This is a genomic window from Pseudomonas sp. MIL9 (assembly GCF_016887925.1).
In the GTDB taxonomy this organism is placed as follows: Bacteria; Pseudomonadota; Gammaproteobacteria; order Pseudomonadales; family Pseudomonadaceae; genus Aquipseudomonas; species Aquipseudomonas mohnii.
The window spans coordinates 57,672-114,087 of sequence record NZ_JAFEHE010000012.1; the positions used below are offsets into that span (position 1 = coordinate 57,672).

54 protein-coding genes and 1 pseudogene (1 of these 55 running past the window's edge) are annotated in these 56,416 nt (G+C 62.4%); 35 read left to right on the forward strand and 20 right to left on the reverse strand.

The window, feature by feature from the left end; all coding sequences use genetic code 11:
- The first annotated feature begins 269 nt into the window (after positions 1-269).
- Positions 270-770 carry a PaaI family thioesterase gene (locus tag JQF37_RS15165; RefSeq protein WP_130207181.1) on the forward strand — a complete coding sequence of 167 codons (501 nt, stop codon included), beginning with the start codon at positions 270-272 and terminating at the stop codon, positions 768-770.
- A gap of 65 nt (positions 771-835) precedes the next feature.
- Here JQF37_RS15165 and JQF37_RS15170 read toward each other — a convergent pair whose 3' ends face one another.
- The 3 genes from JQF37_RS15170 to JQF37_RS15180 are packed head-to-tail and all read right to left on the reverse strand — an operon-like array spanning position 836 to position 4,087.
- The gene (locus tag JQF37_RS15170) at positions 836-2,182 is read right to left on the reverse strand and encodes a glutamine synthetase family protein (protein ID WP_130207179.1); all 1,347 of its coding nucleotides are present in this window, start codon (positions 2,180-2,182) and stop codon (positions 836-838) included.
- Positions 2,183-2,217: 35 nt separating this feature from the next.
- On the reverse strand, positions 2,218-2,772 hold the full coding sequence (locus JQF37_RS15175) for a cupin domain-containing protein (RefSeq protein WP_103404395.1): 555 nt from the start codon (positions 2,770-2,772) through the stop codon (positions 2,218-2,220).
- A 25-nt stretch (positions 2,773-2,797) separates the two neighbouring features.
- Positions 2,798-4,087 carry an FAD-binding oxidoreductase gene (locus JQF37_RS15180; RefSeq protein WP_130207177.1) on the reverse strand — a complete coding sequence of 430 codons (1,290 nt, stop codon included), beginning with the start codon at positions 4,085-4,087 and terminating at the stop codon, positions 2,798-2,800.
- Between the two features lie 207 nt (positions 4,088-4,294).
- On the opposite strand from JQF37_RS15180, the gene JQF37_RS15185 reads away from it, so the two are divergent.
- Positions 4,295-5,467, forward strand: a complete 1,173-nt coding sequence (locus tag JQF37_RS15185; RefSeq protein WP_130207145.1) for a GGDEF domain-containing protein — start codon at positions 4,295-4,297, stop codon at positions 5,465-5,467.
- Positions 5,468-5,695: 228 nt separating this feature from the next.
- Here JQF37_RS15185 and JQF37_RS15190 read toward each other — a convergent pair whose 3' ends face one another.
- Positions 5,696-6,652: a threonine dehydratase gene (locus JQF37_RS15190; protein ID WP_130207143.1), complete on the reverse strand. Its 957-nt coding sequence runs from the start codon at positions 6,650-6,652 to the stop codon at positions 5,696-5,698.
- A 105-nt stretch (positions 6,653-6,757) separates the two neighbouring features.
- Between JQF37_RS15190 and JQF37_RS15195 the strand changes: the two genes are divergently transcribed.
- On the forward strand, positions 6,758-7,555 hold the full coding sequence (locus tag JQF37_RS15195; protein WP_130207141.1) for an AraC family transcriptional regulator: 798 nt from the start codon (positions 6,758-6,760) through the stop codon (positions 7,553-7,555).
- Between the two features lie 27 nt (positions 7,556-7,582).
- On the opposite strand, the gene JQF37_RS15200 is transcribed toward JQF37_RS15195, so the two are convergent.
- Positions 7,583-8,170 carry a DUF4157 domain-containing protein gene (locus JQF37_RS15200; RefSeq protein WP_130207139.1) on the reverse strand — a complete coding sequence of 196 codons (588 nt, stop codon included), beginning with the start codon at positions 8,168-8,170 and terminating at the stop codon, positions 7,583-7,585.
- 280 nt (positions 8,171-8,450) lie between these two features.
- Here JQF37_RS15200 and JQF37_RS15205 point away from each other — a divergent pair, with 280 nt between their 5' ends.
- The 4 genes from JQF37_RS15205 to JQF37_RS15220 all read left to right on the forward strand — a co-directional run bounded on the left by JQF37_RS15205 (position 8,451) and on the right by JQF37_RS15220 (position 12,404).
- Positions 8,451-8,960 (forward strand): hypothetical protein, encoded by a 510-nt coding sequence (locus tag JQF37_RS15205; RefSeq protein ID WP_239142520.1) that lies wholly within the window; start codon positions 8,451-8,453, stop codon positions 8,958-8,960.
- Between the two features lie 264 nt (positions 8,961-9,224).
- The gene (locus JQF37_RS15210; protein ID WP_130207135.1) at positions 9,225-9,941 is read left to right on the forward strand and encodes a glycosyltransferase family 25 protein; all 717 of its coding nucleotides are present in this window, start codon (positions 9,225-9,227) and stop codon (positions 9,939-9,941) included.
- A gap of 231 nt (positions 9,942-10,172) precedes the next feature.
- Positions 10,173-11,579, forward strand: a complete 1,407-nt coding sequence (locus JQF37_RS15215; RefSeq protein WP_130207133.1) for an aldehyde dehydrogenase family protein — start codon at positions 10,173-10,175, stop codon at positions 11,577-11,579.
- 153 nt (positions 11,580-11,732) lie between these two features.
- Positions 11,733-12,404 (forward strand): GntR family transcriptional regulator, encoded by a 672-nt coding sequence (locus JQF37_RS15220; protein ID WP_130207131.1) that lies wholly within the window; start codon positions 11,733-11,735, stop codon positions 12,402-12,404.
- Positions 12,405-12,417: 13 nt separating this feature from the next.
- Here the strand turns inward: JQF37_RS15220 and JQF37_RS15225 are convergent, their stop codons facing one another.
- Positions 12,418-12,561 carry a hypothetical protein gene (locus JQF37_RS15225; protein WP_189340399.1) on the reverse strand — a complete coding sequence of 48 codons (144 nt, stop codon included), beginning with the start codon at positions 12,559-12,561 and terminating at the stop codon, positions 12,418-12,420.
- Positions 12,562-12,639: 78 nt separating this feature from the next.
- Between JQF37_RS15225 and JQF37_RS15230 the strand changes: the two genes are divergently transcribed.
- The 5 genes from JQF37_RS15230 (at position 12,640) to JQF37_RS15250 (ending at position 16,987) form a co-directional block, all read left to right on the forward strand.
- Positions 12,640-13,572 (forward strand): 4-hydroxyproline epimerase, encoded by a 933-nt coding sequence (locus JQF37_RS15230; protein WP_047530179.1) that lies wholly within the window; start codon positions 12,640-12,642, stop codon positions 13,570-13,572.
- Entirely contained in the window at positions 13,569-14,684 is a 1,116-nt protein-coding gene (locus tag JQF37_RS15235) for an FAD-dependent oxidoreductase (RefSeq protein ID WP_130207129.1), read from the forward strand. Before JQF37_RS15230 ends, JQF37_RS15235 begins: the two co-directional genes overlap by 4 nt.
- Positions 14,677-14,913 carry a (2Fe-2S)-binding protein gene (locus JQF37_RS15240; RefSeq protein ID WP_130207127.1) on the forward strand — a complete coding sequence of 79 codons (237 nt, stop codon included), beginning with the start codon at positions 14,677-14,679 and terminating at the stop codon, positions 14,911-14,913. Before JQF37_RS15235 ends, JQF37_RS15240 begins: the two co-directional genes overlap by 8 nt.
- Positions 14,910-16,166 carry an FAD/NAD(P)-binding oxidoreductase gene (locus JQF37_RS15245; protein ID WP_130207125.1) on the forward strand — a complete coding sequence of 419 codons (1,257 nt, stop codon included), beginning with the start codon at positions 14,910-14,912 and terminating at the stop codon, positions 16,164-16,166. The genes JQF37_RS15240 and JQF37_RS15245 overlap by 4 nt, the downstream gene beginning before the upstream one ends.
- Positions 16,167-16,237: 71 nt before the next feature.
- Entirely contained in the window at positions 16,238-16,987 is a 750-nt protein-coding gene (locus JQF37_RS15250; protein WP_130207123.1) for an AraC family transcriptional regulator, read from the forward strand.
- 1,053 nt (positions 16,988-18,040) lie between these two features.
- Here the strand turns inward: JQF37_RS15250 and JQF37_RS15255 are convergent.
- Positions 18,041-19,015 (reverse strand): TerC family protein, encoded by a 975-nt coding sequence (locus JQF37_RS15255; RefSeq protein WP_130207121.1) that lies wholly within the window; start codon positions 19,013-19,015, stop codon positions 18,041-18,043.
- 384 nt (positions 19,016-19,399) lie between these two features.
- Here JQF37_RS15255 and JQF37_RS15260 point away from each other — a divergent pair, with 384 nt between their 5' ends.
- From JQF37_RS15260 to JQF37_RS15305, 11 genes and pseudogenes are all read left to right on the forward strand, one after another.
- The gene (locus JQF37_RS15260; RefSeq protein ID WP_130207119.1) at positions 19,400-20,305 is read left to right on the forward strand and encodes a universal stress protein; all 906 of its coding nucleotides are present in this window, start codon (positions 19,400-19,402) and stop codon (positions 20,303-20,305) included.
- A 65-nt stretch (positions 20,306-20,370) separates the two neighbouring features.
- A pseudogene (locus JQF37_RS31405) lies at positions 20,371-20,582 on the forward strand (hypothetical protein).
- Positions 20,583-21,409: 827 nt separating this feature from the next.
- Positions 21,410-22,228, forward strand: coding sequence for a transporter substrate-binding domain-containing protein (locus JQF37_RS15265; protein ID WP_130207115.1), 819 nt, complete (start codon positions 21,410-21,412; stop codon positions 22,226-22,228).
- Between the two features lie 10 nt (positions 22,229-22,238).
- Positions 22,239-24,014, forward strand: coding sequence for an aconitase family protein (locus tag JQF37_RS15270; RefSeq protein ID WP_130207113.1), 1,776 nt, complete (start codon positions 22,239-22,241; stop codon positions 24,012-24,014).
- On the forward strand, positions 24,007-24,672 hold the full coding sequence (locus JQF37_RS15275; RefSeq protein WP_130207111.1) for an amino acid ABC transporter permease: 666 nt from the start codon (positions 24,007-24,009) through the stop codon (positions 24,670-24,672). Before JQF37_RS15270 ends, JQF37_RS15275 begins: the two co-directional genes overlap by 8 nt.
- Positions 24,673-24,682: 10 nt before the next feature.
- The gene (locus tag JQF37_RS15280; protein WP_047530192.1) at positions 24,683-25,333 is read left to right on the forward strand and encodes an amino acid ABC transporter permease; all 651 of its coding nucleotides are present in this window, start codon (positions 24,683-24,685) and stop codon (positions 25,331-25,333) included.
- The gene (locus JQF37_RS15285) at positions 25,326-26,048 is read left to right on the forward strand and encodes an amino acid ABC transporter ATP-binding protein (RefSeq protein WP_047530195.1); all 723 of its coding nucleotides are present in this window, start codon (positions 25,326-25,328) and stop codon (positions 26,046-26,048) included. Before JQF37_RS15280 ends, JQF37_RS15285 begins: the two co-directional genes overlap by 8 nt.
- A gap of 47 nt (positions 26,049-26,095) precedes the next feature.
- The gene (locus JQF37_RS15290) at positions 26,096-27,124 is read left to right on the forward strand and encodes a proline racemase family protein (RefSeq protein WP_090462589.1); all 1,029 of its coding nucleotides are present in this window, start codon (positions 26,096-26,098) and stop codon (positions 27,122-27,124) included.
- A gap of 163 nt (positions 27,125-27,287) precedes the next feature.
- On the forward strand, positions 27,288-28,205 hold the full coding sequence (locus JQF37_RS15295; RefSeq protein WP_034150208.1) for a dihydrodipicolinate synthase family protein: 918 nt from the start codon (positions 27,288-27,290) through the stop codon (positions 28,203-28,205).
- 72 nt (positions 28,206-28,277) lie between these two features.
- Positions 28,278-29,672, forward strand: coding sequence for a fosfomycin efflux MFS transporter AbaF (gene abaF, locus JQF37_RS15300; RefSeq protein WP_130207109.1), 1,395 nt, complete (start codon positions 28,278-28,280; stop codon positions 29,670-29,672).
- A gap of 145 nt (positions 29,673-29,817) precedes the next feature.
- Positions 29,818-31,398 carry an aldehyde dehydrogenase (NADP(+)) gene (locus JQF37_RS15305; protein ID WP_130207107.1) on the forward strand — a complete coding sequence of 527 codons (1,581 nt, stop codon included), beginning with the start codon at positions 29,818-29,820 and terminating at the stop codon, positions 31,396-31,398.
- A 66-nt stretch (positions 31,399-31,464) separates the two neighbouring features.
- Here JQF37_RS15305 and JQF37_RS15310 read toward each other — a convergent pair whose 3' ends face one another.
- Complete coding sequence (locus JQF37_RS15310) at positions 31,465-32,472, reverse strand: Ldh family oxidoreductase (RefSeq protein ID WP_130207263.1); 1,008 nt, start codon at positions 32,470-32,472, stop codon at positions 31,465-31,467.
- 266 nt (positions 32,473-32,738) lie between these two features.
- Between JQF37_RS15310 and JQF37_RS15315 the strand changes: the two genes are divergently transcribed.
- Both JQF37_RS15315 and JQF37_RS15320 read left to right on the forward strand, forming a co-directional pair.
- Positions 32,739-33,719, forward strand: a complete 981-nt coding sequence (locus tag JQF37_RS15315) for an alpha/beta hydrolase (protein WP_130207105.1) — start codon at positions 32,739-32,741, stop codon at positions 33,717-33,719.
- Between the two features lie 210 nt (positions 33,720-33,929).
- Complete coding sequence (locus JQF37_RS15320; RefSeq protein ID WP_130207103.1) at positions 33,930-34,439, forward strand: HIT family protein; 510 nt, start codon at positions 33,930-33,932, stop codon at positions 34,437-34,439.
- Between the two features lie 3 nt (positions 34,440-34,442).
- Here JQF37_RS15320 and JQF37_RS15325 read toward each other — a convergent pair whose 3' ends face one another.
- Positions 34,443-35,423: a GlxA family transcriptional regulator gene (locus tag JQF37_RS15325; RefSeq protein ID WP_130207101.1), complete on the reverse strand. Its 981-nt coding sequence runs from the start codon at positions 35,421-35,423 to the stop codon at positions 34,443-34,445.
- A gap of 103 nt (positions 35,424-35,526) precedes the next feature.
- Positions 35,527-35,853 carry a carboxymuconolactone decarboxylase family protein gene (locus JQF37_RS15330; protein ID WP_130207099.1) on the reverse strand — a complete coding sequence of 109 codons (327 nt, stop codon included), beginning with the start codon at positions 35,851-35,853 and terminating at the stop codon, positions 35,527-35,529.
- Positions 35,854-36,088: 235 nt separating this feature from the next.
- On the opposite strand from JQF37_RS15330, the gene JQF37_RS15335 reads away from it, so the two are divergent.
- The 7 genes from JQF37_RS15335 (at position 36,089) to phnE (ending at position 43,646) form a co-directional block, all read left to right on the forward strand.
- The gene (locus tag JQF37_RS15335; RefSeq protein WP_130207097.1) at positions 36,089-37,462 is read left to right on the forward strand and encodes a glutamine synthetase family protein; all 1,374 of its coding nucleotides are present in this window, start codon (positions 36,089-36,091) and stop codon (positions 37,460-37,462) included.
- 7 nt (positions 37,463-37,469) lie between these two features.
- Positions 37,470-38,861 carry an aldehyde dehydrogenase family protein gene (locus JQF37_RS15340; protein WP_130207095.1) on the forward strand — a complete coding sequence of 464 codons (1,392 nt, stop codon included), beginning with the start codon at positions 37,470-37,472 and terminating at the stop codon, positions 38,859-38,861.
- A gap of 3 nt (positions 38,862-38,864) precedes the next feature.
- The gene (locus JQF37_RS15345; RefSeq protein WP_130207093.1) at positions 38,865-40,025 is read left to right on the forward strand and encodes an iron-containing alcohol dehydrogenase; all 1,161 of its coding nucleotides are present in this window, start codon (positions 38,865-38,867) and stop codon (positions 40,023-40,025) included.
- A gap of 390 nt (positions 40,026-40,415) precedes the next feature.
- Positions 40,416-41,267: a putative selenate ABC transporter substrate-binding protein gene (locus tag JQF37_RS15350; RefSeq protein ID WP_130207091.1), complete on the forward strand. Its 852-nt coding sequence runs from the start codon at positions 40,416-40,418 to the stop codon at positions 41,265-41,267.
- Positions 41,264-42,061, forward strand: coding sequence for an ATP-binding cassette domain-containing protein (locus tag JQF37_RS15355; protein WP_130207089.1), 798 nt, complete (start codon positions 41,264-41,266; stop codon positions 42,059-42,061). The genes JQF37_RS15350 and JQF37_RS15355 overlap by 4 nt, the downstream gene beginning before the upstream one ends.
- Positions 42,055-42,882, forward strand: a complete 828-nt coding sequence (locus JQF37_RS15360) for an ABC transporter permease subunit (protein WP_130207087.1) — start codon at positions 42,055-42,057, stop codon at positions 42,880-42,882. The genes JQF37_RS15355 and JQF37_RS15360 overlap by 7 nt, the downstream gene beginning before the upstream one ends.
- Positions 42,879-43,646: a phosphonate ABC transporter, permease protein PhnE gene (gene phnE / locus JQF37_RS15365; RefSeq protein ID WP_130207085.1), complete on the forward strand. Its 768-nt coding sequence runs from the start codon at positions 42,879-42,881 to the stop codon at positions 43,644-43,646. The genes JQF37_RS15360 and phnE overlap by 4 nt, the downstream gene beginning before the upstream one ends.
- Before the next feature lie 121 nt (positions 43,647-43,767).
- Here the strand turns inward: phnE and JQF37_RS15370 are convergent, their stop codons facing one another.
- The 10 genes from JQF37_RS15370 to JQF37_RS15415 form a co-directional block, all read right to left on the reverse strand.
- Positions 43,768-44,529, reverse strand: coding sequence for an NTP transferase domain-containing protein (locus JQF37_RS15370; RefSeq protein WP_223272677.1), 762 nt, complete (start codon positions 44,527-44,529; stop codon positions 43,768-43,770).
- A 27-nt stretch (positions 44,530-44,556) separates the two neighbouring features.
- The gene (locus tag JQF37_RS15375; protein WP_130207083.1) at positions 44,557-46,065 is read right to left on the reverse strand and encodes an aldehyde dehydrogenase family protein; all 1,509 of its coding nucleotides are present in this window, start codon (positions 46,063-46,065) and stop codon (positions 44,557-44,559) included.
- Positions 46,046-47,119, reverse strand: coding sequence for a phosphotransferase (locus tag JQF37_RS15380; RefSeq protein WP_130207081.1), 1,074 nt, complete (start codon positions 47,117-47,119; stop codon positions 46,046-46,048). Before JQF37_RS15380 ends, JQF37_RS15375 begins: the two co-directional genes overlap by 20 nt.
- A gap of 5 nt (positions 47,120-47,124) precedes the next feature.
- The gene (locus JQF37_RS15385) at positions 47,125-47,469 is read right to left on the reverse strand and encodes a cupin domain-containing protein (RefSeq protein WP_130207079.1); all 345 of its coding nucleotides are present in this window, start codon (positions 47,467-47,469) and stop codon (positions 47,125-47,127) included.
- Positions 47,470-47,548: 79 nt separating this feature from the next.
- Positions 47,549-47,917, reverse strand: a complete 369-nt coding sequence (locus JQF37_RS15390) for a cupin domain-containing protein (RefSeq protein ID WP_130207077.1) — start codon at positions 47,915-47,917, stop codon at positions 47,549-47,551.
- Entirely contained in the window at positions 47,910-49,193 is a 1,284-nt protein-coding gene (locus JQF37_RS15395) for a glycosyltransferase (protein ID WP_130207075.1), read from the reverse strand. The genes JQF37_RS15390 and JQF37_RS15395 overlap by 8 nt, the downstream gene beginning before the upstream one ends.
- Positions 49,194-49,225: 32 nt before the next feature.
- Entirely contained in the window at positions 49,226-50,305 is a 1,080-nt protein-coding gene (locus JQF37_RS15400; protein ID WP_130207073.1) for an ABC transporter ATP-binding protein, read from the reverse strand.
- Positions 50,298-51,104: an ABC transporter permease gene (locus tag JQF37_RS15405; protein WP_047530223.1), complete on the reverse strand. Its 807-nt coding sequence runs from the start codon at positions 51,102-51,104 to the stop codon at positions 50,298-50,300. Before JQF37_RS15405 ends, JQF37_RS15400 begins: the two co-directional genes overlap by 8 nt.
- Entirely contained in the window at positions 51,101-51,961 is an 861-nt protein-coding gene (locus tag JQF37_RS15410) for an ABC transporter permease (protein ID WP_052193571.1), read from the reverse strand. Before JQF37_RS15410 ends, JQF37_RS15405 begins: the two co-directional genes overlap by 4 nt.
- 97 nt (positions 51,962-52,058) lie before the next feature.
- Entirely contained in the window at positions 52,059-53,114 is a 1,056-nt protein-coding gene (locus JQF37_RS15415) for a spermidine/putrescine ABC transporter substrate-binding protein (RefSeq protein WP_130207071.1), read from the reverse strand.
- A 196-nt stretch (positions 53,115-53,310) separates the two neighbouring features.
- Between JQF37_RS15415 and JQF37_RS15420 the strand changes: the two genes are divergently transcribed.
- From JQF37_RS15420 to JQF37_RS15430, 3 genes are all read left to right on the forward strand, one after another.
- On the forward strand, positions 53,311-54,243 hold the full coding sequence (locus JQF37_RS15420; protein WP_130207069.1) for a GntR family transcriptional regulator: 933 nt from the start codon (positions 53,311-53,313) through the stop codon (positions 54,241-54,243).
- Positions 54,244-54,342: 99 nt separating this feature from the next.
- Complete coding sequence (locus JQF37_RS15425; protein WP_130207067.1) at positions 54,343-55,626, forward strand: glycosyltransferase; 1,284 nt, start codon at positions 54,343-54,345, stop codon at positions 55,624-55,626.
- A 38-nt stretch (positions 55,627-55,664) separates the two neighbouring features.
- Positions 55,665-56,416 carry the 5' portion of an FAD-dependent oxidoreductase gene (locus JQF37_RS15430; protein WP_130207065.1) on the forward strand. 646 nt of this gene lie beyond the right edge of the window, so the window shows 752 of its 1,398 coding nt (coding positions 1-752); it begins with the start codon at positions 55,665-55,667; the stop codon falls past the right edge of the window.

The following is a 56,416-nucleotide window of genomic DNA, read 5'->3' on the forward strand; positions in this document are numbered from 1 at the left end:
ACCCTCCCGCGCCGGCGAGCCCGTCGCCAGCCTCGTCAGCCGGTGACCGTCATGGGCAACGAAGCGCGTTCCGCAGGAAAAGATCAATAAATGACCAACACATTACAAGCCACACGTTTCCTGCTGCCTGGCGCGTTATCCACAGGTATACCCACGCAATTTGTGGATAGCTTCAGCGCATTCACCTGAGGTTAGAACGCACTCATCACTTTCGGTCCGGCCTGGAAATCCGCTAGGCTTGCCCCACACTTTTCGAGGATCCTCAAGGTATGTCCAGGCTCGACCTCTCCCTGCAAGACACCGCTGCGCCCGAGGGCGTTTGTTATGGTTGCGGCGGCAGCAATCCCCACGGGCTGCACATCAAAAGCTACTGGCATGAGGACGGCGTGCATGTCGTGGCCGAACATCTGCCCGACGCTCAATTTTGTGGCTGGCCCGATCTGGTTTACGGCGGAATGATCGCCATGCTGGTGGATTGCCATTCAAACTGGGCGGCAATGGCCTATCACTACCGCGCCGAACAGCGCGACGTCGCCAGCCTGCCCCGCATCAATTGCGTCACGGGCAACCTGGGCATCAAGTTCATCAAACCGACCCCCATGGGCGTTCCGTTGACCCTGCGGGCGAAAGTGGAAGGTGAAGTCGGACGCAAGAGTCGCGTGATCTGCGAGGTCTACGCCGGGGACGTACTCACGGCGATCGGAGACTCGATTTTCGTTCGTGTGGACGCCGCGCAGCTGGCGGCGGCCGCCCATGACCGGGACGCGTAGGCACTGCCATTCAAGGTGCGATGGCGGTGGGTGTTGAGGTGGGATGCCACCTCAACACCCAGGCGTCACAGATACCAGCGATATTCCCGGGCACTGATTTCCTGCATGAACGCCAGGTGATCCTGACGTTTGTTCTCACAATACACATCGACGAATTCCGCCCCCAGGCCTTCGCGCAGTTGCGGCTGATGCTGCATCGCGCGCACGGCTTCGAGCATTTCCACCGGGAAATCGATGCCGCTGTTGCGGTCTTCGTTGAGTGGCGGGATCGGCTCCTTGCGTGCTTCCAGGCCATGCTCGAGCCCTACCAGAATCGCCGCCAGCACCAGATAAGGGTTGGCATCGGCACCGGCCAGGCGATATTCGATGCGCAGGTTTTTCGCGTCCGACTCCGGAATGCGCAAGCACGCATCGCGGTCTTCAAAACCCCAGCTCGCATGCGTGGCCACGTTGGTCGTGCCGCCAAGACGTCGATAGGCGTTCTGGTTCGGCGCGAAGATCGGCATGCTGTGGGGCAGCAACTCCAGGCAACCGGCCACGGCATGGCGCAGCGGTTGCTGCTGGTTGGCGGCCAGCAGGTTTTTACCTTCGGCATCGTACAGACTGACATGAACGTGCATGCCGCTGCCGGGGTGCTGCAAGTAAGGCTTGGCCATGAAGCTGGCACGGTAGCCGTGCTTGAGCGCGACGCCACGGGTGCTGCGGCAGAACAGCGCGGCCCAGTCGGCCGCACGCAAGCCGTCGTCGAGATGTCCGAAGTTGATCTCGAACTGACCTGGTCCCAGTTCCGCCGTAATCACCGTGGCATCGATGCCTTGTGCTCGCGTCGCCTCGACCATTTCATCGAGCACCGGGGCAAAGCGCGACAAGCGCTCGATGTGCATGTTCGGTTGATCGTCGGCATCGTCGGTCAGCGCATCGCGGGGAAACTGCGGCAAGCCGTCACGCAGCTTTTTATCGAACAGATAGAACTCCAGCTCGAACGCCACCACCGGATGAATGCCTTTGCGCGCCAGCCGATCCAGCACTTGCGCCAGCACCTCGCGCGGTTCGAAAACGATCGGTTTTTCGGTGCCGTCCGACGTGATCAACATCTGCCCCAGGGGCTGCTCTTCCCAGGTCACCGGTTTGAGTGTGCCAGGGACCAGGCGCCGCAGCGCGTCCGGGTCACCGTCGTTGAAGCAGTAGTCACCGATCTTGAACAACCCGCCCTGCACACCCAGCAACACACAGTTCTGTGGCAGCTTGAGCGCGCTGCCCGCCGCGACTTTTTCCAGCATCTCTACGGGATAACGCTTGCCGTAAAAGTGCCCCGGAATGTCCAGGGAAATCAGGTCGACATAACGCACCTCGGGGTAGCGTTGGCGAAAGGCACGCACTTCGGCGAGCAGATCAGAGCAGGCAGCATCCATCGTGGTTGTTCCTTGGGAAGTTCTTGGGGTGGCGATCATGTGTAGACCCAGAGCACGCGCGTCAGCTGCTCGGTCAGGTTGCCGTAGCGGCAACGGGTGTGACTGTCGAATTGAAAACTGTCGCCGGCGCGTAACGTGACCGGCTCGTCGTCGCCCAGCCACAACGTCAACTCGCCCTCGAGCACGTAGCCGCCCTGCTCCGAGCTGTCGGTCAGGTGCCTGTCACCACTGCTGGCGCCGGCTTCCAGATGGCTTTCGAGCATCGAGAACGAAGCGCGCATCTTCGGCGATACCAGGATGTCGGTAATCCCGTTGGCGTAATACACGGTGCGGCGCTCGTCCGGCCGGGTCACCCACGGCAGGACCTTGGGTTTGGGCAAGCTATAGAAATAGGTGGTCGGCACGCCGAGGGTTTCACTGATCGCCGTCAGATCGGCCACTGTCGGCCGGGACAAACCGCGCTCGACCTGAGACAAAAACCCCACCGAACGACCGATCCGGTCTGCCAGCTCCTTCAAGGTGAACTTCTTGTGCTTGCGTAAATCGTGAATCAGGATCGCCAGCGCGGCGATTTCTTCTTGCTTGTTCATGACCGGGATTCCGCTGAATGACTCATCAAATGCTGTCGCGCAGTCGATACCAGGCTTTGCCGATCGCCTCCAGCGGCGCTGCCAGGTACTTGCCGCCGGGAAAGCTGCCATTACTCAAACCTTGATACAACGCCAACTCATCCGCCTGGCCGAGAATCGCATCCGATACCGCGCGCGCCGCTGCCAGGGTTGGCAGCACGCCATGGCCGGAATAACCCTGTAGCCAGTAGCGATCCCCCTGGCGGCCAACATCCGGTGTGCGGTTCAGGGTCAGGTCGATGTGTCCGCCCCAGGCGAACGCCAGATCGACACCCTTGAGCTGTGGAAACACGCGTTCCAGGAATGGTCGCGTCGCCCTGGCGATGTCCTTGGGCATGCCACCCAGATAGGTGCAGCCACCGCCGAACAGCAAGCGGTTGTCCGGTGTACGGCGGAAGTAATCGAGGACGAACTGGTTATCGGTGACGCACACATTGGTCGGCAGCAGCGAGGTAGCTTTCTCGGGCGTCAGGGGGGCGGTGGCGACCTGATAGGTCCCGACCGGCAACACACAACTGGCCAGCTTCGGGTCGAGACGATCCAGATAGGCATTGCACGCCAGGACCAGCACATCGGCCCGGATCGACCCACGCTCGGTGTTCACCTGAAACCGACCGCCCTCTTCCCGATAGTTCAATGCCTTGCTTTGTTCATGGATACGGCCGCCGGCACGCTCGATGGCGGCGGCCAGGCCCAGTGCCAGCTTCAACGGATTGAGGTGCGCGCCTTCGGGATCATAAAGGCCGGCCTGATAGCGCTCGCTGGCCACCCAATCGGGCAACTGCTCGCGGGGAATGAACTGCAAGCCGTCGTGACCCCACTTGTGACTGGCTTCGCGTTGCCATTCGGTCAACAGGCTGACCCGGCGCGGCATGACCGACGTCCACAGGTGCCCGGCCCGATAGTCGCAGTCGAAGCCGTGACGCCCGGGCAGTTCACGCAACTCCCTGGCGGCCCAGCGCATGCCATCCCACAGACGCCGGGCACGTTCATAACCCAGGGCTGCCTCCAGCGGCGGCATGTCGCACGACCAGCCGAGAATCGCCTGCCCGCCGTTGCGCCCAGAAGCCGCCCAGGCCACCCGACTGGCTTCCAGCAGCGTCACCCGTTTGCCGGCCAACGCCAGACGCAGCGCCGTGTGCAGCCCGCTGAAGCCAGCGCCGATGATCACGATTTCAGTGTCGTGTTCGCCCACCAGCGCAGGTCGAGTGGTCAGGCGATTGGCGCAACTGTAGGCGTAATAGCTCGCAACATGCTGGGTGGACTGCTGAAACATACGGGCCTCATGAAATTAATTTCTTATAATTTCATGAAAAAATACATCGTAAATTTCACGAACGCAATACGAACCGCTGGGATCGTTATCCGACGCAGGTTGCCAATACACAAAACAGGTGTTCACCGCGCAGTACCGAACCTGCGAAAAATCCGCCCAAACGCTTACAATCGCCCCCTTCAACGCAAATCAGCAGGCCACAAGGCTATGGCGCTCGACCCTCCCACAATGTTGGCCCTCTCGATCGCCCTCGCGGCGGCCGCCGCCCTGTATCTGGCGGTCGAGTGGCGCAGCATCCGTGAATCTTCGCTGCTGTTCTGGAGCGCGGGTTTTGCCACGATCAGCGTGGGATCGACGCTCGCCTTGCTGCGCATGAGTGGCCTTGTGTTGATTGGCATCTGGTTTGCCAACGGCCTGCTGGTCATGGCCCACTGGTTGTTCCTGATGGGGGTGGCACGCTTCACCCGCATACGCCTGTCTCGCGCCTGGTGGCTGATCGTCGTCGCCTGGTTTGCGCTGCTGGCACTGCCGGATGACCCCTCGTGGTCGAAGATCATGCTGGTGGCCAATTCGTTGCTGGTGGCGCTGCCGACGCTTTGGGCCAGTTTGCTTTTGCGTCCCCATGGCAAGTCATTGAGCGTGGGCGCGGCACAGCTGCGCTTTGTGCTGTTGATCCATGGGCTGTTCTATGTGGCCAAGGCCATCTCGGTGGTTATTCCGGGCACGCTGATTGATCTGGCGGCCTTGCGTGGCGAGATCATCCAGATTTCGCTGGTCGAAGGCGCCATGGCGATCATGCTGATCGCCCTCTCGATGACCGGGACCGAACGCCACCGGCGGGAGGAGCGGATTGCCCGGCTGGCCGAACGCGATCCGTTGACCGCCCTGTACAACCGCCGCGCCCTGGAAGTACGGGCACCCCGCCTGTTGGCTGAAGTCTCGAGCGCTCGCCCCGGTGCCCTGCTGTTGATCGATATCGACAACTTCAAGTTGGTCAACGACCTCTACGGTCATACCGCCGGCGACCGCCTGCTCGTGGCCCTGAGCGAGATGATTCGTACGGTATTGCCGGAGGGGGCACTGGCGGCCCGGCTGGGTGGAGACGAGTTCGTCATCCTGCTGAACGACGCTTCGAATGCGCGCATCGTGGAATTGGGCAACACCCTGCGCGACCGCTTTCACAGCACGGCCTCACAAACCTTCGCCACGCCCGAAGCGGTGACCCTGAGCATCGGCGCCGACCTGTTCGACCATCCGCCCTCCAGCCTGGCGGCATTGATCGAACAAGGCGATGCGGCGCTTTACGAGTCCAAGCGTGGCGGACGCAACAGCATCCGCCTGGTGGATCGAACCCTGCAAGCTACGAGCCCGGCAGGGTAACCATGAGAGCAGGATTCAGGGGCTTGACCTCAGTCGAGTACCCGCTGGAGCACAAGCCCGCCTGGCCTTGTCAGAGCTTTCGCTTTCGGCTCGGACGCAGTCTTTTGTGGGAGCTGGCTTGCCAGCGATGGTCTCAAATGCCCCGCGCTTAACCCGCTTTTACGCGTTACCGTTAACGATCATCGCCAGCAGGCTGGCTCCTACAGGTATTGCGTAGAAACCCTTTTTTCACCCAATCACCCTGGCATACACCGCACGATCAACATTCCCGCCCGACAGCACCACGCCGACCTTTTTTCCCGCCATCGCTTCACGTTCCTGCATCAGCGCTGCCAGGGCCGCCGCGCCGGCGCCTTCTGCGAGGTTGTGGGTATCGGTGTAATACACGCGCATGGCCTCGGCGATCTCATCCTCGCTGACGGAGACGATTCGCGCCGCGGCCGCCCCGTAGATATCAAAGGCGGCGGGCACCGGTTTGCGCACGGCCAGGCCGTCGGCGAAGGTGTTGGCCGTGGCAGTTTCGAGGATTTCTCCGGCTTCAAAGGATAATTTGGCCGCCGCTGCCTCGGTGGACACCACGCCCACCACCCGGGTGTTCAGGCCCAACGCGTCACGGGCGGCGATCACCCCGCAGATCCCCGAGCCACAGCCAATCGGCACGTAGACCGTATCCAGATCCGGTGCGGCCTTGAACAGCTCCAGCGCATAGGTGGCCACGCCTTTGACCAACTCGTCATGGAACGGCGGCACCAGGTACAGGCCATGCGCTTGCGCCAGGCGCGCGGCCTCTTCACGGGCCTCATCAAAATCGCGGCCATACTCGACCACTTCGCCGCCAAAGCCGCGCATCGCGTTGTTCTTCTCCAGCGAATTACCTTGCGGCACGACAATCAACGCCCGCAGACCCGACGCGCTGGCCGCCAGCGCCAGGCTCTGGCCATGGTTGCCGCGAGTCGCGCTGACAATCCCCCGCACGTCAGGGTGGATACGTTTGAGCCAGTGCATGAAGGTAATGCCACCACGCACCTTGAATGCACCGGTCGGCGTGTGATTTTCATGCTTGACCCACACCGTGCAGCCCAGGCGTTCGGCCAGCAAGGGCCACGCGTACTGGGCGGTGGCCGGCATGACCTGGTACACGTGGCGTGCCGCCTGTTCGATATCGTCGCGAGTCAGTCTGTGCATGAGGGGTCTCCCTGAGGTTTTGCCCAGTCTAGACGTGGCTTGATCACCCCGGCTTTCAGAAAACTGACCTGACTTTTGCGCCCCCTGTTCATTACTATGGTGGGCATGAGCCATCGAAACCGCCCTCCGTCCCCGCTCCCATCCGAACCGACCCGTCGTGTCGAGGCCGGGCCCTGGGCGATCGAGTTGCTGCCCGGCGCCGCTTACGCGACCCGGTATGTGGCCACCCAATCGGCGATCGGCTTTGCCTTCGACAGCCAGCGAGGACTGCACGCCATCGGCAGCGACCGGGTTTTGCCCTTCGACGCCATGCCCAATGGCCTGGCCTTTGTCCCCGCCGGTTGTGATGTCTTGTCCGAGTCCCCCAAGGGCGGTGAATACCTGCGGGTCATGCGCACCGATGGCCTGCCGTTGATGGGGGACCGCGCCTTCAACAATCGCATCGATCAACAGGCCATGACCCTGGCGCTGCGAATGCGCGCGGCGTTGTTACAGGCTTCGGTTGAGGATGACTGGGAAGCCTGGGCGCTCGCCCTGGCTGAACGGACACGCGATCACCAGGCAGGGTCGACGCCCGCCCTGGGCGCCATCACCGCCAGCCGGATGCGATTGCTCGACGAGTTTATTGACGCCGGTCTCGACGGTCCGCTGGGTGTACAGGCGATGGCGGACTTGCTGGGATTGTCCGAAGGCTATTTCATTCGAGCCTTCAAACACGCAACGGGCAAAAGCCCGCACAGTTACCTGATCGACCGGCGCCTGGCCAAGGCTCGCGCCCTGATGCGCGACTCGACCGCGACACTGGCAGAAATCGCCCACACCTGTGGCTTCAACTCCCAGGCGCACATGACGACCACGTTCAGGCAGCGCCTTGGCGTGAGTCCGGTGCAGTTGCGTCGATAACTCCCCCTCAAGGGGCGTCGCGTCTCTTCAGTCAGCCCCTTCCCGCACCGATCGCCGGACCTCAGCCTGCATGGCATAAGCCGGCGCCTCCACCGCATTGAAATCTTGTGTATAGCGCTGGGCAAATCCGTCTACCCCCCATTGCTGAAACTGCTGCACGTGCTTCAGCTCGTGAGCCCAGAGCGCGAGGTTCTGTTCGGCGGATTGGGCATCCCGGAACAGGATGATGTCGATGAGCGTCACGGCCCCGACATCGGGGTTTTGCAGCATGGCAGTGGCGGTGCTGAACTGGCCGTTGTCGCTGACTTTGTAGCGCGCGGCATCGAGGACACCAGGGTCGTACCAGCGCAACAGTTGCTCCCGGATATGCGCTGGAATCGCCTGGACGCCAACGGCGGCTTCAGCGCGCGCTTGGGTCAGCCACAGCGCCAGGGCCGGTGCCGCGACCTGATGGATGTCTTCAGGCAAGGTGCCGAGCAACTGTTCCGGCAGGCAGATGCAGCCGTCCAGACACACTTGTTTTTCGCCCGCCGGGCAAGCGTCGGTCTGGGCTGCCGTTTCAAACGTCAGACATAGCAGCAACAGCGCCAGCAGGCGCGGGATGATGGGTGGCATCGGTGCTCCAGGGGCGGACGCAGCGCAAGCAGTGAGTCGCCATCGATGACTGCCCCGCCGCAGACTCAGCGTAGTTGACCCGCTCCCGCTCGTGCAAAAGCCGCTGCCAGGGTCAAAAGTTAAGTCTAGACTTCATCGAAGGCAGGTTGCAGCCAGGCTCCGCACCCATAACAAAAAGCCACCCGAAACCCAGGGAGCTCCGACTTTGAAAATGTCATCCATCTGCGCCATGGGGAGCCTGTTGGTTTCGTTCGCGGCTTGCGCCAACGGGATCGTTCCCGTGCTCGACCTGGACTTCACGAGGTCAGCGACTGAAACCCTGAAAAAAATGGGGATCAACGATGCTTGTGTTATCAGAGCCTCAAACCCTGTCTCGTTCACCTACTGCCGTGAAGGATCGTCAACGCTCTGGAAATATCAGGACCTGGACCTGACACAACTGGCAGCGATCAACGGCGACAAAAAAATGTCCCCGGCGGCGGCCCAGCAAATCAGTGTCCTGGAATTCAATAGCGCGATCTGTGAACACGAGGGTGCCGCTACCCTTGTCAAACCGACGATGGCTCGCTGGCTTGCCTTCAGCCTGCTGGCCCTTTTCGTGCTGCTGGGTTTGCGCTACACCTACCAGACCCTCCGGCCTCGCCGCCATGACCTCAACGCTTGTTCGAATCCCGGCTTACTGCCATTGAACGGAACCCTGCCCCGGTTCAACCCATCGAAAAAAGCCGCAACGGCGCTGGGTATTGCCTTGGCGCTGGCACTCGTGTGCTTCAGCTACCTGGGATTTTGAGCAAGGCCAGCGGTTTTTCGCGCCCCCAAAGCCGTCGCGAGCAATAGCCTCGATCGGGATCGGGCGCATGCCCCGAATGCGCACGGAACCCCCTGCCGCCGAGCCCTCTCGCGGTCGCGGCACGCCGGTTCATGAAACCCGAACCCATCGGGAAATGCCGCCTATACTGCAGCCCGGTGTCGATAGAGAAACGGTCAAAATCGCCAGCAATTCTGCCGGTTCCCCATCCAGCCGCCCTGATTGTCTGCCCCAAGGACCTGACAGATGAATGTGATCGACTATTTTGATCGAGCAAGAATCATCAATATCGCGTCGAGGAAGGATCGCCGTCTCGAAACGGAAGAAGAATTCGCTCGCAACGGCTTTCACATAGATGATGAAAAAGTGGGCTTTTTCAAGGCTGTTACGCCAACCGAGGGAGAAGGCTTCCCGAGCGTCGGGGTCAGAGGCTGCTTTTTGAGTCACCTGGGGGTGCTCGAAGAGGCCATGCGCCTGGATTTGAAAAACATCCTGATCCTGGAGGACGACATACAGTTTTCCAGACGCATTTCCCAGTATGGAAAACAGGCCATCGAGTCGCTGGAAGGCATGGACTGGGACATCATCTACTTTGGGCATCCGGTTGAAACGGACTCAAGCATGCCCTCCTGGAAAGTGGTCGACCAACCTATCCATTTGGCCCATTTCTACGCCGTGAACGGCAAGTGCTTCGGCACATTGAGGGATTTTTTATTGCAGATTCTGGAGCGACCGCCAGGACACCCTGACGGCGGTCCGATGCACTATGACGCGGCCCTCAATACCCTTATTCATCAGAACAACGCCATTCGGGCTTACTACTTCACCGCCAATCTCGGCTATCAAAGACCCTCGCGCACAGACCTGCATGAACTGTCCTTCTTTGACAGGGTGTCTGTGCTGCGGCCGGTCATCGGCTTGCTCAGGAAGTTGAAGGCCAGAAACCTGAGAAGGACTCGATAGTGTTCTCTTTTTAAAGCAAAACGCTGGCCCCTTGCGCCATTCGTAAAGACGCGCAAGGCATTGGTGGGGGTGGGAGACAGGTTTTCTCAAAAACTGAACAACCCCCTCTCGATTATTCATTTTTGCAAACACTCATTCAGGATTACCGTGGCGCCAAAGGCTGACAGACCGTCGGCCCGAATCGTAATCAGGCAGGTCGACTGCCTTTTTGTCCCCCACGAGGTAAGCCCCATGTCCGTACAAACCCTGACTGTGCACGCCCCTTACAACGGCGCCGTCGTCGGCCAGGTGGCGGTGTCCACCGAGGCGGATGTCGAACAGGCACTGAGCGTCGCCCACGGGATTTTTCGCGACCGCAGCCAGTGGTTGTCCAAGCCTCAACGCATTGAAATCCTGCAGCGGTCGGCCGAACTGATCGCCGCGCGCAAGCTGGAGATCGCGACCCAGGCGGCCAGCGAAGGCGGCAAGCCGCTGAAGGACTCGATCACCGAAGTCGAGCGTGGCATCGACGGCATCCTGAACTGCATCGAGGTGCTGCGCACCGAGGGCGGTCACGTGATTCCGATGGGATTGAACGCGACTTCGCAGAACCGTGTGGCCTTCACCCAATACGAGCCCATCGGTGTGGTCGCCGCCGTATCGGCGTTCAACCATCCGTTCAATCTGATCGTGCATCAGGTGGTGCCCGCCATCGCCGTCAGTGCCCCAGTGATCGTCAAGCCGGCGGCCAACACCCCGCTCAGTTGCCGGACGCTCCTGCAAATCCTGGCCGAGGCCGGCCTGCCGACTGGCTGGGCGCAGATGGTGCTGCCGACCGATAACGCCGTCACCGGCCGACTGGTCGCCGATCCGCGGGTGGGTTTCTTCAGTTTCATCGGCTCGGCGGCAGTGGGCTGGATGTTGCGCTCGACCCTGGCACCGGGCACTCGCTGCGCGCTGGAACACGGCGGCGTGGCGCCGGTGATCCTCGCGGCAGACGCCGATCTCGATGACGCCCTGCCGCGCATCGCCCGTGGCGGTTTCTGGCATGCCGGCCAGGCCTGCGTCAGCGTGCAACGGATCTTCTGCCATCGTAGCATCGCCGAACAGGTCGCCGGGCGCCTGGGCCAGTTGGGCGATGCCATGGTGGTCGGCGATCCGACCGATATCCGTACCGATGTCGGCCCGCTGATCGCTGAACGTGAAGTGCGTCGCGTGGACCAATGGGTCAATGAAGCCGTCGCCGGCGGGGCCCGTCTGATCTCGGGTGGTCGCGTTCTGGACTACAACGGCTATGCGCCGACCGTGCTGCTCAACCCGCCCATCGATTCGAATGTGATGCAAAAGGAAGTGTTCGGCCCGGTGGTGGCGGTTTACGCCTATGACGATCTGGCCGACGCGATCCAATTGGCCAACGCCCTGCCCTATGCCTTCCAGGCCGCAGTGTTCACCCGCGATCTGGACACCGCCATGCAGTGCTATCAGGACCTCGACGCCACGGCGGTGATGGTCAACGAGAACACGCTGTTCCGCGTCGACTGGATGCCGTTCGCCGGAGCGCGCCTGTCCGGGCATGGCGTGGGAGGCATTCCACACACCATGAAAGAGATGCAGATCGAAAAGATGATGGTCTGGCGCTCCCGGGCGGTTCGCGGCTGATCGAGTCTCGTCGGCCCTGTATTGCCTCTGGTCCGCCCATTCCCGGGCGGACCTGCGGGACGCTTGCAGGCGGGAGCCCGTCGCCGCCAGGCAAGATCAGCGAACGAATTTCGTATACCCTGTCGCTATCTATCAGTCCGAACGACCGCCGCCGTGAACCTACCCAAATTCAACGCTCCCGACCTTGGCAATACGCCTTCGACGTCGGAAATCATCACTCGTCATCTGCGGGACGCGATCGTCGCCGGTCATTTTGCCGAGGATGAGCCGATTCGCCAGGACGACATTGCCCGCCAGTTCAACGTCAGCAAGATTCCGGTGCGCGAGGCGCTCAAGCGGTTGGAGGCCGAAGGGCTGGTGATGTTCCAGCGCAATCGCGGGGCGATGGTCACGCGCATTTCCGACGCGGAACTGGCGCAGATGTTCGAAGTGCGCATGTTGCTCGAAGACAAGGTGTTGCGCCTGGCGATCCCCAACATGACCGAAGAAACCTTCGCCCGCGCCGAGCGTATCTGCCAGGAGTTCATCGGCGAGGACGACGTGGGGCGCTGGGCCGAGCTCAACTGGGAACTGCACGCTTGCCTCTACGAACCGGCGCAACGGCCGTTCCTGGTCAGCCTGATTCGTTCGGTCAACGACAAACTGGAGCGTTACCTGCGCATGCAGATGAGCCTGTCGGCGGGCAAGGAACGCGCCGATCATGAGCACCGCGAGATTATCGCGGCGTGCCGTGCCAAGGATGTCGACCTGGCGGTGAAGCTGCTGGACGAACATATCGCCGGGGTCTGCGAGACCCTGTTCAAACACCTGCCTCACGCTCATTGACCTGATCGGCATTTTAGGAGCGAGGCTTGCCGGCAAAGGCGGCCCCGCGCTCGACATTGATGTTGGCCTTGCTGGCCCCATCGCTGCGATGCGGCGACCCGACAAGCCAGCGCCCACAGGTTTCGTGCACTGCCTGTGCCGATTTCGTCATCGGCATCGGTTAAATCCATCAAGCCTGCACCCCGCTGTACGGGCCACTCTTTCGGTCACTCAACCGAATGGACGTGGCCCTCCGATGAAACGCATCTCCGTGATCGACTCCCACACCGGCGGCGAACCGACTCGCCTGGTGACCGCCGGTTTTCCTGATCTGGGCACCGGCAGCATGGCTGAACGGCGCCAACGCCTGGCCGAGCAGCATGACCAATGGCGTGCGGCCTGTGTGCTGGAACCACGGGGCAGTGACGTGCTGGTGGGCGCCCTGCTCTGCGAACCCGTGGACCCGAGCGCCTGTGCCGGCGTGATTTTCTTCAACAACAGCGGCTATCTGGGCATGTGCGGCCACGGCACCATCGGCCTCGTCGCCTCACTGGCCCACCTGGGCAAAATCGGCCCCGGCGTGCACAGCATCGAGACGCCGGTCGGCACGGTACAGGCCACCCTGCACGACGACCATTCGGTGAGTGTGCGCAACGTTCCGGCCTACCGTTATCGCAAGGCGCTGCAAGTGCAGGTGCCGGGCATCGGTCAGGTGACCGGCGACATCGCCTGGGGCGGCAACTGGTTTTTCCTGATCGCCGATCACGGGCTGCGGGTGGCTGGCGACAACCTTGATGCCCTGACCGCTTACACCTACGCGGTGCAACAAGCGCTGCAAGACCAGGGCATTCGTGGCGAAGACGGCGGCCTGATCGACCATGTCGAACTGTTCGCCGCGGACGATCACGCGGACAGCCGCAACTTCGTGCTCTGCCCCGGCAAGGCCTACGACCGTTCACCCTGTGGCACTGGCACCAGCGCCAAACTGGCGTGCCTGGCGGCCGACGACAAGTTGCAGCCCGGCCAGATCTGGCGCCAAGCGAGTGTTATCGGCAGCGAGTTCGAAGGCTCTTTCGAGTGGCAAGGCGAGCGTATCGTGCCGACCATTCGTGGTCGCGCCTTCATCAGCGCCGAGGCCAGCCTGATCATCGAACAGGACGACCCGTTCGCCTGGGGCATCCGCCCGTGAATCGCAGTCATGCGGCCGATGTGATCGTGATCGGCGCCGGCATCATAGGCGCGGCCTGCGCCCAGGCGCTGGCGCGGCGTGGCTTGCAGGTGCTGGTGCTCGACGCCGGCCTGCATGGCGCGACGGCGGCGGGCATGGGCCATCTGCTGGTGCTCGACGACAACCCGGCGGAACTGGCCCTGAGCAATCATTCCCTGCAGCGCTGGCGCGAGCAGGCAGCAGACTTGCCCGACGCCTGTGCGTACCGCAGCAACGGCACCCTGTGGCTGGCGGCCAACGCCGAAGAGATGGCGGTGGCCCACAGTAAATACCTGAACCTGCAAGCCCAGGGCGTGGCTTGTGAACTGGTCGGCGCCAGTGCCTTGCGCCAGCGTGAACCGGAGCTGTCCGAGGGCCTTGAAGGGGGTCTGCTGATCAATGGCGACGGCATTCTGTACGCACCTGCGACGGCCAGCTGGATGCTCGACACACCGAACATCCGCCAGCGCCGGGCGCGGGTCATCGAGGTCGATGGCAACCGGGTGCGACTTGATGACGGCCAGTGGCTGAGTGCCGAGGCCGTGGTGCTGGCCAACGGTATCCAGGCCAATGAACTGTGCCCGGAGCTGCCCATCGAGCCGAAAAAAGGCCACTTGCTGATCACTGACCGCTACCCCGCCACGGTCACCCATACCCTGGTGGAACTGGGTTACGTCACCAGCGCCCATAACGCCAAGGGCCCCTCGACGGCCTGCAATATCCAGCCGCGTCCGACCGGGCAATTGTTCATCGGTGCCTCGCGGCAGTTCGGTACCACCGATCCGCAGGTCGAAGGCTGGATGCTGGCGAAAATGCTCAAGCGCGCGGCCCAATACATGCCGGGGTTGGCGCGACTCAATGGCATCCGCGCCTGGACCGGCTTTCGCGCCGCCAGCCCGGATGGCCTGCCACTGGTAGGTCAGCACCCGCAACGCCAGGGCTTGTGGCTGGCAGTCGGTCACGAAGGCCTGGGGGTTACCACAGCCCCCGGCACCGCTGATTTGCTGGTCGCGCAACTGTTCAACGAAACCCCGCCATTGGCCGCTCAACCCTATCTGCCGCAGCGTTTCCTCGGAGAACCCGCCTATGCCTGAATTGATGCTCGACGGCCATGCCCTGAGAGTCGCCGAGGGCACCAGCGTCGCTGCGGCCCTGGCGTTGGGCGGTGACGGTTGCACACGCACTTCGGTCAGTGGTCAACGCCGCGCACCGCTATGCGGCATGGGCATCTGCCAGGAATGCCGGGTAACCATCGACGGTCGACGACGTCTGGCCTGCCAGACCCTTTGCCGTGACGGCATGCAGGTGGAGACACGCCCATGAATGAATATGCCGATCTGTTGATCGTCGGTGCCGGTCCCGCCGGCATGGCCGCCGCATTGGCCGCCGCGCCCAGTGGCGCCCGCATTGTCATGCTCGACGACAATCCGCTGGCGGGCGGACAAATCTGGCGCGACGGTCCACAGGCCAGCGTGCCGGTCCAGGCCCGCCGGTTGCGCGAGCGTGTGCAGTCCCACCGCAACATCCGCCATCACCCCAGCACCCGGGTGATCGCCAATCCCGGTCCGAAACAACTGCTGGTCGAAGACGACGAGCACGGCTGGCTGATCAGCTACGACAAACTGATTCTGTGCACCGGCGCCCGCGAATTGCTGCTGCCCTTCCCCGGCTGGACACTGCCGGGGGTCACCGGGGCCGGTGGTTTGCAGGCGCTGATCAAGGCCGGGCTGCCGGTGCAGGATCAGCGCGTGGTCATCGCCGGCAGCGGGCCGCTGTTACTGGCCAGTGCCGCCACCGCGAAAAAGCACGGGGCCACCCTGCAGTGCATCGCCGAACAAGCCTCGCTCAAGGCCGTCGCCGGTTTCGCGGCGCAACTGCCGCGCTGGCCGAACAAACTGCTGCAGTCGTTCACCCTGTTCGATCGCCACTACCGAACCGGCACCCATGTGCTGGCGGCCCTTGGCAACGACCGACTCGAAGGTGTACGCCTGCACCAGCAAGGCAAGATCGTCGAACTGGCGTGCGACCGGCTGGCCTGTGGTTTCGGTCTGATCCCCAACGTTCAATTAGGTCAGGCCCTGGGTTATGCCCTCGAAGGCCAGGCGTTGGCAGTGAATGCCTGGCAAGCCAGCCGCGTCGATCACTACGCGGCCGGTGAATGCACCGGGTTCGGCGGCAGTGAACTGGCCCTGGTCGAAGGTGCTATTGCCGGCCACGCCGCCATGGGTGACGTCGAAGCGGCCCGACAATTGTGGCCACGCCGGGCACGCTGGCAGGGGTTTGCCAAAGCGCTGAACCGGGCATTCGCCCTCGACCCGCGACTCAAGTCGCTGGCCCGCCCCGACACCCTGGTGTGCCGCTGCGAAGACGTGCCCCATGGGGCATTGGCCGGGCACACCGATTGGCGCGCGGCCAAGCTGGCCAGCCGCTGCGGCATGGGCGCCTGCCAGGGGCGCGTGTGTGGCGGCGCGGTACAGCATCTGTTTGGCTGGCAACCCTCGACGCCGCGCCCGCCGTTCAGCCCGGCGCGCATCGAGACCCTGATGTCCCTGGACGATACCCCGCCAGCATCATGACCGCGCCAGGGGTTTCGGCCACGCGGCCGAGCCACTATGATCCCGGGGGTCGCCATCAGGCCCCCAACGCCATGTACCCCTCGCTCACCACCTTCAAGCCCTGCGATTTACCGACGCTGCTGAACAGCCTCCAGCCGATCGCGCCGCTACTCGATACCCTGTCCGATGTGGTGTTTTTCATCAAGGATCGCGAGGCCCGCTACGCCTTCGTCAACCAGACCCTGGCCCGGCGCTGCGGCTTCAAACACAGCGAGGATCTGCTGGGACGCACCGCCGACATGGTCTTCCCGGAGCACTTCGGTCCGCTGTACACCGAACAGGATCGACGCGTGCTCTCCAGCGGCCGGGTACTGGCCGATCAACTGGAACTGCACCTGTATTTCGGCAACCAGCCGATCTGGTGCCTGACCCACAAACTCGCTCTGTACGATGAGCAGGGGCACATCGTCGGCCTGGCCGGTATTTCCCGCGACCTGCAATCGCCGCAGTCCAATCATCCGGCCTATCAGAAACTTGCCGCCGTGGATTTGCACATCCGCAATCACTTCGCCCAGCCCATCAGCCTCGCCGAATTGACCGCCATCGCCGGCTATTCCGTGGCGCAACTGGAGCGTCATTGCAAACGGGTGTTCCAGCTCACGCCACGGCAGATGATTCACAAGGCGCGCCTGGAAGAGGGATCGCGGTTGTTGCTGCACACCGACCTGCCGATTACCGAGATTGCCTTGCGCTGCGGGTATACCGACCACAGTGCGTTCAGCCGGCAGTTTCGGGCGTTGACCAGTTTGTCGCCGAGTCAGTATCGGGGGGATCGGGGGTAGAGGGTTTCGGGGTTGGAGTCGTGGGCAGATCCGTTTCTTCGGTGATGGCGGCTTTTGGTTCCGCCCTGACGGCGGGTCACTTTCGAAGCGCGCGAAAGTAACCAAAGCGCTCTGCCCCTTTCGTTCGGTGCATCGCCTGGGCGAGGCATGCCCTAGCTCCGGTCCTGCTCCGTGGGCCCGCCGCCATCGGCCATCCATGGCCGGGGGCGGCTACCGCGGCATCCCTGCCGCGGTACCCACTGCGCAGAACCTCCACGCGGCCTCTCGAGGGGGCGTGTACCTCCAAAACACACGAGGCGGCCTACCGGCCGACCTGGTCGGGAGGTCATACGCATTTCCCTATGGGAATGAGCGGCCCCCAAAAAGAGCCGCTGCATTAACAGAGGTTACTCAGGCGGGTCGATCTGATCCAGCATCCGGTTCGCCGTGATCTCCGCCACCATGATGCTGTTGGAGATCCCCAGCAGCGCATAGCGCGACGCACCATCTAAGTGGTCCACACAGGGCTGTAGGTTGCTATGCCGGAAAGGGTGATCGATTCAATCATGTCTCGCATCCGTGGAGAGGAAACGTTAGGGAACAAGCCAAGGGGCGGACTTAGATATGGCGCACGTCATCCTAGAACCCTGAGTAGGCAGTGGCCTTTTGCCGCCTCAGCGTAGACCAATACACCAGCTTGTGAAGGCGGTAGCAATTGAAGACTACCACCGCGCCCCCCCTGTAGTGATCTACTCCTGGTTTTTGGCGCTCTGGGGAGTGGTCAAGCGCGTCCTATGGACCTCGACAACAGCTAGCCACTCTGCATCTTCAACATGCGCATCATCTAAAAGGGAACCATCGAAATGGGGATTTATTTTTCTATCATTGTCTTCTTTTGGCCGTTTTCAGCCAGTTGCGACAGGCTGAAATCGCCTAAAACGGTCGTTCACTAGATTCGTGACGAGGCGGTTTGTGAAGACACGCATAAGATCATCGATTACCAAGTATTCGGGAAGGTTTTTGATTTCCGCTAGCCTGGGTCGAAACCGCATCAGCGCCAACATCTCTGATTCATCATTGCTTTCCCGTAACCCGTGTTTTGCTCTTCGTCAAAGTCAGGCTCAACAGGACGGAAATCAATATGATGCCGCCGACTGTGGTCAGCGACCATTGGATCGGCACGTGCCACCACGGCGCGACCAGCATCTTGCCGCCGATGAACACCAGTACGATGGCCAGGCCATATTTGAGCAAGTGAAAGCGGTCAGCCATGTCGGCGAGCAGAAAATACAGTGCGCGCAGGCCCATGATGGCGAAGATGTTGGAGGTGAACACGATGAAGGGGTCGGTGGTGACGGCGAAGATAGCCGGGATGCTATCCACTGCGAACACCAGGTCGCTGGCCTCAATCAGTACCAGCACCAGGAACATCGGCGTCGCCCAGCGCAGGCCGTTCTGGCGCACGAAGAAGCGCTCGCCGTGAAAGCCGTCGGTGATGCGAAGATGGCTACGCAGCCAGCGCAGCAAAGGGTTCTTTTCGAGGTCTGGCTGCTGGTTGGCAAAGATCAGCATCTTGATGCCGGTGATGACGAGGAAAGCACCGAAGACATAGAGCAGCCAGGCAAACTCCTGCACCAGCCAAACACCAGCGAAAATCATACCGGCACGCATGACGATGGCGCCAAGCACGCCATAGAGCAGGACTCGGCGCTGCAACTCTGGCGGCACGGCGAAGTAGCTGAAGATCATGACGAAAACGAACATGTTGTCGATCGACAGCGATTGTTCGATCAGGTAGCCGGTGAGAAATTCGAGCATTGTACGTTGGGCCACTTCGGCACCGACATGGTTGTGCAGATACCACCAGAGCAGTGCGGCGAAGACCAGTGCCAGGCTGACCCAGGCGATGACCCAGGCCAGCGCTTCGCGGACCGAAACACGATGTGCTTTGCGCCCGCCGAAGACGAACAGATCGAGCGCCAGCATGGCAAGGACGAACATGATGAAGGCGGCCCACATCCAGGATTGGCCGACGCTGATGGCGGTCATTTACTGTCTCCGAATGAAGCAGCAATAGGCTGGAGGAGTCATGCTAGCGAGCCTGTTACCACAACAAAAATCGTTTATTCGTTGCGAATAGTTCGTTTTTTACGAAGTATCGATTCAGGTGCTCGACTACCAGCATCCGCATTGGTTATGCCCCGTGGTCAAGGCGGGTGGCGTGGCGCGCGTTTCCAGCAATCCCGTCTCCTGCTCGATCGTGATGCAAAGGTCTGCTATCCCCTTCGACAGTCTTGGCAACTGGTAAGCCGGTGATGCAGGCGTATATTGATAGTGTTGATCCACTTAATGAGGCGATAAAAGATCGCCAATGGTGGGACAAGCGAGAGTGCTGGGGGGCTAGCGGATAACCCGGAACATTGGAGGTGTCACATGAGGCAGTATCAACGACTCTTTCTGATCGCAGGTCCCACCATGCGTCACTCGCCGGCGATGGAGCGGGCAATCGCACTGGCCGACGCTACAGGCGCAGCGCTGCATGTCGCTGTGTTCATCGAAGACTTCGACCTTATGCGGTTAATGAGCAACAGCGAACAACTTCGTGAGAGTTGCCGACAGGAGAACCTGCAATGGTTGACGGATGAGGCCGAACTCATGCGCAGGAAAGGTATCAACGTGACCACCGAAGTTGCTTTGACCCGCGACCCGCTGCAAGCGATCCTCGAACATGTGGCTGAAATGCAGCCGGACCTGATCATCAAGGACGTACATCATGAATCAGCGCTCAAACGCGTCTTCGTCACGCCTTTGGATTGGCAGTTGTTGCGTGAATGTCAGCCCCCCATACATCTGGTCAGCGAAGTCAGGTGTCCGCTTCCTCGGGTGATTGTGGCGGCGGTTGATCCATCGCATCCAGAGGGTCAGATCAGCGGAATCAACGACAGCGTCATTCAGGCGGCGAACGAACTGGCTACGCAATGTGAGGCTGAATTGCACATGCTGTATGCCTACGAACTGACACACACACATTTCTCTGATGCAGGTACTGGTGCCGTGACGATGCCAGGCTTCAGCAACGACGTGCGCCGGTCACTTGAAAAGTGCTTTGTTGCCTTGGCTGGACGCCACGGCGTGCCACCTGAGCGACAACACTTCATAGCAGGGCCGCCAACCAAAGCAATGGCCGATTTTGCCACTCATACTCGAGCGGATGTCTTCGTCATGGGAAATACCCATCGCAAAGGGGTCGACAAGCTGGTAGGCAGTACCACGGAGCATGTTCTGTATCAGGTGCCCTGCAGCGTTTTGGCCATCAAGGGAGAAGCGGATCTCAGGTAAGTCAACGATTTCCGTTAGCTTGGATCAAACCGCATCAGCGCCAAAAACCGCTGCTATCAGGAAAAATGCTTGGCGACCGGATCGATAATTTGGCCAAAAATATTGGGCTCCATGGCGCGACTCTATCAACGGGCTGGCGGATCTACCGAGATTGGCATGGCCATCACCGAGGACGAGTCCGGTAACATTATTCAAGCGATTGGAGGCCGAAGAAGTTTCCGTATTTTTTATTAAGCCCCCAATCGAAATGCGCGTCGTCGGCAAAAAGGCCAACTGACCTATATACTGAGTCCATTCGCTCCAGTGAAGTAGCCCCCAACACTGTGCCGACGAGACCGGCACGCCAACCGCCAACCCTTTACTGGCCGACGCCGAAACCCTCAGCCAAAAACACCGGTGTCATCATTGATGAACGCGAAGGGCGGCTGGCGCTGGCTTCCAACACTTCACACAACGAAGACCTCGCACCGCTGAGTGTCAGCAAACTCAAACGACGCTTCTTCGAAAACCCTGCACCTGCCCATCAATCGCCCGTTGTTGCAAGAAAGCGCCACGGCGCCCATGCCAACCCTGCAATCAGGTCGGCTGTCAGGCCGCCTCGCGTTTGCTTTTGATCTTCTTGCCCCCTCGAGAGGCTGAGCGCAGGTTTTGCGCAGTGGGCAACCCGGCATGGATGCCGGTTTAGCCGCCCCCGGCCATGGATGGCCGATGGCGGCGGGCTCACGGAGCAGGACCGGAGCGAAGGCATGCCGAGCCTGGGCGAGGCACCGAACGAAAGGGGCAAGAGCCCTTGGTTACTTGGGGCTTTTCCAAGTGACTCGCCGTCAGGGCGAAACCGCCAGCGGCCGTTACCGCAGAAACGGATAGGTACTCCCATGTTTCTTAACGGGGCATCAGCGCAACCGATGCTCCCATATGTAACACCGCCCAGCGCAGCAACGGCGCAACCCTTCCAGTCACAACGCCCCTGAAACGCCTCTAACCCAAGGCCCAAAAACAATTTCACGACTGAAACTGGAAACAGGCACATTGATTGCTATTGTTAATATCGTATACGAAATCCCCAATACGATATTCAACAGCACTTAACCCAACGAGGCCTCTATGAAAAACCCCGCATTTGCCGTAGCCCTCAGCGCTGTTCTCAGTACTTCCTTCATCGCCACCGCACAGGCCGACAAGCTCGACGACATCATCGGCTCGGGCAAGCTGCGCTGTGCCGTCACCCTGGACTTCCCGCCCATGGGTTTCCGCGATGGGGGCAACAACCCGGCCGGCTTCGACGTGGACTACTGCCATGACCTGGCGAAGATCCTCGGGGTCGAGGCCGAAGTGGTCGAGACGCCGTTCCCGGACCGCATCCCGGCACTGGTCTCGGGGCGAGCCGATGTGATCGTCGCCTCCACCTCCGACACCCTCGAACGCGCCAAGACCGTCGGCCTCACCGTGCCTTACTTCGCGTTCCAGATGGTGGTGCTGACCCGCGACGATACCGGCATCAATGGCTTTGACGACCTCAAGGGCAAAGCGGTGGGCAATACCAGCGGCACCTATGAGGCCATCGCCCTGGAGAAAGACGTGAAGAACTGGGGCACCGGCAGTTTCCGTGCTTATCAGTCGCAGAACGACACCTTGCTGGCCGTCGCCCAGGGCCACATCGACGCAACCGTGGTCACCAACACCGTCGCTGCCGCCACGCTCAAGTCGGGTAAATACAAAAATCTGAAAGTCGCCGGTAACGCCCCCTACGTCATCGACTATGTGTCCCTCGGCGCCAAGCGCAACGAGTATGGCCTGCTCAACTACCTCAACCTGTTCGTCAACCAGCAAGTGCGCACCGGTCGTTACAAGGAGCTGTTCGTCAAATGGGTCGGCACCGATATCGCGCCGACCAACCTGACCGTGCCACAGGTTTACTACTAAGGTGCCCGGTATGCCCAGGTCCACTTTTCTGACCGGTCGCAGCCTGGTCGCGGGCGCTGCTCAAGGCGCCCTGTTGTTCGCCGATGTCGGCCTGAGTTTCTGGGGCGGGGTGGACTCCGCCAGTGGCGAGGTCATCGATCGCCACCATCCTCTCAGCGGCGAATACCTGGCCGGTTGTGTGCTGGCGATTCCCAGCGGCCGTGGCTCGTGCACCGGCAGCAGCGTGTTGATGGAGCTGATCAGCAATGGCCATGCACCGGCGGCACTGGTGCTGGCCGAACCCGATGAGATCCTGACCCTGGGCGTGCTGGTGGCTCAGACCATTTTCGAGCGTTCCCTGCCGGTGCTATGCATCGGCCAGGAGGCCTTCGCCGCCTTGCGCGGCGGGGCTTTCGCCCGGGTCGAGAACACCACGGTGAGCGTGTTCGATCAGCCGCCGGGCGATGCCTGGCAGGCCATCGACAGCCCGTTGCAGACAGATGCAACACACACCTTTGAACTGACCGAACAGGATCAGGCCCTGCTCGACGGCGAGCAGGACAAAGCCGCCCAGGTGGCCATGCAGATCGTCCTGCGCATGGCCGAGCTGCAAGGTGCCCGTAGCCTGGTGGATGTCACCCAGGCGCACATCGATGGCTGCATCTACACGGGACCGGCGAGCCTGCGCTTTGCCCGACAGTTGGTGCAATGGGGGGCGAAAGTCCGGGTGCCCACCACCCTCAATTCGATCTCCGTGGACCAGCGCCGTTGGCGCGAATTGGGCGTCGACCCGGCCCTCGGCGAACCCGCGAGTGCCCTGGGCGATGCCTACATGGCGATGGGCGCACAGCTCAGCTACACCTGTGCGCCCTACTTGCTCGACTCGGCGCCCAAGGCACGCGAGCAGATTGTCTGGGCCGAATCCAACGCCGTGGTCTACGCCAACAGCGTGCTGGGCGCGCGTACCCTGAAGTATCCGGACTACCTCGACATCTGCATCGCCCTGACCGGCCGCGCCCCGTTGATCGGCTGCCATCTGGACACGCAACGCAAGGCGCGGTTGCAGATCGAGTTGCCCGCCCTTGGTGAGCTGGACGATGCCTTTTACCCGCTGCTCGGTTATCACATCGGTGCGTTGGCCGGCAGCCGCGTGCCGTTGGTGCTGGGCCTGGAAAAGCGCAAGCCGAGCCTGGACGACCTGAAAGCCTTCGGTGCGGCTTTCGCCACCACCTCGGCGGCGCCGCTGTTTCACATCGCCGGGGTCACCCCGGAGGCCATCGACCCGGCACAGGTGCTGGACGCCGGCACACGCATCCCCGTGGAAAAAATCCGCCTGCAGGACTTGATGCTCAGTTGGCGCGAGCTCAACAGCGCCCGTGACCCGCGGGTGGATGTGGTGTCGCTGGGCAACCCGCATTTTTCCCTCGGCGAATTCGCTCACCTGGCGCGGCTGTGCCGGGGTCGGCACAAACACCCGGACGTGGTGCTCGCCATCACCTGCGGGCGTGCGGTACTGGAACAGGCGCGCGAGGCCGGGCATATCGCGGTGATCGAGGCCTTCGGCGCCACCCTGGTCACCGACACCTGCTGGTGCATGCTCGGCGAGCCGGTGATTCCGCCAGCCGCGACCACCCTGATGACCAACTCCGGCAAGTACGCCCATTACGCCCCGGGCCTGGTGGGGCGCAAGGTGCATTTCGCCAGCCTGGCCGAATGCGTCGATGCCGCGTGCAGTGCCACGGCCAGCGGGCGACTGCCGGCCTGGCTGCAACCTGCTGCCCAACTGGAGAGCCCCGCGCATGTTTGATTACACCTTCCAATGGCGCTCGGCCCTGCGCGCCCTGCCCGATATGCTCAGCGGCGCCCTGGTCACCTTCGAGACCGCCGCCCTGTCGATGATCTTCGGCGTGCTGATCGCCCTGGCCCTGACGGTCATGCGTGAAGCCAGGCATCCGCTGTTGCGCGGCATCGGCAATGGCTGGGTATCGATTGCCCGCAACACCCCATCGCTGTTCCAGATCTACGTCCTGTACTTCGGCCTCGGCTCGCTGGGCTTGCATGTCAGTTCGTGGCTCGCGTTGCTGGCCGGGATCACCTTCAACAATGCCGGTTACCTGGCGGAAAACTTTCGCGGCGGGCTCAAGGCCGTGCCCCACACCCAGGTGCGTGCCGCACGATCGCTGGGCATGAGCGCCTTCCAGACCTACCGCATGATCATCGTTCCGCAGTTGCTGCGCATCGTCTTCTACCCGCTGACCAATCAGATGGTCTGGGCGGTGCTGATGACGTCGCTGGGGGTGATCGTCGGGCTGAACAATGACCTGACCGGCGTGACCCAGGAATACAACGTCAAAACCTTCCGCACCTTCGAGTACTTCGCCATCGCTGCGGTGCTGTATTACGCGATTGCCAAGGCGATCGTCGCGACAGCCCGGCTGATGGCCTGGCGGTTGTTCCGTTACTGAGGAGCTGTCCATGTTTGCCACCGATTTTTCCTCGAATGACCTGCTGTTCCTGCTCAACGGGGCCTGGGTCACCCTGCAGCTGACGTTCTGGTCGATCATCCTCGGTTCCCTGGCGGGCCTGCTGTTCGGCCTGCTGCGGGCGCTGTTGCCACGGGCCAGCCTGCCGCTGGCCTGGGTGCTGGATGTGTTTCGCAGCGTGCCGTTGCTGATCCAGTTCGTGCTGTTCAACTCACTCAAAAGCATCGTCGGCCTGAACATCAGTGCCTTCAGCGTCGGGTGCATCGTGCTGGGGGTCTACACGGCTGCGTACTTCACCGAAATCGTGCGCGGCGGCGTGTTGGCCGTGCCGTTCACGGTGCGCCGCGCCAGTCGTTCATTGGGCCTGAGTTTTCTCCAGGACCTGCGCTGGATCGTCCTGCCGATGGCCACGCGGGTGGCCTTCCCCGGCTGGCTGAACCTGGTGCTCGGGGTGATGAAAGACACCGCGCTGGTGATGTGGATCGGCATCGTCGAACTGCTGCGCGCCTCGCAAACCATCGTGACCCGCATCCAGGAACCGCTGCTGGTGCTGTGCATCGCGGGCCTTATCTACTACGTCATGAGCCTGGTGGTCGCCCGCCTCGGCGCTCGTCTGGAAAGAAGGTGGCAAGAAAATGATTGAGATCGACAACGTACATAAATCCTTCGGCAACCTCGAAGTGGTCAAGGGCGTGAACCTGACGGTGAACAAGGGCGAGGTGGTGTCGATCATCGGCGGCTCCGGCTCCGGAAAATCGACCCTCTTGATGTGCATCAACGGCCTGGAACCGATCCAGAAAGGCAACATCCGTGTCGACGGCGTCGAGGTCCATCACAGCGCCACCGACCTCAACCGCCTGCGGCAGAAGATCGGCATCGTGTTCCAGCAATGGAACGCCTTCCCGCATTTGACGGTGCTGGAAAACGTCATGCTGGCGCCGCGCAAGGTACTGGGCAAAAGCAAGGCCGAAGCTGAAGAACTGGCGGTCAAGCAACTGACCCATGTGGGCCTGGGCGACAAGCTCAAGACCTTCCCCGGCAAGCTGTCCGGCGGTCAGCAGCAACGCATGGCCATCGCCCGTGCCCTGGCGATGTCGCCGGACTACATGCTGTTCGACGAAGCCACCTCGGCCCTCGACCCGCAACTGGTGGGCGAAGTGCTGGACACCATGCGCATGCTCGCCGAAGACGGCATGACCATGGTCCTGGTGACCCACGAGATCCGCTTCGCCCGCGACGTGTCCGACCGCGTGGCGTTCTTTCGCAATGGCCTGGTGCACGAGATCGGCTCGCCGGACCAGGTCATCGGCAATCCGGTGCATGCGGAGACGGCGGCGTTTCTCAAATCTGTGAAGTAATTGATGGCCCGCGATGAGGCCCTGACAGGCGAAACAAGGAGCACAGCATGCGTTCATCAAAAGTCATCCACGTCGTCAGCTGCCACGCCGAAGGCGAGGTCGGCGACGTGATTGTCGGCGGTGTCGCGCCACCGCCCGGCGCCACCGTATGGGAGCAGTCGCGCTGGATCGCCAGGGATGAAACCCTGCGCAACTTCGTGCTCAACGAGCCGCGCGGCGGGGTATTCCGTCACGTCAACCTGCTGGTGCCGGCCAAGGACCCGCGGGCGCAAATGGCCTGGATCATCATGGAGCCGGCCGACACGCCGCCGATGTCCGGATCAAACTCCTTGTGCGTGGCCACGGTGTTGCTCGACAGCGGCATCCTGCCAATGACCGAACCGCAAACCCGCCTGGTGCTGGAAGCCCCCGGTGGGTTGATCGAGGCCGTGGCCGACTGCCGTGATGGCAAGGTCGAACGGGTGGAAATCAAGAACGTGCCCTCCTTCGCCGATCGCCTGGATGCCTGGATCGAAGTCGAGGGCATCGGTTCGCTGCAGGTCGATACGGCTTACGGCGGCGACAGTTTCGTGATCGCCGATGCCAAGGGCCTGGGCTTTTCCATCCGCCCCGACGAGGCCGCCGATCTGGTGGCGGTCGGGCTGAAAATCACCCGTGCGGCCAACGAACAACTGGGCTTCGTTCATCCGCTGAACCCCGATTGGTCGCACATCTCGTTCTGCCAGATCGCCGCGCCCATCGTCCATGAGAACGGCATCGCCACCGGCGCCAATGCGGTGGTCATTCAACCGGGCAAAATCGACCGCTCGCCCACCGGCACCGGTTGCTCGGCACGCATGGCGGTGTTGCAGGCCAAGGGCTTGATGCAGGTGGGCGAGCGTTTTATCGGGCGCTCGATCATCGGTTCCGAGTTCCACTGCCGCATCGATTCGCTGACCGAAGTGGCCGGCCGCGCCGCCATCTACCCGTGCATTTCCGGGCGAGCCTGGATCACCGGCACCCACCAACTGTTGCTCGATCCGAGCGATCCATGGCCACAGGGCTATCGCCTTTCGGATACCTGGCCCGGTGCTTGATATCGATGCAAAGCCTTTGTGGCGAGGGTGCTTGCTCCCTCGCTACATGAGCTTCACCAGACCAACGGCCGGATAAACCCGAAAAAACCTGAAAAAAGCACTAGCCGAATGCTTTCACTTTAAATATCGTATACGAAATACAATTAACGAACCGGAGGCAACAATGAGCAAGCGAATTAACTGGAGTGGCGTCTTCCCCGCGGTGACCACGCAATTCAACGATGACTTCACCATTAACCTGGACAAAACCCACCAGGTGATCTCCAACGTCATCCGTGACGGCGTGTCGGGCCTGGTGGTCTGCGGTTCGGTCGGTGAAAACACCTCGCTGACCGCCGAAGAAAAAATCGCCGTGACTGAAGTGGCCGTGGACGCTTCTCGCGGCCGTGTACCGGTGATCTGCGGCGTCGCCGAATTCACCAGCGTGCAAGCGGCCAAGGTCGCCAACGCCGTGCGCAAGGTCGGCGTCGACGGTGTGATGCTGATGCCGGCGCTGGTCTACGGTTCCAAGCCGTTCGAGACCGCCGAGCACTACCGCTACGTGGCGAAAAACGCCGACGTACCGCTGATGGTCTACAACAACCCGCCGATCTACAAAAACGACGTCACCCCGGACATCCTGATTTCCCTGGCCGACTGCGACAACGTGGTGTGCTTCAAGGATTCGTCGGGCGATACCCGTCGTTTCATCGACGTGCGCAATGAAGTCGGTGACCGCTTCGTGCTGTTCGCCGGTCTCGATGATGTGGTGCTGGAAAGCATCGCCGTCGGTGCCGAGGGCTGGGTGTCGGGCATGTCCAACGTGTTCCCGAAAGAAGGTGAAACCATCTTCCGCCTGGCCAAGGCCGGACGTTTTGCCGAAGCCATGCCGATCTACGAATGGCTGATGCCGATCCTGCACCTCGATGCCCGTGCCGACCTGGTGCAGTGCATCAAGCTGTGTGAAGCCATCGCCGGTCGCGGCAGCGCCCTGACCCGTCCACCGCGCCTGGCCCTGCCAGAAGCCGACCGGGTGTTCGTCGAACAGATCATGGCCAAGGCCCTGGCCAACCGTCCGCAGCTGCCGGACGTCGGTCTCTGAGTGATTGCCGGGCGGGCCCTCGGGGGTCTGGCCCGGCTGCCTGTTTTTTGCGCCTCTACAGGGAACGTCATCATGTCCAACGCTCAACACATTCAAAGCGCAACCACACCCTCGGGACTCAAGCGCGTCGTGGCCGCGGCCATGGCCGGCACTGTCGCCGAGTGGTACGAATTCTTTCTCTACGGTACGGCGTCGGCACTGGTGTTCGGCCAGTTGTTCTTTCGCCAGACCGACAGCCCCATCGACGGCATCATTGCCGCCTTCGCCCTCTATGCCGTGGGCTTTCTCGCCCGGCCGCTGGGTGGCCTGGTGTTCGGTCACTACGGTGACAAGTTCGGCCGCAAGCGCCTGCTGCAACTGAGCCTGGTGGTGGTCGGCATCACCACGTTCCTGATGGGCTGCCTGCCCGGTTTCGACCAGATCGGCTATGCCGCGCCGGTGTTGCTGGTGCTGCTGCGCCTGATCCAGGGCTTCGCCTTTGGCGGCGAATGGGGCGGTGCGATTCTGCTGGTGTCGGAACACTGCCCGGATAATCGCCGTGGCTTCTGGGCCAGTTGGCCGCAAGCCGGTGTGCCCGCCGGCAACCTGGTAGCCACGGTCGCCCTGCTGTTGTTGTCATCGAACCTGTCGGAGCAGCAATTCCTCGCCTGGGGCTGGCGCGTGGCGTTCTGGTTCTCGGCGGTGGTGGTGCTGATCGGCTACTGGATTCGAACCAGTGTCGATGACGCGCCGATCTTCAAGGAAGCCCAGGCACGCCAGGCACAAACCCGGCAGCAACAACTGGGGGTGGTGGAAGTGCTGCGCCATCACTGGCGTTCGGTGCTGGTGGGCATCGGCGCGCGGTTCGCCGAAAACATCCTCTACTACACCGTGGTGACGTTCTCGATCACCTACCTGAAGCTGGTGGTGCACAAGGACACCTCGGAAATCCTGCTGCTGATGTTCGGCGCTCACCTGCTGCACTTCTTCCTGATTCCGCTGATGGGCTACCTGTCGGACCTGGTCGGGCGCAAACCGGTGTACCTGGTCGGCGCGGTGCTCACCGCTTTCTGGGGCTTCGTCGGTTTCCCGATGATGGACACGGGCAACAACTGGCTGATCATGGCGGCCATCACCCTGGGCCTGGCCATCGAGTCGATGACCTACGCACCCTACTCGGCACTGATGGCCGAGATGTTCCCGACCCACGTGCGCTACACCGCGTTGTCGCTGTGCTACCAGGTGGCGCCGATCTTCGCCGGCTCCCTGGCTCCGCTGATCGCCATCACCCTGCTCAACAAGTACCACAGCTCGACGCCGATCGCCTGGTACCTGGTCGTCGCCGCACTGATCTCCATCGTCGCCGTCGGCCTGACCCGCGAGACCCGTGGCAAGTCGCTGCGTTCGGTGGATGCCGAATCGGCGGCGCGCATTGCCGCGCTGGACCCGGCCTCGGCCGCCCCGCGTCGGGCTGATTCGCTGGCGTGAGCTTTTTACCTGTAGGAGCGAGCCTGCTCGCGAAGAACATAGGGACAACGCGTTAATTCAGAAAGCACGCGTAATCGTTGACGTCCATCGCGAGCAAGCTCGCTCCTACAAGGGTTCCATTCCTCATTTGCGACAGGAGTACTCAATGTCCGAGATCCTCGGCCACAACTACATCGGCGGTGCGCGCAGTGCCGCTGGCAGCATCACCTTGCACAGCCGTGACGCCAGCACCGGCGAAGCGCTGCCCTATTCGTTCATGCAAGCCACGGTGGAGGAAGTGGACGCCGCCGCCCAGGCCGCGGCGGCGGCTTACCCGGCTTTTCGCAACCTGCCGGCCACGCGCCGGGCGGACTTTCTCGACGCCATCGCCGCGCAACTGGACGCGCTGGATGACCGGTTCGTCGCCCTGGTCACTCGCGAAACCGCGTTGCCGGGCGCACGCATTCAGGGTGAGCGCGCACGCACCAGTGGCCAGATGCGCCTGTTCGCCCAAGTCCTGCGTCGCGGCGATTTCTACGCTGCGCGCATCGACCGTGCCCTGCCCGACCGTCAACCGTTGCCACGGGTCGACCTGCGTCAGTACCGGATCGGTGTCGGCCCGGTCGCAGTGTTCGGCGCGAGCAATTTCCCGCTGGCCTTCTCCACGGCCGGCGGCGATACCGCAGCAGCCCTGGCCGCCGGGTGCCCGGTGGTGTTCAAGGCCCACAGCGGTCACATGGCGACCGCCGACATCGTCGCCGGTGCGATCATCCGCGCCGCCGAGCAGACCGGCATGCCCAAAGGCGTGTTCAACATGATCTACGGGGCCGGCGTTGGCGAAACGCTGGTCAAGCATCCGGCGATCCAGGCGGTCGGCTTCACCGGTTCGCTCAAGGGCGGCCGTGCGTTATGCGACATGGCGGCGGCGCGGCCACAACCGATTCCAGTGTTCGCCGAAATGAGCAGCATCAACCCGGTGGTGGTATTGCCCGAAGCCCTGCGGCTGCGCGGCGAAAGCATTGCCGGCGAACTGGTCGCTTCGGTCGTCCAGGGCTGCGGTCAGTTCTGTACCAATCCGGGGTTGGTGATCGGTATCCGTTCCCCGCAGTTCAGCGCGTTCAGCGCTCAGCTCGCGACCCTGATGGCCGGGCAGCCCGCGCAAACCATGCTCAACGCCGGCACCCTCGGCAGCTATGAGAAAGGTGTGCAGGCCTTGCTCAACCATTCAGGGGTGACGCACCTGGCCGGTCATGAGCAACAGGGCAATCAGGCCCGACCGCAACTGTTCAAGGCCGATGTCAGCCTGTTGCTGCAGGGTGATCCGCTGCTGCAGGAAGAAGTGTTTGGCCCGACCACCCTTCTGGTCGAAGTGGCCGATGCGGCTCAGCTGCAACAGGCCCTGAACAGTTTGCACGGGCAACTCACCGCGACCCTGATAGGCGAGGCAGAAGATCTGCAGGCGCATGGGCAATTGCCGGGGCTGCTGGAGCAAAAGGTTGGCCGGGTGTTGTTCAACGGCTACCCCACCGGGGTCGAAGTCTGTGATGCGATGGTGCATGGCGGTCCCTACCCGGCCACCTCCGATGCCCGTGGCACCTCGGTCGGCAGCCTGGCCATCGAGCGTTTCCTGCGCCCGGTGTGCTACCAGAACTGCCCGGATGCGCTGCTACCCGACGCCCTGAAGAACGCCAATCCGCTGGGCATCGCCCGACTGGTCGACGGCACCAGCCACCGCGACCCGATCTGAAAAACACTGCAATCCCTGTAGGAGCGTCGACCGGCCGCTCCTAAAGGTCAGGTAGTGCCGTTGCAATCAGGTCAGCAGTGCCTTGAGGTCGTTGTACAGCGCTTCGGGAATCTGCACCCCCTCCACCAGGCTGCGCGCCCGCGCCGCATAACGGCGCTGCGACGGCAAACGTGCGCCCTGCCCTTCAATGCCCTGAAACAACGCTTCAGCCCTGGCCAGATGCACCGGCGCCGAGTCGCCCAGGAAGCGTCGCGGATCCAGTGCGATGATGAGCTCGCCATGGTACGGCGAAGACTTGCTGCCGGCGTCGTAAGCCAGCGATTCAGCGCTGGTCAGGTCACCGATCAACGGCCCGGCGATCAACTCGACCATGGCCGCCAGTGCCGAGCCCTTGTGCCCGCCAAACGTCAGCATCGCGCCGCTGTCGAGCACCACGTTGGCGTCGGTCGTCGGCTGGCCCTGCGCGTCCACGCCCCAGCCTTCGGGGATCGCTTTGCCGGCGCGGCGGTGCAGTTCGATGTCACCCCTGGCGATGGCGCTGGTGGCAAAGTCGAACACGAAAGGATCCTGTCCCGCACGCGGCCAGCCGAAGGCAATGGGATTGGTGCCAAACACCGGCAGACGTCCCCCGGCCGGCGCTACCCAGGCATGGCTCGGGTTGCACGCCAGCGCGACCAGCCCCTCTGCGGTCAGTTGCTCGATCTCCACCCACAGCGCGGAAAAATGCACGCAGCGGTTGATCGCCAGTGCGGCAATACCGTTGGCTCGGGTTTTCTGCGCCAGCAACGGCAACCCCGCCTTGAATGCCAACTGCGAAAATCCACCCCCGGCATCCACCCGCACGATCGACGGTGCCTGGTCGATCACCTGCGGCTCGGCCGTGGCCGACACCTTGCCGGCCCGCAGGGAATTCACACACCCCAGAATCCGGTACAAACCATGGGAGGCGCAGCCATCTCGCTCGCCGGCGATCACCGTCGCCGCCACCGCTTGCGCATGGGCCAGGTTAAAACCGTTGTGCAACAGGATCGATTCGGCCAACTCTCGGGCTTCGATCAGGCTCAGTTGGATCATGGTCATCTCCTTGGACAGACCGTTCAGGGTGGTCCATTCGAGCCGCCGTGGCTTGATGGGTTTGGTCATGGAAAATGACGAAATCGGCACAGCGTTTCGAGGCAGGCTGCCCATACCAAAGCGTTAGTTTGAAACACCCATGTCTAGTGGTTGACGCCAGCGTTTGCCCATAAATTCCCTTCAGACGAAGGGCTCGGTGCCATCCCCCGACGGGCTGCCTGGAACCCGGCAATCGTTACCTCTGGAACTCATGTGAGCGTTGAAAAATGACTGATGAAAAAAGCGGAACTTCCCGTCGCGCCTTGATGACGACGGGTGCCATCGCAGCCGCCGCCATGGCCGTTGGCGTACCCGCGCTGGCGGCGCAGAAGACGCAATCCGCAGCGCCCTCGACAGGCAAAAGCGACGGCAATGCCAGTGGCTCGGGGTTGATCACAGTCAAGGATGGCACGCGGATTTTCTACAAGGACTGGGGCACCGGACAGCCGATTGTGTTCCATCATGGCTGGCCGCTTTCCAGTGACGATTGGGATACGCAATTACTGTTTTTCCTCAACAAGGGCTTTCGCGTCATCGCCCACGATCGTCGGGGCCACGGGCGTTCCTCCCAGACCGCTGTCGGCAACGATATGGACACCTACGCCGCCGACGTGGCGGAGTTGATGGCGCACCTCGATATCAGGAATGCCGTGCATGTCGGTCACTCCACCGGAGGCGGTGAAGTGGCGCGCTATGTGGCTCGCCATGGGCGCGGGCGCGTCGCCAAGGCGGTGCTGATAGGCGCGGTGCCGCCGATCATGCTGCGCACGGCGAAAAACCCCGGCGGCATTGCGATGGATGTCTTCGACGGTCTGCGCAAAGCCCTGGCCGACAATCGCTCACAGTTCTATCGCGATTTCCCCAGCGGTCCGTTCTACGGTTACAACCGCCCTGGCGCGAAAGTGTCCGAAGCGATCATCGAGAACTGGTGGCGCCAGGGCATGAATGGTGGAGCCAAGGCGCAATACGACTGCATTCGCGCCTTCTCGGAAACCGACTTCACCGAGGATCTGAAGAACATCGACGTACCGACCCTGGTGCTGCACGGCGAAGACGACCAGATCGTACCGATCGCCGACTCGGCGCACCTGTCGATCAAATTGCTCAAGCGCGGCACGCTGAAAACCTATCCCGGCCTGCCCCACGGCTTGTGCACGACTCACGCCGACGTCATCAATGCGGACCTTCTGGCGTACATCAAGGGCTGAAGTCCCGCGCTTGAGCGGTAGCCTACGAGAGCGCAGCGCAGGAGCCGAATCATGTTCGGCTCCGAAGGTTGTATCGCCCGCGACTGTGAACACAAAAGCGTGTCGCAGACGAAGAACTGGATCTACTATCGGTAAGGGCAATCTCACTCGCCCTCTTTGAACGGGACATCCAGAGGTGCTCAGTACCAGGTTCGACAACGGACACCCATCATGGAAATAGCACGACAATTCATCATCCACGAGACGGCGCACTGGATTCTCAACCATCACATGTCGTCCAGACTCCCTGGCTATCTGGTGTTGGGAACCCGACACAATGCCCGTTCGCTGGCCGATCTACCCGACGCGGCCCTGGCCGAGTTGGGGGGCTTGCTCGCCAGAATCCAGAAAACCCTGCAATCGGAGTTGCAGCCCAAGTGGCTCTACATCAGCCGATTCGGCCATGACCCGGGCTTCCCGATCCACTTTCACTACATTCCGGTTTATCACTGGGTAGAAGAGCTGTTCTGGAAGGACGAACGTTACCGACTGTTGGAGAACTTCGGCGCAAACGCCAACACTCGGTCACCGACCGATGGCGCGCAGTTGACGCTGTTCATCTGGCGAGAATTCGGTGAGAGCCAGGAACCACCGGCCGTTCAGGGACCTTCGATCCATCAGGCCATCGGCCGGTTGCGCAGGGCATTCGGGCAAAAGCTGGCGGTCAGTTGCCCGAGCTGAATGTTATTTGACGAGTCGCTTTTCCTTCGATGGCCGGTAACCGAAGTACGAGCTGTAGCACTTGCTGAAATGACTGGGTGAAACAAAGCCACAGGCCACCAGCACATCGACCTGGGACAGCTCGGTGTGCTGGAGCAATCGTCGCGCTTCAGTGATCCGCAGCTCCATGTAGTAGCGTTGCGGCGTCGTGCCCAATTGCTCCCGGAACAAGCGCTCCAGTTGTCGACGGGAACGGCCGGCATAGACCGCCAGTTGCTCCAGCTCCAGAGGCTCCTCGAGGTTGGCGTCCATCAACTTCACCACCTCGCGCAAGGGCGCACTCACGCAGATATTTTCAGTGGGTTTGATACGCCGGTAGCGAGACTCTTCGAAAGCCAGGATGTCCTCGATACCCTCGACCAGCGCTTTGTCGTGCAGACCCTTGATCCAGTCCAGCGCCATGTGGAATGCCCCGGAAGGGCTGGACGCCGTGAGCCGGTCACGGTCGATGATGTAGGGTTCGCTGCTGACTTGCGTCGCCTTGCAGAACTCCGCGAGCGCCGGACGATGCTCGGGGTGAATGGCGCAGCGGTAACCGTCGAGCAAACCGGCCTTGCCGAGGAACCACGCACCATTCCACAAGCCGGCCAGACTGACACCCTGCTCTGCTGCGGTTCTCAGCAGGTTGATAAAACCCTCACTGGCCTTGAGCTCCGTCCGGTAGCCACCGCAAATGACCAGCAGATCCAGCGCTTTGATCTCCGAACAGTCGAGCCTGGCATCGGGGCGAATCACCAGTCCCAGATCGCTGACGACCTCGCCTTCGTTCAGGCCAAAGGTTCGCGAAGAAAAAGCCTCCGGGCGCAGAAGATTCGCCGTGACGAAGGTATCCAGCGCCTGGGTAAACGCCGGCAGCGAGAAATGTTCGAGCAGCAGAAATCCTGCTCGAACCGTTCGCTGGTCACCCGTGTGCTCATTGAGATAGCGAAGGTTTTTGCCCTTCATGCCTCCGCTGAATTGCCGTCGTTCGATCAATGCCCGACCCACTCCGTTACGTTACGACCATGCCTTGAATGTGTTGGTAAAACGCGATGCCAGGCAGTTGAGACTAGGGTGCCTCCTCCCCCAACACATCTTGCGCCCAACTGAGGGCGGCCACGACAGTAGGGAAACCGATCGTGCTGGTCAATGCGATCAGTGCATGGCGGATTTCCTCCGGCGTTGCCCCCGCTTGCGCCGCCCGCCGGGCATGACTGTGGACGGCGCCTTCGGAATGGATGGCCGCCGCCGCGCCAAGCTGGATCAACTGGACCACTTTCTCCTCCAGCGGCCCCGCCTCACGCACGGCCGCACCCAATGCCTCCACGGCGTCCAGGTACTGCGGGTATTGGTGTTTGAGGTGTCGGTAGGTGTTGTGCTTTTTCTTCTTTGCCATCTCTTTTCTCCTCGCGAACCCGTGCCGGCCTGCACCGATGGGTCCGTTCCCGGCAGTGTTCAACCCGACTCATAAAGGCTTCGATCAGCGAAACTTGCGAAAAGCAACAGTAGGCTAAGCTTAGTGCAGCTTATTGCTCACGATGCTCGCATCTGCAGGTTTTGGGTTTTTCTGGAGAGCGTCTGCAACAGCTGATTCAGACAGGCCCAACACCATTTGCGCAGGACTTGCCGTGATGACCGAGCCTCTCCTCAGTTTTGACGAACTCAAGCGTGCTGCCGCCTCCGGCGAAATCGACACCGTCCTGGTGTGCATGGTCGACATGCAGGGGCGACTGGTCGGCAAGCGATTCCAGGTCGAGTTTTTCATCGACAGCGGCCATGAAGAAACCCACTGCTGCAATTACCTGCTCGCCGACGACATCGACATGGAGCCGGTGCCCGGTTATGCCGCCGCCAGCTGGAGCAAGGGCTACGGCGACTTTGTGCTCAAGCCCGACATGAGCACCCTGCGTCGGGTGCCCTGGCTTGAATGCACGGCGCTGGTGCTCTGCGATGTGCTCGACCATCACCATCGACGGGACCTGCCGCACAGCCCCCGGGCGATCCTGAAAAAGCAGGTCGAGCGCCTGCGCGAGCGCGGCTACACCGGGATGTTCGCCTCGGAGCTGGAGTTCTACCTGTTCGACGAAAGCTATGAAGCCATCCACAAGCGCAACTACCACAAGCCGAAAACCGCCGGTCACTACATCGAGGACTACAACATCCTGCAGACCACCCGCGAAGAGCCGGTGCTGCGGGCGATTCGCAAGCACCTGCAGGCGTCCGGCATTCCCGTGGAAAACTCCAAGGGCGAATGGGGACCGGGCCAGGAAGAAATCAACATTCGTTACGCCGATGCCATGACCATGGCCGACCATCACGTCATCATCAAGCACGCCTGCAAGGAGATCGCGCAACTGCAAGGCAAGGCGATCACGTTCATGGCCAAGTGGCGCTATGACGCCGCCGGTTCCAGCAGCCACATCCACAATTCCCTGTGGGACAAGAACGCCAAAAAACCTCTTTTCTACGATGCCAAGGCCGAGTTCGGCATGTCGAAACTGATGCGTTCCTGGGTGGCCGGGCAGCTCAAATATGCCAACGACATCACCTGTTTTCTCGCGCCCTACATCAACTCCTACAAGCGCTTTCAGGCAGGCACCTTTGCACCGACCCGAGCGGTTTGGAGCCGCGACAACCGCACCGCAGGCTTTCGCCTGTGTGCCGAGGGCAGCAAATCCATCCGCATCGAATGCCGCATTGGCGGCGCCGACCTCAACCCCTACCTGGCCTTCGCCGCGTTGATCGCGGCCGGGCTGGCGGGGATCGACGAGAAGCTCGACCTCGCCCCACCCTTCGAGGGTGATGCCTATCTCGACGAGCAACTGCCCGAAGTCTCCAAGACCTTGCGCGAGGCCAGTGCCGCCCTCCAGGGCTCGAGCATGTTGCGCGAAGCCTTCGGCGATGAAGTGATCGACCACTACGTGCACACCGCCGAATGGGAACAGAAAGAGTACGACCGGCGGGTGACCGATTGGGAATTGCAGCGCGGCTTCGAGCGCTATTGAGACCGACATGTCTTCGACGATTCAACTGATCTCACCGGTCGATGGCCGGGTTTACGCCGAGCGCCCCTATGCCGATGCGGCACAGATCGAACAGGCCCTGGCCGCCGCCCAAATCGCCCAGGCGCAATGGAAACGCCGGCCATTGAGCGAACGCGCGGCGTTTTGCAGCGCGGCGGTGGACGCGATGTTGGCCATGAAAGACGAGATCGTCCCGGAGCTGGCCTGGCAAATGGGCCGTCCGGTGCGTTTTGGTGCGGGCGAGCTGCGGGGTTTCGAGGAACGCGCACGCTACATGATCGCCATTGCGCCGCAGGCCCTGACAGCGGTTGAACCCACGCCCATCGCCGGTTTTCGCCGGTTGATCAAACGTGAACCACTGGGCACGGTGCTGGTGATCGCGCCCTGGAATTACCCCTACCTCACCGCCGTCAACACGATTATCCCGGCGTTGATGGCCGGCAACGCCGTCATCCTCAAACACGCTTCGCAAACCCTGCTGGTGGGCGAGCGGTTTGCCACCGCCATGCACCGCGCCCAACTGCCGCCAGGACTGTTCCAGAACCTCTTGCTCGACCATGACCAGACCGCCGCGATCATTGCCGGCGGTCAAGTGCAGCAGGTCAATTTCACCGGATCGGTGGAAGCCGGCCGGGCCATGGAAAGCGCGGCCACAGGACGCTTCCTCGGCATGGGCCTGGAACTGGGTGGCAAGGACCCGGCCTACGTGCGGGCCGACGCCCATCTCGAACAGGCGGTAGAGAACCTGGTGGACGGCAGCTTTTTCAACTCCGGGCAAAGCTGCTGCGCCGTGGAACGCATCTATGTCGATCAAAAAATCTACCCAGCCTTTATCGAGCGCTTCGCCGACCTGACCCGCCAGTACGTGCTGGGCAATCCACTGGACCCGGCCACCACGCTCGGTCCGCTGGTGACGCCCGGCGCGGCGGTCTTCGTGCGCGCCCAGATCGCCGAAGCAATGGCCCAGGGCGCCAAGGCACTGATCGATCCACTGGCCTTTGCCGCCGATGTGCCGGGCAGCGCCTATCTTGCGCCGCAGGTGCTGGTCGATGTCACCCATCACATGTCCATCATGCGCGATGAAAGCTTTGGTCCGGTGGTCGGCATCATGCCGGTGTCCGGTGACGACGAAGCCATCGCCTTGATGAACGACAGCGAGTTCGGGCTCAGCGCCTCAATCTGGACCCAGGACCTCGCCGCCGCCGAACGCCTGGGCAACGAGATCGACACCGGCACCCTGTTCATGAATCGCTGCGATTACCTGGACCCGGCCCTGGCCTGGACCGGCGTGAAGAACAGCGGGCGCGGCGTGACCTTGTCGCGGCTGGGCTACGAACACCTGACCCGCGCCAAATCCTTCCATTTGCGCCACGAGATCTGAGCCATGAGCCTGACCGGAAACTGGAACTACCCCACGAGCATTCGCTTCGGCGTCGGCCGTATCACCGAGCTGGCCGAGGCCTGTCGCAGCCAGGGGATCCAGCGACCGTTACTGGTCACCGACAGTGGCCTGGCGCGAGCGCCGATCACCACGGCGGCCCTCGATGCCCTGCGCGCCGATGGCCTCGGTGTGGCGCTGTTCTGCGACCTCAAGCCCAACCCGGTCGAAGCCAACCTGGCCGGCGGGCTCGATGCCTGGCGTGCCGGCAATCACGACGGGGTGATCGCCTTCGGCGGTGGCAGCGGCCTGGACATGGGCAAGCTCATTGCGTTCATGAGCGGCCAGACCCGCCCGGTCTGGGATTTCGAAGACATCGGCGACTACTGGACCCGCGCCGATGAAAGCCGCATTGCCCCGATCATCGCGGTGCCGACCACGGCGGGCACGGGTTCTGAAGTGGGCCGTGCGGCGGTGATCATCGACGAGGCGAGCCACACCAAACGCATCATCTTCCATCCGAAAATGATGCCCCGCGTGGTCATCAGCGACCCGGTCATGACCGTCGGCATGCCGGCCAAAGTCACCGCCGGTACTGGCATGGATGCCTTGGCCCATTGTCTGGAAGCGTATTGCGCCCCCGGTTTTCACCCGATGGCCGATGGCATCGCGGTCGAAGGCATGCGCCTGGTGACCAACGCACTGGTGAGGGCCGTGCACACCCCTTCGGACCTCGACGCGCGCGGGCAAATGCTCGCGGCCGCAGCGATGGGCGCCACCGCCTTCCAGAAAGGCCTGGGCGGCATGCATGCCCTTGCCCATCCGATCGGAGCGCTGTACGACACCCACCACGGCATGACCAACGCCACCCTGATGCCCTACGTGCTGAAATTCAATCGCCCGGCCATTGAAGAACGCATCACCCGCCTGGCCGCTTATTTGCGTTTGCCTTCCCCGGGTTTCGACAGCTTTCTGGCCTTCGTCCTCAAATTGCGCAAGGACATCGGCGTGCCCCACACCCTGTTTGAATTGGGGGTGGACGACAAACAAGCCGGCCTGATCGCGGACATGGCCATCGTCGATCCGTCGGCTGGCGGCAACCCACTGCCGATCACCCGGGCCGGCGCGGCGGAAATTTTCGACGCGGCGTTCCACGGCCGTCTGTAGGAGCGAGCCGGCTCCGGGCGGCGTTCCGACGATGGACGTTAACGATGACGCGTGCTTTCTGGATCAGCGCGTCGCCCTTGAGTCCATCGCGAGCGGGCTCGCTCCCACAGTTTGATTTCAATGACCACAAAACCTGTGACGGCAACCTTGCTCCGGGCGGCGTTCCGACGATGAGGGCGGGTCAGTCAACCTTGATGTTGCATCTTCTGCCGGTGTCTGACGCCGGCTCCTGCAGGAATCGCACGTTTTCCGGGCCTTGACCGGATGGCCGTCGCTCTGTAGGTTCGCCCTCCTCTCGCTCCGATTCGTCTACCCTCACAAAGCGTCCTGCCGCAATTGGCTGGCAACGGGCGCATCGTCACTCTTCCGTTAATGCACCGGAGAACCTCCATGCTCAAGCGTACCCTGGCATTGGCCGTCGGTTTGACCCTGTCTGTTTGCACCCTGCTGACCCAGGCCGCTGACACCTTGAAAGTCAGCGCCATTCCTGACGAAGCCCCGACCGAACTGCTGCGCAAGTTCAAGCCACTGGGCGCCTATCTGGAGCAGCAACTGGGGATGAAGGTCGAGTTTGTGCCGGTCAGCGACTATCCGGCGGTGGTCGAGGCGCTGGCCACCGACCGCATCGATCTGGCCTGGCTCGGTGGTTTCACGTTCGTGCAGGCTCGCCTGAAAACCGGCAACGCCATCCCGTTGGTACAGCGTGAGCAGGACGCCCAGTTCACCAGCAAATTCATCACCGCCGACCCGGCCGTCAAATCCCTGGCCGATCTCAAGGGCAAGAGCTTTGCCTTCGGTTCGGTGTCCTCGACCTCGGGCAGCCTGATGCCGCGCTATTTCATGCTCAAGGATGGCATCAAGCCGGAAACCTGGTTCAGTCGCGTCGGCTACTCCGGCGCCCATGACGCCACGGTGGCCTGGGTCCAGGCCGGCAAGGTCGACGCCGGGGTGTTGAATGCCAGCGTCTGGGAAAAACTGGTGGCGGCCGGCAAGGTCGACACCAACAAGGTCAGGGTGTTTGCCACCACACCGGCCTACTTCGATTACAACTGGACCGTGCGCGGAACCCTTGACCCGGCCCTCGCGGCGAAGATCAAGGCCGCGTTCCTTGCCCTCGATCCGGCGAAACCGGCGGACAAGGAGATTCTCGACCTGCAAGCCGCCAGCCGCTTCATCGAAACCAATCCCGAGAACTACAAGGGCATCGAGGAAGCCGCACGCGCCGCCGACCTGCTCAAATGACATTGCACTTGAGTGGCGTCAGCCTGACCCACGGCAACGGCGTCCATGCCTTGCGGGGCCTGGACCTGCACATTGGCGCCAACGAACAGGTGGCTATCATCGGCCCGTCCGGCGCCGGCAAGTCTAGCCTGCTCAACCTGCTGGCCACCGCGCTGCGACCCAACAGCGGTGAACTGCAGGTGCTGGGCGAGCACGCCTGGCAGCTGTCTTCCCGGCAGCGTCAGCGCCTGCGCGCACGCATCGGCCTGGTGCATCAAGCGCCCCCGCTGCCGCCCCGCCAGCGCGTGGTCACGGCGGTACTGGCCGGGAAAATCGGTCAGTGGGGCCTGGGCAAAAGCCTGCTGAACCTGGTGCATCCGCTGGACATTCCCGGCGCTCGCGCGGCGTTGACCCGGCTGGACCTGGGCGACAAATTGTTCGCGCAGTGCCAGCAATTGTCCGGTGGACAGCTGCAGCGCGTGGGCATTGCCCGCGTGTTGTACCAAGCGCCGGAAGTGCTGTTGGCCGATGAGCCGGTGTCGGCCATGGACCCCGTGCTGGCCGAGCACACGCTTTCGGTCCTCTGCCGTCATGCCCGCGAACACAACGTCACCCTGGTCGTCAGCCTGCATGCGGTGGAACTGGCGCTGGCGCACTTTTCTCGGATCATCGGCTTGCGCGACGGGCAAATCCTGTTCGACCTGCCGGCCAGCCAGGTCGACCGTGACCTCCTCGACAGGCTCTACGCCAACGAGCAACTGCAATTTTCCCCGGTTGCTCCGCCGCCCTTGAGCGTGCAGATACCCCGATGCTGACGCGTGACAACCGCGACCCCGCCGCCTGGCCGCGCCTGCTGCTCGGCCTGCTGGCGATTGCCCTGTTGTGGCCGGGCATCCATTTCAGCGAGCTGGACCTGAGCGTGCTGCTGGCGGGTGACAGCCAGAGCGAAATAGGCCGATTCGTCTCCGCCTTCTGGCCTCCGGCCCATGGCGAAGAATTCCTTCAGCTATTGGTGCAAGCGACCTTGCAGACCCTGGCCATCGCCACGGCGGGTATGGCCCTGGCCTTGCTGTTGGCCGTCCCCGCCAGCCTGCTGGCCAGCCGGGCGCTGTCGCTGTCGGCGGCGTCCCGTGCCGGACGCCCGAGTCCCTGGGCTCAACTGCTGCGCTGGCCGGTGCGCGGGTTATTGATCTTCCTGCGCAGCGTGCCGGAAATCGTCTGGGCCCTGCTGTTCGTGCGTGCCGTCGGCCTTGGCCCCACGGCCGGGGTGCTGGCCATCGCCATCACCTATAGCGGCATGCTCGGCAAGGTCTACGCGGAGATTTTCGAGTCGGTCGACCAGCGCCCGGCCCACGCGCTGCTGCAAGCGGGCAGTGGCCGGCTCGCGGCGTTTGCCTACGGGATCTTGCCCAATGTCGCGGCGGAGTTGCTGTCGTACACGGTGTATCGCTGGGAATGCGCGATTCGCGCTTCGGTAGTGATGGGGTTCGTCGGGGCCGGTGGCCTGGGCCAGCAGATGGATCTGTCGCTGCGCATGTTCGCCAGCGGTGAAGTCGCCAGCCTGTTGCTGACGTTCCTCGTGCTGGTCCTGCTCGCCGATCAACTCAGCCGCCTGCTGCGCTGGAGGCTGGCATGAATCGCCTGCTCAATCTGGCGCTGCTCTTCGGCATCGGCGCCGCCATCGTCGCTTCATTCAGCTACCTGGGCATCGACCTCGGCGAATTGGGCGCCAGCGGCAATCTGAAACAGATGGGCGCCTACGCGCAGCGATTTCTCAGCCCGGACCTGAGCGCCGGTCACCTGCAAGCCATCGGCCGTGGCGCCCTGGAAACCATCGCCATGTCGGCCTTGGGTACCCTGCTCGCGGCCGTGTTCGGCCTGCTGTTGGCATTGCCCGCCGCCGGGCGCTTCGGCTGGCCGTTCAAAAGCGCCTCGCGCCTGCTGCTCAACGCCCTGCGCGCGGTGCCGGAGCTGGTATGGGCGGCGCTGATGGTGCTGGCCGCCGGGCTCGGCCCGAACGCCGGGACCCTGGCATTGGCGCTGCACACCACCGGCGTACTCGGTCGCCTGTTCGCCGAAGCCCTGGAAAACACCCCGCCGCAACCGGCCGAAGCGATTCGCCTGCAAGGCGGCAATGCGCTGTGGGCGTTCTGTTACGGCACCCTGCCCAACCTGCTGCCGCAACTGCTGGCCTACATCCTGTACCGCTGGGAGAACAATATCCGCATGGCCAGTGTGCTGGGTTTCGTCGGTGCAGGCGGGTTGGGCCAGATGCTGTATGTCAGCCTCAGCCTGTTCCAGGAAGCGCAGGCCAGCACGGTGATTCTGGCCATGCTGTTGCTGGTGTTCGCCGTCGACTCGCTGAGCAGCTGGAGCCGCCAGCGCTGGGTCAAGGCCTGAGGTCAGGCTTCGCTGATTTTGCTGACGCTGGTGATTGGCCGGTTCCTCGGGGTCATCAGCGCCCGGCAGTGACTGCCCGGCATCCGCACGAAGTCGTAGCGAAGGCCCAGGCGGCCCGCGCCTACAGGTTTGCCTGGCGCTGCCGGTAAATCCGTTCGGCGGCGAGCAGTTGTTCGCGGTCATTGACCCCGCGCACATCGTCCTCCTCCACTTCCACCGCCGTCACCGGCAAACCGGCACCGTTAGCCACGGTCACGACATCGGTCAGGTAGTACTCGCCCTGGGCGTTTTGCTTGCCGATGCGCTCCAGCAGCCAGAGACAGCTGTCGGCGCGCAGGCCCATGACCCCGCCGTTACAGAAGCTGACTTGCAACTCCTCTGCACTGGCATCCTTGGCCTCGCGGATCGCCCGCAAATGGCCGTCCTCCACCAGCAAGCGTCCGTAGGGTCCAGGCTGATCGGTGTGAAACCCGGCGACCGCCACCGCCGCGCCATCGATCAACGCCTGACGCAACCGCGAGAGCGTCTGCGCACTGATCAGCGGTGAGTCTCCGAACAGCACCAGCACACAGCCCTGCTCGTGGGCCTGCAAGGCTCCACGGGCGGCGAGCAGCGCGTGGGCGGTCCCCAACTGCTCATGCTGAGTAAACAGCCGCGCGGTCGGTGCCGCCTGCCGCAGATAGTCGGCCACCACAGGCCCACCCGCACCGAGCACCACCGCCACCTGCTCGATGCCGGCGGCCTCGACCGCCGCCAGCACATGGCCGAGCAGCGGTCGATCGCCCACCGCGTGCATGACTTTCGGCAGCGGCGAGCGCATGCGAGTGCCCTGCCCGGCGGCGAGAATCACCGCCAGGGTCGGCCAGCCAACGTTGTCCCTCATGACAAATCCCCCCAATGGGTCAACGCCTCACGCCGGATCGCGATAGAACACATCGTCGGCATACGGATACCACCAGTCCTGGATCTTCGGCTGATGATCGATGATGACCATTTTCGAGCGGCGGAACGCTTCCAGTCCCTGGCGTCCCAACTCGCGCCCCAGGCCGGACATCTTCCAGCCACCAAACGGCAGCGCGTCGTTGTCGATCAGCGGGTTGTTGACCCAGACCATCCCCGACTCCAGGCGATCGGCGGCCTCCATCGCTTCGGCAAGGTCGGTGGTGAACAACGAAGCACCCAGGCCGAACGGCGAGTCGTTGGCCAAGCGCACCGCTTCGTCGAAATCGCTGACACGACAGATCGCCGCCACCGGGCCAAAACACTCCTCCTTAAGGATCGCCATGTCACCGGTGACGCCGGTCAGAATGGTCGGTTCATAGAACCAGCCGACGCTGTGCTGTGGCGGTGTACGCCCGCCACAAACCAGCGTCGCGCCCTTGGCCAGGGCGTCGTCGACCAGGCGCATGACCTTGTCGCGCGCCGCCTCGCTGACCATCGGCCCGATTTCCGTACGCTCCAGGCCATGGCCGATGCGCAAGGCGCGGGTGCGCTCGGCAAACTTCGCGACAAACTCGTCGTGGATCTCATCGACCACGTAGAAGCGTTCCGCCGAGGTGCAGATCTGTCCGCTCAGATGGAATGCCGCAGTCACGGCGCCCGCAGCGGCCACCTCCAGTGGTGCGTGTCGGGAGATGATCAACGGGTCGCTGCCCCCGGCTTCGATCACACAGGGTTTCATCTGCTGCGCGCACGCCACTGCAACAGCCTGGCCGGCGGCGACGCTGCCGGTAAAGGCCACCGCGTGGGTCTGCGCTGATTTCACCAGTAACTGCGCGGTGGCGGCATCGCCCGGCACGCAAGACATCAGCCCCGGCAGCAGTGAGGTGAAATGCTCCATGAACTTGAGGGTGCACAGGGTCGTGGCTTCCGCCGGCTTGACGATGCAGGCGTTGCCCGCCGCCAGCGAGGCGGCAACCGTCCAGCACATCAGCAGAATCGGAAAATTGAACGGCATGATATGCACGCTGACGCCGTAGGGCTCATAGCGCACATGCTGGAAAGAACCGATCTGCGTGGTGCCGGCGACCTTGCCCGCATCGTCCCGGGCCATTTCCGCGTAATAGCGAAAGATCGGCGCGCAGTTGGCCAGCTCCCCCATGGCCTCGGGAAACGGCTTGCCCATTTCCAGGGTCATCAAGCGTGCGACTTCACGGTTGCAGGCGACGTCCTGCTCAATCGCATTGGCCAGTTGATGCAGGCGTGCGGCGCGGCTTTTCGCATCGACCAGGCGCCAGTGTTTTTGCGCGGCAGTTGCGGCATCGATGGCCGCCTGCACATCGGCTTCGTCGCACAGGCCGACTTGCCCGACCGGTTGCAGGGTCGCCGGGTCCAGCACCTGGCGCACGCGCGCGCTGGTCAGTGGCAGGTATTCGGCGTTGATGAAGCGTGAGGCGGTGTCAGTGTTGAACGTGGCCATGGGATGATCCTTGAACCAATCGATAAGGGGTTTCGCGCAGTGCCGCCAGGGTCGCGGCGGGCAAAGGCTCGCGCCAGCCCGGCAAGTGCAGGTCGAGCCACTCGCGCAGCGGCGCCAGGGCTTCGGCGTTCAGCGCTCGAACAAACAGACCGAGGGTACGCGGCAGGTGAGCCAGGTAACCGTGCTTGCCATCGCGTCCGGCCAGGCGCACGAAAATCCCCAGCACCTTGGCGTGACGCTGGGCGGCCAGTCGCCGGTAGTCCTCAAGAAAACGCGCGGCGTCGAGTTCCGGGCGCTGCACCAGGTAATGGCTGAGCAACGCCACGCGCAGCCCTTCGGACATGTCGCGGCGAGCGTCTTCGAGCAGCGACATCAAGTCGTACGCCGCAGCGCCCACCAGCGCGTCCTGAAAATCCAGCAGACCACAGGCCGCGACGCCTTCGCGGCCTTGCAGCAGCATCAGGTTGTCGACGTGAAAGTCGCGCAGTACCAGCGCTTCGCGACGTTGCGCGACATCGGCAAAGGCATCGGCAAACTGCTGCAGATACGACTCGCGCAAAGCCTGCGCCGCCTCCTTGCCAATCAACAACGGCGCATACCAGTCGATGAACAACGCGCACTCGTCGCTCAATTGCCGGGCGTCGTAGGCCGCCAGCTCCGCGCCTGGCGCCGAGCCATGCAACGCCACCAACGCATCAACCGCCAGGCGATACAACTCGCGCTCCGGGTACCCGGCCGCCAGCAAGCGGGTGTAGGTGTCGTGACCGAAATCCTCGATCAACGCCAGCCCCGCCTCTTCATCGACTTGCAACAGGGCCGGTGCCGACAATCCCAGCCCGTGCAATTGACGGGCAATCCGGACAAAGGGGCCAATCGGCTCGCTGTGGGGCGGTGAATCCATCAGCAACAAACCGGCCCCTTCCAGGCGAAAATATCGCCGGCTCGACGCGTCGGCCGGCAACGCGACCAACGACGCCCCCGCGTAACCGGCGCGCGCCAGAAAGGCGGCGCGCTGGTGCTCACGGGTGGGCAATGACGCAAGTGCATCTGTCATGGCATTCACCGGATCATGTAGACCTTTTTCACGGTCTCGTGGACGGTGCACACGCCCTTCCAGTCCTTGCGGAAGAAGGCCGCCGTATCGGGTTTGATCTCGATCACTTCGCCGGACTCATGCACGTAGGTGCAGCGGCCTTCGAGGAAATGGCAGAACTCGTCGCTGGTGACATGGCAAAACCACTTGCCCGGCGTGCAGATCCACACACCGCATTCGGACTGGCCTTCGGGACCTTTGTGCAGCACCACGCCCGAGACACGGGACTCGCCTTCGAGCATGGTCGGGATCACGCCCCAGTCTTTGACTTCGGTGATGTCCAGCGGGTTGTACAGAAACGGGGTGGTCATAAATCTTCTCCAATAAAAAAAGGGTTAACGCCTGGCAACTGTAGGAGCGAGCTTGCTCGCTCCTACAGAGGTCACAGGCTCAGGCCAGCATGTAGACGTTGCGCAGGGTTTCCCGAACGTGGCATTCGCCGGTCCAGCCGGCCGGGAACAGCACCAGGGTGTTGGGGCGAACCTCGATCACTTCGCCACTGTCGTGGCGGTACGTGGCCGCGCCCGCGATGAAATGGCACAGCTCGTCACGGGGAATCGCCAGCCGCCAGCGACCCGGCGTGCAGACCCACAGCCCGGTTTCCGGGCTGTTGTTCGGGCCCTTGAACAGCAGGCGGCCGCTGGAATGCGAGACACCTTCGACGGCGTCACTCTGCACGCCCCAGTCCACCAGGTCGGTGCGAGTGCTGACGGCTTCGAGGTACGGCGTGAATCCCGCCGTGGTGGATGAATCAGGCATCGTTAAGCACCTTGTCGAGAATCGCGGCCGCGTCGGCCGGCCCCTTGCGTGATTGCATCTGTGCGCTGGTGCGCTGCAGGCGTTGGCGCATGGCCTCGTCGTTGAGGCACGCGACGAGTTTTTCCGCCAATTGCGCTTCGGTCCACTGGTAACGGTCGAGCTTGAAGCCGTGGCCGCTTTCCTCGGCGCGCATGGCGTTGTCGTGGCCGTCCCAGACGTACGACATGACGATCGCCGGTTTGCCGAAAAACAGGCACTCGGTGAAGCTGTTGTTGCCGCCGTGGTGGATCACCGCATCGACCTGGGCAATCACCGAAGGCTGCGGGAACCAGTTGGAGATCTGCACGTTGTCCGGCAGGTCCGGGTACTCATCGAGGTGCTCGCCGACATTGAACAGTGCGCGATACGGCAGCTGGCCCACGGCGGTAATCAAGCGTTTGAGCAAGTCGACATCACCGGAACCGAGGCTGCCGAAACTGACGTAGAGCAACGGCTTGTCGTTGTGGGCGCGGAACGTTGGAATTTCATAGTGAGTGTCGTGCCGCACACAGCCTTGCAGGTAATGGAAACGCTCGGCCGGCAGCGGATGGCGACGCTCGAACTTGACCGCGTCCGGGTACAGCAGCAGGTTCATGTAAGGCGAGGCTTCGAAGAAGGTCCCCAGCGGATAGGGCTGCTCGCCGTGGGCTTGCAGGAACTGGTTGAAGTCGTCGTGGATCGGCCCGACCACCTCTTCGAAACGCTGGCGAAATTGTGCATGCCCGGCCTTGTCGTCGATGCTCATGCCCGACAGGTGCGGCGGGATATCCGGGTCTTCGATCTCGTTCTCCGAGCAGGAAATGATCCGCACCCACGGCTTGCCGTATTGTTTGATCGCCGGAAACAGGATCACGTTGTCGACGCAGATCAAGTCGGGTTTGACCTTGTCCAGCACCGCCGGCAGGTCCTTTTGCGCCCACTTGGCGGTCTCGACGATGGCGGCCCAGCACTCCTTCACGTAGTTGTCGATCTGCTCCAGCGGCGACTTGCGGAAGTTGGGAATGTGGCCGTTGATGAAGTCGACCCAGTAACGCGCCATGTCCTCGGGGGGCATCGGTGCCGACATGTTGACCATGTGTTCTTCAAACCCGTAGCCGGCGTACACGCCGCTCATTCCGGGGTCGGTGAGAAACACCGCCTTGTGGCCCAGGGCTTCGCAGGCCTGGGCGATACCGACCGAGTTCAGCGCCGGGCCATAAGCGGCTTCCGGAAAGAAGGCGATCACTTTCTGTTTCATCGAGAGATACTCCTGCCTGGTCTTTTTATTGTTCAGCGCGTCAACACACGGGCATGGCGAGGCTGCCAGCCCAAGCGGATGGTCGTACCGATTGCGAAACGGGCGAATTCAAATTGCGAGGACGGCACGCGAACGATCAGGGCCTTGTCGCTGAGGCCCGTCTGCACATGCACATTGGTGTCGAGGCCGTGGTAAGCGATTTCGACGATCTTGCCGCTGACCTGGTTGGCGCAGGTGCCGGCCTCTTCGGTCAACACTTGCAAACGTTCCGGGCGCACCACCAGGGCCACCGATTGACCGGGCACCAGCGGTACGTCGGTCTCGACCACCAGCTCCTGGCCGTTGACCCGCACCGAACGCTCGCCCGAACGCACGCCTTCAAACAGGTTGCTGACGCCGATGAAGTTGGCGACGAATCGGCTGTTGGGGTTCTCGTAGAGTTCGCTCGGGCTGCCGCACTGGCAGACCTTGCCGCCGTCGAGCACCGCCATGCGATCGGACATCACCAGCGCTTCTTCCTGGTCGTGGGTGACGATGATGAAGGTGATGCCGCTTTCGAGTTGCAGGCGCTTGAGCTCCAGCTGCATTTTCTCCCGCAGCTTTTTATCCAGCGCGCCCAGTGGCTCATCGAGCAGCAATACCCGCGGACGCTTGACCAGCGCCCGTGCCAGGGCGACCCGTTGACGCTGGCCACCGGACAGCTGATCGGGCTTGCGCTCGGCCAGCTCCCCGAGTTGCGCGGTGCCCAGCACTTCGTCGACCCGGCGGCGGATTTCCGCTTCCGGCAGACGTTCCATTTCCAGGCCGTAGGCAATGTTCTTGCGCACGGTCATGTTGGGAAACAGCGCATAGGACTGGAACATCAAATTCAACGGACGCTTGTTGGCCGGCAGCGGCGAGATGTCCTTGCCGTCCAGGTAAATGCAGCCACCGCTGGGCGTCTCGAAACCGGCGAGCATGCGCAGCAGCGTGGTCTTGCCGCAGCCGGACGGCCCGAGCAGGGCGAAGAACTCGTTCTCGCGGATGTTCAGCGATACCTCGTCGACGGCCAGGCCGTTGCCATAAGACTTGCTGACCTTGTCCAGGATCAGTACCGCAGATGAATTATTCATGGGTGCGAGGAGCCTTGTTGAGACGCTGCGAAGCCAGCAGCGCGGTGATGCTGACCAGCATCACCAGCGTCGCCAGGGCGTTGATTTCCGGGGTGACGCCAAAACGGATCATGGCGTAGATCTGCATCGGTAACGTGGTCGAGGCCTGGCCGGATCCCGAGTTGAAAAAGGCGATGATGAATTCGTCCACCGACAGGGTGAACGCGAGCAAACCACCGGCCAGCACACCGGGAAAAATCGCCGGCAACAGCACCCGGCGAAAGGTGGTGAACCAGCTCGCGCCGAGGTCGATCGAGGCTTCGAGAATCGAATAGTCGAAATGCTTGAGCCGGGTGCGCACCACGGCGCAGACGAAGGCGATGTTGAACACCGCGTGGCTGATGATGATCGAGTGCAGTCCCAGCCCGACCTTGAGCAGGTTGAAGAAGCTCAGCAGCGCGATGGCCAGGACGATGTCGGGGATGATCATCGGCGCCATCAACAAGGTGTCGACCACCTGCCCCTTGTCATCGCCCTTGCGACGCATCTCGATGCCCAGTGCCAGCAAGGTGCCGAGCACACAGGCAATGAAGGTCGCCGACAGCGCCACGATCAGGGTGTTGAGCGCCGCCGACAAAATCGCCGAGTTGTGCGCCAGCGCCGCATACCACTTCAGCGACACCCCGCCCCAGGCGGTGGGCAAGCCGGACTTGTTGAACGAGAGCAGGATCAACACCAGGATCGGCACATAGAGGAAGGCGTAGACCAGCCCCAGATGCGCATTGAGGACGCTGCCGCCAACGGAAGGTGATCGACTCATGGGCGGCCCCCTTCGGCACGACGGGCCACCAGTGCCTGGATGAACAACAGGACCAGCATGATTGCGATCAGGAAGAAGCTCAGCGCCGCGCCGAACGGCCAGTCCCGCGCGGTCAGGAACTGCGAGTAGATCAGGTTGCCGACCATCTGCACCTGCTTGCCGCCGAGCAAATCGGCGGTGATGAAATTGCCGATGCTGAGGACGAAGACAAACACCGCGCCGGCGGCAATGCCGGGCACGCTCAGGGGCAGGATGATCCGGCGAAAGGTCATCCAGCCCGAAGCACCGAGGTCTTTGGAGGCGTCCCAGAGTTCGTTGTTGATCCGCGACAGGGAAGAGAAAATCGCCAGGATCACAAACGGGATGTAGTTGTAGACCAGCCCCAGCACCACCGACGCTTCGGTGTACAGCAGGCTGATGGGTTCACCGCTGTAGCCGCACAGTTGCAGCAGGCGGTTGATCAGGCCTTCACGGTTGAGCAGGACGATCCAGGCGTAGGTGCGAATCAGGTAGTTGCTCCAGAACGGCAGCATCACCAGAAACAGGAATACCGCTTGCCGACGCCGTGGCGCACGGGCAATGGCGTAGGCCGCCGGGTAGCCGATCAGCACCGCGAAGACCGTTGCCAGACCGGCGATTTTTGCCGATTTGAGCAGGATGCTCAGGTACAGCGGATCAAATGCGCGCTGGTAGTTTTCCCAGGTGAACAACCAATCGATACCGCCATAAGCACCGCGTTCGACGAAGCTGTAGACCAGCACCAGCAAGCAAGGAATCACCAGAAAAGTCAGCAGCCAGCCGAAGCCGGGCGCAAGAAGCCAGGCCGACAGACGCCTGTCAGCATGCAAAGCACTCATTACCCATATCCTCCCGCCTCAGGACCGAGGCGGCTTGCGAGCGTGGCGAGGCATGCAGGACATGCCTCGGTTCGATGCGGCTTGCGTTGTGCGGGGCTTAGTTCTGTGCCGCCATGATTTCGGTGACGGCCCGGGTGTAGGCCTTCTGCGTGGTGCCGCCCAGGTCACGCAATTGCTCCATCTTCACCAGTTCGCTCGGAGCGATGGTCAGGTTGGGGTATTGCTTGAGCAGGTCAGCGGACAAACCGGCCATTGCGGCTTGGTTGGGGATTTTGTAGAGGATGTTTTCGGCGACCCAGACGTGGTTTTCCTTGGCCAGCATGAAGTTGACGAACTTGAACGCCTCGTCCTGATGCTTCGAGCTTTTCAGCACGACCATGGTGTCCACCCACAGGTCGGAACCCTCCTTGGGCACGACAAACTTGATCGCCGCGTTGGCCTGGGTGCCGTAGTTGCACCAGCCGTCCCAGGCGTGCGCCATCAACGATTCGCCGGAAGCGAGCTTGGAATAGAAGGTGGTGTCGTCAAAGGCGAGGATGCGTTTTTTGGTGGCGATCAGTTGATCGCGTACGGCGGCGATCTGGCCGGGGTCGCTGTCGTTGACCGACCAGCCCTTGGCGAGGAAACCGGCCCCGAGCATCCAGCGGTCGGTGGCCAGCATCGTGACCTTGCCCTTGAGCGCGTCGCTGGGGTTGAGCAGGTCGTTCCAGCTTTGCGGCGCCGGGGTCACCTTGTCGGCGCGATAGCAGATACCCGTCGTGCCCCAGGTGTAAGGCACCGAGAAATGGTTGCCGGGGTCGTATTCCAGGTGAGTGGCTTCGGGGTAAAGGTTTTTGAGATTGGGGACCTTGACCGGGTCGATGTCGGCCAGCAGGCCTTGCTTGTGCAGGACTTCGGCGAAGGGCGAGGAGACGAAGACCACGTCGTACCCTTCCCCGCCAGACGCCATGAGCTTGCCCATGATCTCTTCGTTGGTGGCGTGCAAGGCTTTGTCGACATCGACGCCACTGGCCGCCTTGAACTTGTCCAGCGCATCCGGGGCCATGTAGCCGTCCCAGATGGAAATCACCATGTCTTTCGCGCTTGCAGCCTGTGTAGCGATCGCCAGGGAAACGGCCAACCCCACGCACAGCACGTCTTTCAGCTTTCTCATGATACTCACCCGACGATTGTTTATTGTTTTTTCGAAGGCAGTACGGCAAAACGAGAAACGACTACATGTGTTTTTTTTTAGAAATTAGGACCAGCATCAAAAGATGTCAACGCTTTTTTTCTGCGCCTGACGATTGAGCGGCGCATGGCATAAGATGAGCGCCTGAGTCCGAAGCGACCGAACCGAGATAAAACGCTTGAGCACAACAGCCGAGAAAAAACCCCGTACCAACCACCTGGAACTGGCCCGCAGGATCCTGGAGCACACCCAGGAAACCGGGCTGGCGGCCGGTGACCCGGTGGCCGAGCAGGCACTGGCGCGCACCTTTCAGGTCTCGCGCACCCTGATTCGTGGCGCCCTCAAAGTGCTGCTGGAAGAAAACCTGCTGAGCCATGAAGCCGGCAAGGGCTATCGCCTGATCGCGCCCCCCGCCGGCCAGGCCTTCAACGCCGCCCTGCCCCAGGCCGAAGAAGAAGAGCTGGCCGCCTCGGTCCTGCGCGACCGCATGGCCGGGCGCCTGGGCGACAGCATCAGCATCAGCGAGTTGATGCGCCGGTACGACATCGGCCGGCCGGCGGCGCAGAAAGCCCTGCAGCAATTGACCGAGAGCCAGGCGATTGAACGCGGCCCCGGCCAGTCCTGGCTGTTTCGGCCCTCACTGAACAGCCTTGCCGCGCTGGAAGAAAGCCTAAAGTTCCGCCTGATTCTCGAGCCTGAAGCCCTGCTCAGCGGGCAGTTCAACGCCGATCCGCAACGCCTGGCCTTGCTGCGCAGCGCCATGCAAACCCTGCTTGCACGCCCGGTGGAAGACTTCGACATCCAGCAGTTCCGCGAGCTGGATATCAGCTTCCACGAACTGCTGGCCCAGAGCTGCGGCAACCGTTTCATCGGCGACGCCCTGCTCCAGCACCAGAGCCTGCGACGCCTGCCGAACCTGCTGCCATCGGTCAGCGTGCACCGCTTGCAGGAAGCCTTGCGCGAGCACCTGCAAATCATCGCGCACATCGAGCGCGGGCAAATGGAGATCGCCGCCGACCTGCTGCGCCTGCACCTGCGCCTGAGCGCCGCGCAACGCCCGCAAACCGCCAACCGTGGCATCCCGCAGAGCCACCCGTTCGGGCGCCGTTGAAGCGCCTCAAAAAACTTGATGATTTTTTTTATAAAATAAGACAGCATCAAATCATCTTCAGAAACGGCGGGACTTTCCCGCCTTGGATCTGGCGGCGCCATGCACACACAAAAATTAATCGCCCTGTTTCCAGAAGCCAGTTTCGGCGCAGCCTTGAACTGCATTGGTATCGCCCAATCGCTGCGCGAGCTGGGCGCCAAACCGGTGTTCATTTGCCACGAGCATTTCCGGGGACTCTTCGCCGAATACGGTTTCGACGAGTACCCGATCCCGCAAGCCAGCCCATTGTCGGCGGCGGAGCACCAGCACTATTGGGAGCGCTTCATCGAGCGCAACATTCCCTACTTCGACCAGACCCCGCTGGAACAGATCGACAGCTACGTGGCACCGGCCTGGGACGCGATCATCGACACCGCGATCGAAGCGGAAAAACCCTTGCAGCAATTGCTCGGCCGGCTGAAACCGGATGTGATCGTCCTCGATAACGTGGTCATGTTTCCGGCCATCGCCAACGCCGGCTGCCCCTGGGTGCGGATGGTCTCCTGCGCGGAAACCGAACTCCCCGACGCCGCCGTGCCGCCCTACCTGTCCGGTTGCCTGGCCAGTGATGTCGAAGGCCGCGAGCGCTTCACCGAGCATTACCTGAAAGCCGTCGCACCGGCCCATGAGCGCTTTTCGCAGTTTCTCGCCAGCAACGGCACGCCACCCTGCCCGCCCGGCCAGTTCCTCGTCGACTCGCCGTGGCTCAACCTGCTGCTGTCGCCGACGCCGGTGCGCTACGAACGCCAGCAACCTCTGGACCCGCAACGCTACGTCTACCTCGACGGTTGCGTGCGCCGCGAAGCGCCCTACATCGTTCCTGACTTTCCGCGGCACAACGAAGCGCCGCTGATCTACATCAGCTTCGGCAGCCTCGGTGCTGCCGACACCGAGATGATGAAACGACTGATCGGCACGGTCGAAACCCTGCCCTATCGCTTTCTGATCAACGTCGGCGCCTACCGCGACATGTACACCACCGTGCCGGACAACGTGTACCTCGACAGCTGGTTTGCCCAACCGGCGGTGCTCAAGGAATGCGAGCTGTTCATTCATCACGGCGGCAACAACAGTTTCTGCGAAGCGCTGTACTTCGGCTTGCCGTCACTGATCATCCCTTACTGCTGGGACGGCCACGACAACGCCGCGCGCGCCGAGGAAGTCGGCGTCGGCCGCTACCTGCCACGCTTCGCCGATCCGCTGGCGGCACTGCCCGCCGCCCTCGAACAGTTGCTGGCCGACCACGAGATGAAACAGCGCCTCAAGGCGTTCAGCGAGCGCATGCAGGCGATTCGCGGCACCGACCTTGCGGCACGGGCGATTCTGGCGTTGCCCGACAGCTGACCGACCATTGCCCCCCCCCACAACGCCGGAGTTGCTGAATGAAGTCCCCACCGCACCACGACTCGCTCGACAACGTACAAGCCCACCCGTTCTGGCAGGACACCGTCGCACAAGCGCCAAGCGCATCGCCACTGGCGGGCAGCCTGCAATGCGACCTGGCCGTTGTCGGCGGCGGCTTCACCGGGTTGTGGACGGCGCTGTTGGCTCGTCAACGCTGGCCAACCCTGAACATCGCGATCATCGAAGCACGGCACTGCGGCGGTGAAGCCAGCGGACGCAACGGCGGTTTCTGCGCGCCGAGCATCTCCCATGGCGTTTCCAATGCACTGAAACGCTGGCCCCAGGAAGCCGAGCGACTGATCCGCCTGGGACGGCAGAACCTCGACGAGTTGGCGGCCGACCTGCAGCACTTCGGCATGCAGGTCGAGTTCGAGCGCGAAGGCAAGTTGAACCTGGCGAGCCAACCCTGGCAGGTCGAGGGTTTGCGCTCGATGCAACGCAACTACGCCCGGTTCGGCATTGAGTGCGAATGGCTTGAAGGCCGCGCACTGGCACAGCGCCTGGACTCACCGCTGTACGGTGCCGGGGTGTTCGAACCGAACTACGCGCTGCTCAACCCGGCGAAGATGGCCGCCGAGTTGCGCCGGGTCTGCCTCAAGCAGGGCATTCGGTTGTTCGAGCAAAGCCCGGTGCTGGAGCTTCAGAACACCGGCGACCGTCTGCGCTTGCGCACGGCGAACGGCAGGATGGAAGCCGGGCAAATCGCCCTCGCGACCAACATCGCCCCGCC

Coding starts and splice junctions, on each gene's coding strand:
- JQF37_RS15415 (WP_130207071.1), bottom strand. CDS start 53,114: ATGAGAAAGCTGAAAGACGTGCTGTGCGTGGGGTTGGCCGTTTCCCTG.
- JQF37_RS15285 (WP_047530195.1), top strand. CDS start 25,326: ATGATTGAGATCGACAACGTACATAAATCCTTCGGCAACCTCGAAGTG.
- JQF37_RS15260 (WP_130207119.1), top strand. CDS start 19,400: ATGAGGCAGTATCAACGACTCTTTCTGATCGCAGGTCCCACCATGCGT.
- JQF37_RS15360 (WP_130207087.1), top strand. CDS start 42,055: ATGCTGACGCGTGACAACCGCGACCCCGCCGCCTGGCCGCGCCTGCTG.
- JQF37_RS15265 (WP_130207115.1), top strand. CDS start 21,410: ATGAAAAACCCCGCATTTGCCGTAGCCCTCAGCGCTGTTCTCAGTACT.
- JQF37_RS15290 (WP_090462589.1), top strand. CDS start 26,096: ATGCGTTCATCAAAAGTCATCCACGTCGTCAGCTGCCACGCCGAAGGC.
- phnE (WP_130207085.1), top strand. CDS start 42,879: ATGAATCGCCTGCTCAATCTGGCGCTGCTCTTCGGCATCGGCGCCGCC.
- JQF37_RS15210 (WP_130207135.1), top strand. CDS start 9,225: ATGAATGTGATCGACTATTTTGATCGAGCAAGAATCATCAATATCGCG.
- JQF37_RS15185 (WP_130207145.1), top strand. CDS start 4,295: ATGGCGCTCGACCCTCCCACAATGTTGGCCCTCTCGATCGCCCTCGCG.
- JQF37_RS15325 (WP_130207101.1), bottom strand. CDS start 35,423: ATGAAGGGCAAAAACCTTCGCTATCTCAATGAGCACACGGGTGACCAG.
- JQF37_RS15170 (WP_130207179.1), bottom strand. CDS start 2,182: ATGGATGCTGCCTGCTCTGATCTGCTCGCCGAAGTGCGTGCCTTTCGC.
- JQF37_RS15280 (WP_047530192.1), top strand. CDS start 24,683: ATGTTTGCCACCGATTTTTCCTCGAATGACCTGCTGTTCCTGCTCAAC.
- JQF37_RS15400 (WP_130207073.1), bottom strand. CDS start 50,305: ATGAATAATTCATCTGCGGTACTGATCCTGGACAAGGTCAGCAAGTCT.
- JQF37_RS15345 (WP_130207093.1), top strand. CDS start 38,865: ATGAGCCTGACCGGAAACTGGAACTACCCCACGAGCATTCGCTTCGGC.
- JQF37_RS15380 (WP_130207081.1), bottom strand. CDS start 47,119: ATGACAGATGCACTTGCGTCATTGCCCACCCGTGAGCACCAGCGCGCC.
- JQF37_RS15255 (WP_130207121.1), bottom strand. CDS start 19,015: ATGACCGCCATCAGCGTCGGCCAATCCTGGATGTGGGCCGCCTTCATC.
- JQF37_RS15315 (WP_130207105.1), top strand. CDS start 32,739: ATGACTGATGAAAAAAGCGGAACTTCCCGTCGCGCCTTGATGACGACG.
- JQF37_RS15225 (WP_189340399.1), bottom strand. CDS start 12,561: ATGCCGATGACGAAATCGGCACAGGCAGTGCACGAAACCTGTGGGCGC.
- JQF37_RS15320 (WP_130207103.1), top strand. CDS start 33,930: ATGGAAATAGCACGACAATTCATCATCCACGAGACGGCGCACTGGATT.
- JQF37_RS15200 (WP_130207139.1), bottom strand. CDS start 8,170: ATGCCACCCATCATCCCGCGCCTGCTGGCGCTGTTGCTGCTATGTCTG.
- JQF37_RS15350 (WP_130207091.1), top strand. CDS start 40,416: ATGCTCAAGCGTACCCTGGCATTGGCCGTCGGTTTGACCCTGTCTGTT.
- JQF37_RS15340 (WP_130207095.1), top strand. CDS start 37,470: ATGTCTTCGACGATTCAACTGATCTCACCGGTCGATGGCCGGGTTTAC.
- JQF37_RS15355 (WP_130207089.1), top strand. CDS start 41,264: ATGACATTGCACTTGAGTGGCGTCAGCCTGACCCACGGCAACGGCGTC.
- abaF (WP_130207109.1), top strand. CDS start 28,278: ATGTCCAACGCTCAACACATTCAAAGCGCAACCACACCCTCGGGACTC.
- JQF37_RS15330 (WP_130207099.1), bottom strand. CDS start 35,853: ATGGCAAAGAAGAAAAAGCACAACACCTACCGACACCTCAAACACCAA.
- JQF37_RS15245 (WP_130207125.1), top strand. CDS start 14,910: ATGAATGAATATGCCGATCTGTTGATCGTCGGTGCCGGTCCCGCCGGC.
- JQF37_RS15240 (WP_130207127.1), top strand. CDS start 14,677: ATGCCTGAATTGATGCTCGACGGCCATGCCCTGAGAGTCGCCGAGGGC.
- JQF37_RS15390 (WP_130207077.1), bottom strand. CDS start 47,917: ATGCCTGATTCATCCACCACGGCGGGATTCACGCCGTACCTCGAAGCC.
- JQF37_RS15425 (WP_130207067.1), top strand. CDS start 54,343: ATGCACACACAAAAATTAATCGCCCTGTTTCCAGAAGCCAGTTTCGGC.
- JQF37_RS15385 (WP_130207079.1), bottom strand. CDS start 47,469: ATGACCACCCCGTTTCTGTACAACCCGCTGGACATCACCGAAGTCAAA.
- JQF37_RS15310 (WP_130207263.1), bottom strand. CDS start 32,472: ATGATCCAACTGAGCCTGATCGAAGCCCGAGAGTTGGCCGAATCGATC.
- JQF37_RS15270 (WP_130207113.1), top strand. CDS start 22,239: ATGCCCAGGTCCACTTTTCTGACCGGTCGCAGCCTGGTCGCGGGCGCT.
- JQF37_RS15305 (WP_130207107.1), top strand. CDS start 29,818: ATGTCCGAGATCCTCGGCCACAACTACATCGGCGGTGCGCGCAGTGCC.
- JQF37_RS15165 (WP_130207181.1), top strand. CDS start 270: ATGTCCAGGCTCGACCTCTCCCTGCAAGACACCGCTGCGCCCGAGGGC.
- JQF37_RS15295 (WP_034150208.1), top strand. CDS start 27,288: ATGAGCAAGCGAATTAACTGGAGTGGCGTCTTCCCCGCGGTGACCACG.
- JQF37_RS15335 (WP_130207097.1), top strand. CDS start 36,089: ATGACCGAGCCTCTCCTCAGTTTTGACGAACTCAAGCGTGCTGCCGCC.
- JQF37_RS15405 (WP_047530223.1), bottom strand. CDS start 51,104: ATGAGTCGATCACCTTCCGTTGGCGGCAGCGTCCTCAATGCGCATCTG.
- JQF37_RS15195 (WP_130207141.1), top strand. CDS start 6,758: ATGAGCCATCGAAACCGCCCTCCGTCCCCGCTCCCATCCGAACCGACC.
- JQF37_RS15395 (WP_130207075.1), bottom strand. CDS start 49,193: ATGAAACAGAAAGTGATCGCCTTCTTTCCGGAAGCCGCTTATGGCCCG.
- JQF37_RS15375 (WP_130207083.1), bottom strand. CDS start 46,065: ATGGCCACGTTCAACACTGACACCGCCTCACGCTTCATCAACGCCGAA.
- JQF37_RS15180 (WP_130207177.1), bottom strand. CDS start 4,087: ATGTTTCAGCAGTCCACCCAGCATGTTGCGAGCTATTACGCCTACAGT.
- JQF37_RS15250 (WP_130207123.1), top strand. CDS start 16,238: ATGTACCCCTCGCTCACCACCTTCAAGCCCTGCGATTTACCGACGCTG.
- JQF37_RS15190 (WP_130207143.1), bottom strand. CDS start 6,652: ATGCACAGACTGACTCGCGACGATATCGAACAGGCGGCACGCCACGTG.
- JQF37_RS15410 (WP_052193571.1), bottom strand. CDS start 51,961: ATGAGTGCTTTGCATGCTGACAGGCGTCTGTCGGCCTGGCTTCTTGCG.
- JQF37_RS15175 (WP_103404395.1), bottom strand. CDS start 2,772: ATGAACAAGCAAGAAGAAATCGCCGCGCTGGCGATCCTGATTCACGAT.
- JQF37_RS15215 (WP_130207133.1), top strand. CDS start 10,173: ATGTCCGTACAAACCCTGACTGTGCACGCCCCTTACAACGGCGCCGTC.
- JQF37_RS15370 (WP_223272677.1), bottom strand. CDS start 44,529: ATGAGGGACAACGTTGGCTGGCCGACCCTGGCGGTGATTCTCGCCGCC.
- JQF37_RS15230 (WP_047530179.1), top strand. CDS start 12,640: ATGAAACGCATCTCCGTGATCGACTCCCACACCGGCGGCGAACCGACT.
- JQF37_RS15275 (WP_130207111.1), top strand. CDS start 24,007: ATGTTTGATTACACCTTCCAATGGCGCTCGGCCCTGCGCGCCCTGCCC.